51 protein-coding genes and 2 pseudogenes are annotated in these 47,987 nt (G+C 40.8%); 23 read left to right on the top strand and 30 right to left on the bottom strand.

Annotation, left to right across the window (positions count from 1 at the left end):
- Window positions 1-455: 455 nt before the first annotated feature.
- Genes ABJL82_RS12315 through ABJL82_RS12305 form a run of 3 tightly spaced genes read right to left on the bottom strand, consistent with a single transcriptional unit; the run spans window position 456 to window position 2,753 of the window.
- Window positions 456-1,547 (bottom strand): aminotransferase class I/II-fold pyridoxal phosphate-dependent enzyme, encoded by a 1,092-nt coding sequence (locus tag ABJL82_RS12315; RefSeq protein WP_347274987.1) that lies wholly within the window; start codon window positions 1,545-1,547, stop codon window positions 456-458.
- Window positions 1,544-1,780: a small basic protein gene (locus ABJL82_RS12310; protein ID WP_347274986.1), complete on the bottom strand. Its 237-nt coding sequence runs from the start codon at window positions 1,778-1,780 to the stop codon at window positions 1,544-1,546. The genes ABJL82_RS12315 and ABJL82_RS12310 overlap by 4 nt, the downstream gene beginning before the upstream one ends.
- A 16-nt stretch (window positions 1,781-1,796) precedes the next feature.
- Window positions 1,797-2,753 carry a hypothetical protein gene (locus tag ABJL82_RS12305; protein WP_347274985.1) on the bottom strand — a complete coding sequence of 319 codons (957 nt, stop codon included), beginning with the start codon at window positions 2,751-2,753 and terminating at the stop codon, window positions 1,797-1,799.
- Window positions 2,754-3,115: 362 nt separating this feature from the next.
- Between ABJL82_RS12305 and ligA the strand changes: the two genes are divergently transcribed.
- The 4 genes from ligA to ABJL82_RS12285 all read left to right on the top strand — a co-directional run bounded on the left by ligA (window position 3,116) and on the right by ABJL82_RS12285 (window position 8,785).
- Complete coding sequence (gene ligA / locus ABJL82_RS12300) at window positions 3,116-5,140, top strand: NAD-dependent DNA ligase LigA (protein WP_347274984.1); 2,025 nt, start codon at window positions 3,116-3,118, stop codon at window positions 5,138-5,140.
- 107 nt (window positions 5,141-5,247) lie between these two features.
- A complete protein-coding gene (locus ABJL82_RS12295) occupies window positions 5,248-6,609 on the top strand; it encodes a TldD/PmbA family protein (protein WP_347274983.1) in 1,362 nt (453 codons plus the stop codon).
- On the top strand, window positions 6,610-7,659 hold the full coding sequence (locus tag ABJL82_RS12290) for a type IV pilus twitching motility protein PilT (RefSeq protein WP_347274981.1): 1,050 nt from the start codon (window positions 6,610-6,612) through the stop codon (window positions 7,657-7,659).
- Between the two features lie 19 nt (window positions 7,660-7,678).
- Window positions 7,679-8,785, top strand: a complete 1,107-nt coding sequence (locus tag ABJL82_RS12285; protein ID WP_347274980.1) for a PilT/PilU family type 4a pilus ATPase — start codon at window positions 7,679-7,681, stop codon at window positions 8,783-8,785.
- Window positions 8,786-8,882: 97 nt separating this feature from the next.
- Here the strand turns inward: ABJL82_RS12285 and ABJL82_RS12280 are convergent, their stop codons facing one another.
- The 18 genes and pseudogenes from ABJL82_RS12280 to ABJL82_RS12195 form a co-directional block, all read right to left on the bottom strand.
- The gene (locus tag ABJL82_RS12280) at window positions 8,883-9,128 is read right to left on the bottom strand and encodes a type II toxin-antitoxin system HicB family antitoxin (protein WP_347274979.1); all 246 of its coding nucleotides are present in this window, start codon (window positions 9,126-9,128) and stop codon (window positions 8,883-8,885) included.
- A 317-nt stretch (window positions 9,129-9,445) separates the two neighbouring features.
- Window positions 9,446-10,303 (bottom strand): LPO_1073/Vpar_1526 family protein, encoded by an 858-nt coding sequence (locus ABJL82_RS12275; RefSeq protein ID WP_347274978.1) that lies wholly within the window; start codon window positions 10,301-10,303, stop codon window positions 9,446-9,448.
- A complete protein-coding gene (locus tag ABJL82_RS12270; protein ID WP_347274977.1) occupies window positions 10,304-10,543 on the bottom strand; it encodes a hypothetical protein in 240 nt (79 codons plus the stop codon). It lies immediately after the preceding gene.
- A 180-nt stretch (window positions 10,544-10,723) separates the two neighbouring features.
- Window positions 10,724-10,837: pseudogene (locus ABJL82_RS12265) on the bottom strand (integron integrase); the annotation flags it as partial.
- A 5-nt stretch (window positions 10,838-10,842) separates the two neighbouring features.
- Window positions 10,843-11,055 carry a type II toxin-antitoxin system HicB family antitoxin gene (locus ABJL82_RS12260; RefSeq protein ID WP_347274976.1) on the bottom strand — a complete coding sequence of 71 codons (213 nt, stop codon included), beginning with the start codon at window positions 11,053-11,055 and terminating at the stop codon, window positions 10,843-10,845.
- 61 nt (window positions 11,056-11,116) lie between these two features.
- A complete protein-coding gene (locus tag ABJL82_RS12255; RefSeq protein WP_347274975.1) occupies window positions 11,117-11,308 on the bottom strand; it encodes a type II toxin-antitoxin system HicA family toxin in 192 nt (63 codons plus the stop codon).
- Between the two features lie 130 nt (window positions 11,309-11,438).
- A complete protein-coding gene (locus tag ABJL82_RS12250) occupies window positions 11,439-11,789 on the bottom strand; it encodes a type II toxin-antitoxin system PemK/MazF family toxin (RefSeq protein WP_347274974.1) in 351 nt (116 codons plus the stop codon).
- Window positions 11,776-12,018, bottom strand: a complete 243-nt coding sequence (locus ABJL82_RS12245) for a hypothetical protein (RefSeq protein WP_347274973.1) — start codon at window positions 12,016-12,018, stop codon at window positions 11,776-11,778. The genes ABJL82_RS12250 and ABJL82_RS12245 overlap by 14 nt, the downstream gene beginning before the upstream one ends.
- An 892-nt stretch (window positions 12,019-12,910) precedes the next feature.
- Window positions 12,911-13,594 carry a class I SAM-dependent methyltransferase gene (locus ABJL82_RS12240; RefSeq protein WP_347274972.1) on the bottom strand — a complete coding sequence of 228 codons (684 nt, stop codon included), beginning with the start codon at window positions 13,592-13,594 and terminating at the stop codon, window positions 12,911-12,913.
- Between the two features lie 647 nt (window positions 13,595-14,241).
- Window positions 14,242-14,529 (bottom strand): hypothetical protein, encoded by a 288-nt coding sequence (locus tag ABJL82_RS12235; RefSeq protein ID WP_347274971.1) that lies wholly within the window; start codon window positions 14,527-14,529, stop codon window positions 14,242-14,244.
- A gap of 139 nt (window positions 14,530-14,668) precedes the next feature.
- Complete coding sequence (locus ABJL82_RS12230; protein WP_347274970.1) at window positions 14,669-15,310, bottom strand: Panacea domain-containing protein; 642 nt, start codon at window positions 15,308-15,310, stop codon at window positions 14,669-14,671.
- Window positions 15,311-15,574: 264 nt separating this feature from the next.
- Window positions 15,575-16,588 (bottom strand): DUF4238 domain-containing protein, encoded by a 1,014-nt coding sequence (locus ABJL82_RS12225; RefSeq protein ID WP_347274969.1) that lies wholly within the window; start codon window positions 16,586-16,588, stop codon window positions 15,575-15,577.
- A 403-nt stretch (window positions 16,589-16,991) separates the two neighbouring features.
- Window positions 16,992-17,204: a type II toxin-antitoxin system HicB family antitoxin gene (locus tag ABJL82_RS12220; RefSeq protein ID WP_347274968.1), complete on the bottom strand. Its 213-nt coding sequence runs from the start codon at window positions 17,202-17,204 to the stop codon at window positions 16,992-16,994.
- Between the two features lies 1 nt (window position 17,205).
- A complete protein-coding gene (locus ABJL82_RS12215) occupies window positions 17,206-17,442 on the bottom strand; it encodes a type II toxin-antitoxin system HicA family toxin (RefSeq protein WP_347274989.1) in 237 nt (78 codons plus the stop codon).
- 410 nt (window positions 17,443-17,852) lie between these two features.
- Window positions 17,853-18,075: pseudogene (locus tag ABJL82_RS12210) on the bottom strand (type II toxin-antitoxin system HicA family toxin).
- Window positions 18,068-18,283 (bottom strand): type II toxin-antitoxin system HicB family antitoxin, encoded by a 216-nt coding sequence (locus ABJL82_RS12205; RefSeq protein WP_347274967.1) that lies wholly within the window; start codon window positions 18,281-18,283, stop codon window positions 18,068-18,070. The pseudogene ABJL82_RS12210 and the gene ABJL82_RS12205 overlap by 8 nt, the downstream one beginning before the upstream one ends.
- Before the next feature lie 234 nt (window positions 18,284-18,517).
- Entirely contained in the window at window positions 18,518-18,919 is a 402-nt protein-coding gene (locus tag ABJL82_RS12200; protein ID WP_347274966.1) for a hypothetical protein, read from the bottom strand.
- Between the two features lie 214 nt (window positions 18,920-19,133).
- The gene (locus ABJL82_RS12195) at window positions 19,134-20,099 is read right to left on the bottom strand and encodes a hypothetical protein (protein ID WP_347274965.1); all 966 of its coding nucleotides are present in this window, start codon (window positions 20,097-20,099) and stop codon (window positions 19,134-19,136) included.
- Between the two features lie 1,267 nt (window positions 20,100-21,366).
- On the opposite strand from ABJL82_RS12195, the gene argB reads away from it, so the two are divergent.
- From argB to rdgB, 5 genes are all read left to right on the top strand, one after another.
- A complete protein-coding gene (gene argB, locus ABJL82_RS12190; protein WP_347274964.1) occupies window positions 21,367-22,272 on the top strand; it encodes an acetylglutamate kinase in 906 nt (301 codons plus the stop codon).
- A gap of 105 nt (window positions 22,273-22,377) precedes the next feature.
- Complete coding sequence (locus ABJL82_RS12185; RefSeq protein WP_347274963.1) at window positions 22,378-23,559, top strand: aspartate aminotransferase family protein; 1,182 nt, start codon at window positions 22,378-22,380, stop codon at window positions 23,557-23,559.
- 16 nt (window positions 23,560-23,575) lie between these two features.
- Complete coding sequence (gene argF / locus ABJL82_RS12180; protein ID WP_347274962.1) at window positions 23,576-24,499, top strand: ornithine carbamoyltransferase; 924 nt, start codon at window positions 23,576-23,578, stop codon at window positions 24,497-24,499.
- Window positions 24,500-24,503: 4 nt separating this feature from the next.
- A complete protein-coding gene (gene rph, locus ABJL82_RS12175; protein ID WP_347274961.1) occupies window positions 24,504-25,220 on the top strand; it encodes a ribonuclease PH in 717 nt (238 codons plus the stop codon).
- A gap of 258 nt (window positions 25,221-25,478) precedes the next feature.
- Entirely contained in the window at window positions 25,479-26,120 is a 642-nt protein-coding gene (gene rdgB / locus ABJL82_RS12170) for an RdgB/HAM1 family non-canonical purine NTP pyrophosphatase (protein WP_347274960.1), read from the top strand.
- A gap of 154 nt (window positions 26,121-26,274) precedes the next feature.
- Here the strand turns inward: rdgB and ABJL82_RS12165 are convergent, their stop codons facing one another.
- From ABJL82_RS12165 to ABJL82_RS12140, 6 genes are all read right to left on the bottom strand, one after another.
- Window positions 26,275-27,204 (bottom strand): thiamine pyrophosphate-dependent enzyme, encoded by a 930-nt coding sequence (locus ABJL82_RS12165; protein WP_347274959.1) that lies wholly within the window; start codon window positions 27,202-27,204, stop codon window positions 26,275-26,277.
- 18 nt (window positions 27,205-27,222) lie between these two features.
- On the bottom strand, window positions 27,223-28,452 hold the full coding sequence (locus tag ABJL82_RS12160; RefSeq protein WP_347274958.1) for a pyruvate synthase: 1,230 nt from the start codon (window positions 28,450-28,452) through the stop codon (window positions 27,223-27,225).
- A 129-nt stretch (window positions 28,453-28,581) separates the two neighbouring features.
- Window positions 28,582-29,073: a rubrerythrin family protein gene (locus ABJL82_RS12155; protein ID WP_347274957.1), complete on the bottom strand. Its 492-nt coding sequence runs from the start codon at window positions 29,071-29,073 to the stop codon at window positions 28,582-28,584.
- A gap of 281 nt (window positions 29,074-29,354) precedes the next feature.
- Window positions 29,355-29,960, bottom strand: coding sequence for a protein-L-isoaspartate(D-aspartate) O-methyltransferase (locus tag ABJL82_RS12150; protein WP_347274988.1), 606 nt, complete (start codon window positions 29,958-29,960; stop codon window positions 29,355-29,357).
- A gap of 276 nt (window positions 29,961-30,236) precedes the next feature.
- Window positions 30,237-31,061 carry an RluA family pseudouridine synthase gene (locus ABJL82_RS12145; protein WP_347274956.1) on the bottom strand — a complete coding sequence of 275 codons (825 nt, stop codon included), beginning with the start codon at window positions 31,059-31,061 and terminating at the stop codon, window positions 30,237-30,239.
- A gap of 128 nt (window positions 31,062-31,189) precedes the next feature.
- Window positions 31,190-31,456, bottom strand: a complete 267-nt coding sequence (locus ABJL82_RS12140; RefSeq protein WP_347274955.1) for a transposase — start codon at window positions 31,454-31,456, stop codon at window positions 31,190-31,192.
- A 392-nt stretch (window positions 31,457-31,848) separates the two neighbouring features.
- Between ABJL82_RS12140 and acsA the strand changes: the two genes are divergently transcribed.
- The 5 genes from acsA to ABJL82_RS12115 all read left to right on the top strand — a co-directional run bounded on the left by acsA (window position 31,849) and on the right by ABJL82_RS12115 (window position 36,639).
- Window positions 31,849-33,579 carry an acetate--CoA ligase gene (gene acsA, locus ABJL82_RS12135; protein WP_347274954.1) on the top strand — a complete coding sequence of 577 codons (1,731 nt, stop codon included), beginning with the start codon at window positions 31,849-31,851 and terminating at the stop codon, window positions 33,577-33,579.
- 84 nt (window positions 33,580-33,663) lie between these two features.
- Window positions 33,664-34,305: an FmdE family protein gene (locus ABJL82_RS12130; protein WP_347274953.1), complete on the top strand. Its 642-nt coding sequence runs from the start codon at window positions 33,664-33,666 to the stop codon at window positions 34,303-34,305.
- Between the two features lie 321 nt (window positions 34,306-34,626).
- Entirely contained in the window at window positions 34,627-34,971 is a 345-nt protein-coding gene (locus tag ABJL82_RS12125) for a hypothetical protein (protein ID WP_347274952.1), read from the top strand.
- 535 nt (window positions 34,972-35,506) lie between these two features.
- Complete coding sequence (locus tag ABJL82_RS12120) at window positions 35,507-35,905, top strand: hypothetical protein (protein WP_347274951.1); 399 nt, start codon at window positions 35,507-35,509, stop codon at window positions 35,903-35,905.
- A gap of 74 nt (window positions 35,906-35,979) precedes the next feature.
- Window positions 35,980-36,639, top strand: coding sequence for a hypothetical protein (locus tag ABJL82_RS12115; protein WP_347274950.1), 660 nt, complete (start codon window positions 35,980-35,982; stop codon window positions 36,637-36,639).
- Between the two features lie 42 nt (window positions 36,640-36,681).
- Here the strand turns inward: ABJL82_RS12115 and ABJL82_RS12110 are convergent, their stop codons facing one another.
- Window positions 36,682-37,617: a peptidylprolyl isomerase gene (locus ABJL82_RS12110; protein ID WP_347274949.1), complete on the bottom strand. Its 936-nt coding sequence runs from the start codon at window positions 37,615-37,617 to the stop codon at window positions 36,682-36,684.
- Between the two features lie 219 nt (window positions 37,618-37,836).
- On the opposite strand from ABJL82_RS12110, the gene amrS reads away from it, so the two are divergent.
- Entirely contained in the window at window positions 37,837-38,979 is a 1,143-nt protein-coding gene (gene amrS, locus ABJL82_RS12105) for an AmmeMemoRadiSam system radical SAM enzyme (RefSeq protein WP_347274948.1), read from the top strand.
- A 202-nt stretch (window positions 38,980-39,181) separates the two neighbouring features.
- Window positions 39,182-39,613: a hypothetical protein gene (locus ABJL82_RS12100; protein ID WP_347274947.1), complete on the top strand. Its 432-nt coding sequence runs from the start codon at window positions 39,182-39,184 to the stop codon at window positions 39,611-39,613.
- 126 nt (window positions 39,614-39,739) lie between these two features.
- Here the strand turns inward: ABJL82_RS12100 and ABJL82_RS12095 are convergent, their stop codons facing one another.
- Together ABJL82_RS12095 and ABJL82_RS12090 are read right to left on the bottom strand one after the other, a co-directional pair.
- A complete protein-coding gene (locus ABJL82_RS12095) occupies window positions 39,740-39,979 on the bottom strand; it encodes a hypothetical protein (protein WP_347274946.1) in 240 nt (79 codons plus the stop codon).
- A gap of 130 nt (window positions 39,980-40,109) precedes the next feature.
- Window positions 40,110-40,949 (bottom strand): carbon-nitrogen hydrolase family protein, encoded by an 840-nt coding sequence (locus ABJL82_RS12090; protein WP_347274945.1) that lies wholly within the window; start codon window positions 40,947-40,949, stop codon window positions 40,110-40,112.
- Window positions 40,950-41,393: 444 nt separating this feature from the next.
- Here ABJL82_RS12090 and ABJL82_RS12085 point away from each other — a divergent pair, with 444 nt between their 5' ends.
- The 7 genes from ABJL82_RS12085 (at window position 41,394) to ABJL82_RS12055 (ending at window position 47,059) form a co-directional block, all read left to right on the top strand.
- Window positions 41,394-42,080 carry a nucleoside phosphorylase gene (locus ABJL82_RS12085; protein ID WP_347274944.1) on the top strand — a complete coding sequence of 229 codons (687 nt, stop codon included), beginning with the start codon at window positions 41,394-41,396 and terminating at the stop codon, window positions 42,078-42,080.
- A gap of 360 nt (window positions 42,081-42,440) precedes the next feature.
- Complete coding sequence (locus ABJL82_RS12080; protein ID WP_347274943.1) at window positions 42,441-42,998, top strand: hypothetical protein; 558 nt, start codon at window positions 42,441-42,443, stop codon at window positions 42,996-42,998.
- A gap of 114 nt (window positions 42,999-43,112) precedes the next feature.
- Window positions 43,113-44,279, top strand: coding sequence for an adenylate/guanylate cyclase domain-containing protein (locus tag ABJL82_RS12075; protein ID WP_347274942.1), 1,167 nt, complete (start codon window positions 43,113-43,115; stop codon window positions 44,277-44,279).
- A gap of 545 nt (window positions 44,280-44,824) precedes the next feature.
- Entirely contained in the window at window positions 44,825-44,986 is a 162-nt protein-coding gene (rd, locus tag ABJL82_RS12070; RefSeq protein WP_099325985.1) for a rubredoxin, read from the top strand.
- An 80-nt stretch (window positions 44,987-45,066) separates the two neighbouring features.
- Window positions 45,067-45,612 carry a hypothetical protein gene (locus ABJL82_RS12065; protein WP_347274941.1) on the top strand — a complete coding sequence of 182 codons (546 nt, stop codon included), beginning with the start codon at window positions 45,067-45,069 and terminating at the stop codon, window positions 45,610-45,612.
- Entirely contained in the window at window positions 45,609-46,553 is a 945-nt protein-coding gene (gene trxB / locus ABJL82_RS12060) for a thioredoxin-disulfide reductase (RefSeq protein WP_347274940.1), read from the top strand. Before ABJL82_RS12065 ends, trxB begins: the two co-directional genes overlap by 4 nt.
- Before the next feature lie 62 nt (window positions 46,554-46,615).
- The gene (locus tag ABJL82_RS12055) at window positions 46,616-47,059 is read left to right on the top strand and encodes a ferritin family protein (protein WP_347274939.1); all 444 of its coding nucleotides are present in this window, start codon (window positions 46,616-46,618) and stop codon (window positions 47,057-47,059) included.
- The last annotated feature ends 928 nt before the right edge of the window (window positions 47,060-47,987 follow it).

The raw sequence follows: 47,987 nt of genomic DNA, 5'->3' as shown, positions 1-47,987 counted from the left end.
TGGAAGAAAATTTCCAAGAAATATTCAACCACGCAAAAAAATATTTGCTTTCCCTTATAAACCAATTTCTTAACTTAATGACATTGGTTTGCAACCTGAACCAAACGTTTTATACTTTCAATCCAGCCTCCTATTAGCAGAACAACTGACAAATAAATTCCAGATTCCAAACAGGGATTTTGTGATTTGGGCATTGGAATTTTACCGCAATACATGGCCCCATTATACGCATAAACTCATAGGTTCAGGTTACAAACCTGAACCCGCCGGGAGTCGTGTAATGTTTACGCTGAATAGTTACCAATACGAAGCACTAAATACGAAAGATGCGCTTGTTTAGCATTTCCAATCATTTTGTCATTAGAATTTGTTTCGTATTTCGTGCTTGTTTAGTTCTGGCTATGCCAGCTTAGGTGTGAACATGAGCATTCATCTGCTTATGTAAAGAATAGGGGTTACGCGAGGTCGTTAAGAATTTTTATGCCCTTTTCAATGGTTTCTTCTGTAGCGGCGTACGAAATGCGGAAATGTGTGTGGCGTTCAGAAAATACGCTGCCTGGAATGATTAACAGATTGTTCTTGATGGCGGCCATAACAAATTCTTCATCGGTCCCCCAGGGAACCTGCGGGAAGAAGTAAAAAGCCCCTTCGGGTTTTATGATCCGGAACTTGTCTTTCAGCCCTTCGTACATCATGTCCCTCTTCTTCCTGTAATCCGCGATATATTTGCTCAGATCAAATCCCCATGACCGGAACACTGCGTATTGTGAAAAGGAAGGGGCGCATACAAATGTGTATTGTTGAAGTTTTATCATTTCCTTTATGATCGCTTCCGGGCCTGCTGCGTAACCCAAACGCCAACCGGTCATGGCAAAGGATTTGGAGAATCCGTCAAGTATAAGCGTTTTATTATAATACTTTCCTATACTCTCAAATTCGTTGTTATAGTCGTAGTCATGATATATCTCGTCGGAAATTACCAGCAGGTTATGTTTTTTTGCCAGTTCTGCGATATCTTTTAACTCATGCGGCGTATTCATCACCCCCGTGGGATTGGCAGGACTGTTGATGACGATTATTTTGGTTTTTTTTGTGATATGCGGCTCAATACGTTCCGCGGATAATTTGAAGTCGGGATATGTATCAACAAACACTGATTTTCCGCCGCAAAAATTCACCATGTGTTTGTAAATAACAAAAGCGGGGTCAGGAATTATTACCTCGTCTTCATTATCTACCAGCGCCATAATCGCTAAGGTTAATGCACCTGAAACTCCTGAAGTGACCATAATATCTTCCGCAGCCACCTCTCGGTCTTTTTTAAGGCGGTCCATCAGCACATTGCGAAGTTCTGGTATACCTTGCGTTAATGTGTATTTGTTTGCGCCTTCATTTATGGACTTAATCGCTTCTTCTTTGATCTCTCCGGGAACATCAAAGTCCGGCTGGCCTATGCTGAGGTTTACCGGACTTTTCATTTTTTGTGCAAGGTCAAAGACCTTTCTGATGCCGGAGGAGTCTATATTAGACATCCTGCTGGCAATCATTTTTTCGCCTTTCCTGCCTTTTCTGCTTTTCCTGCTTCTGCCGGTTCAACTTTCTTTGGGGCCTTGCCTTTTCGCTTTAATTTTTCCACTTTTACCTTGGGGAGACCAAAAACAGAGGTATCCTGATCCCAGCGATTCTCTGCCTTAAGTATTGCGATACGTTCTACCTTTCTATACACATTTCTCGGCCTCGAAAGTTTTCCCTTTGGTTTTAAACTCTTATCAATGCTCATACTTCTCCTCCTTATTTTATCTCATACGTACGGGATAACATCCCGAAAACTGTTTTTTATTTTGATATTCGAAATTGGCGACGTCCCTTTGGGTTTTCGTTAAGTCGGCGCTGTTCAAATCGTCAAATTCTCCCACACAAACAAAAAGCTCTTTTCCCGTGTTGACAACAAAAGAGCTATAACCTAATGATTCCTGCAACATACCTGCTATTTCTTTGGCGCGTTGCACATTTGTCTTTGAATTTTTATAGGAAATCACGCGTATCGTCCACCGGTCCTTTATTATCGCATTATCCTGGATAACGAGTTTCGCATCGCTGCCTGATTTCTTTTCAATTTTCGAAGCAGTATCCTTTGCCGTCTTCTCTTTCGGCGCGTCAATGGGCTTTAACTGGCCAATGCCTCCAGGTTGAGTTTTCTTCGGCTCTATTGTTTCCAGCCACTCTTCCGCCTGGTTGGTTATTCCCTTATTGTACCCCGCCTTGTGTCCCACAAAGAAACAGGCAACGGAGAGAAAAGTAGCCGCAATGGCGCCAATGATAAGCGTTTCCTGCCGTAATACCACCTCGTCTTTACGTAGTACCACCTCATCTCTCAAAGGAGCAGGCGGCGTAGCAATTGTTTGCTTTGAAGGAATGGGTTCTGGCGTAATAGGACCAGGCGTTGCATGCCTTTTCTCCGTCTTTTTTTCAATCGAAAGCGCTTCCGTACTTGTATTTTTAATCCATTGTAAAGGGTCAGATGTTCCTGATTTTCCCCTCATTTCTGAAGAAGCGGATGCAGATGGTGGATTAGTGGTTAAGCCTTTAGATTCCGGCTTTTCATTCTGCGTAACCGGAGTTCCAACTTCTTGCTGCGGTGTTTTTTCTGCAGCCTCTGCATTTAGTTGTGGTTCTTCTTTTTGAACACCGTCTTTTTCCTGAGGTTTTTTAAACAATTCAAAAAAAACTTTAGAATCACTTCCTTTAACCATAATTCATCACCCCTTTATGCGGGATCTCTAAAAAAAATATGAGGTTAATTACCACATCATTAAAATGAAAAAGTGATTCAATTACGCAGGTTTGTCCCCGAACGACCATCAACACAGTAAATAATTAAACGCCGCAAACCCTGACTTCCTTAATACATAACGTTAGCGTTAAAAAACACGTTTTAGCGAGTTTATAAAAAATGCAGAATAAAGTCAAGTGATTCCATCATTATAACAGAATACGTTGACTCTTATATAAAGTTTGTTATACTGGCAGCTTAAAATTCCTTTTATCCGGAAAATTACATCAGGGATAACCTTGGTTTTCCATAAATTTTTCTCTAAATGGTTAAGATAAAAAAGTGTCGTCAACGGTAAAAGAAAAAATAGAACAACTCCGCGGTATTATACGGTATCACGACCATAAGTATTATGTGGAAAATAATCCTGAGATTTCTGATTATGAATATGATCAACTGCTCAGGGAGTTACAGAACCTTGAGAGCGCACATCCTGAATTCATAACGCCGGATTCCCCTACCCAAAGAGTCGCAGACCAACCAATCAGTCAGTTTCCCACCGTGGAACATAAGAAACCAATGTTGAGCATCGATAACACCTATTCAAATGAGGAGTTGAAGGAGTTTGATCAAAGAATAAAACGCATGGCCGGCATCGATACCAATACAGATATTGAATATGTCGTTGAATTAAAAATTGACGGGATAGCTATTACACTCTGGTATGAGAACGGATTATTAGTACGGGGCGCCACCCGCGGTGATGGTTTCCGGGGGGACGACGTCACTGCAAACCTCAAAACAATCCGGCAGATCCCCTTAAAACTTTCCGTATCGGGCGCGCAGTATAAAATACCGCCGGTTGTGGAAATAAGGGGAGAAATTTATTTGCCAAATAAAGAGTTCCAGCGGATAAATGAAGAAAGGGAAGAAAAAGGAGAGATTCAGTTCGCAAATCCCAGAAATGCGGCGGCAGGGTCATTAAAGCTTTTAGACCCCCGTATTACCGCGAAAAGGCGACTCAAAATGTTTGCCTATGTTATAGGATATGTTGAAGGAATGGAATTGGAGTCGCATGTACAGGGTCTTGATTTTATCAAAGCGATAGGGCTTCCGGTAAACCCGTACACGCAATTATGCAAAAATATCGATGAGGTGGTGCGGTATTGCAACGAATGGGATAAACGACGCGGAATCCTTGACTATATGGTGGACGGTATGGTCATAAAGGTGAATTCCCTTGCACTTCAGGAGCAATTAGGGGCGACAAGCAAGGCGCCCCGCTGGATGATATCATTTAAATTTCAGCCTGAGCAGGCGATAACAAGGATTGAGGAAATTGTTGTTCAGGTAGGAAAAACAGGCACGCTCACGCCTGTAGCCAATCTTACGCCGGTATTGCTCGCGGGTACGACGGTAAGCCGCGCTTCACTTCATAATTTTGACGAAGTAAAGAGAAAAGACGTCAGGGTGGGGGATCATGTTGTTGTACAAAAAGCTGGAGAAATTATTCCGCAAGTCGTAAAAGTACTGGAAGAAAAACGAAGCGGACGGGAAAAGGTTTTTGTTGAACCTGCCTGCTGTCCTGTATGTAAAGGCCCTGTACACCGGGATAACAGTGAAGTATATTTGCGCTGCCACAACCCGTTGTGCACGGCGCAGACGAAAAGGCGCATCCAATACTTTGCGGGCAGAGACGCAATGGATATCGAAGGGCTTGGCCCCGCCATTATCGAACAATTGGTGGATAAAGGTCTCGTGGAGGATTATTCGGACATTTTTTCTCTACAGTATGATGACCTTGTTAATCTTGAGCGCATGGGGAAAAAATCCTCATCCAATCTGATAAGTGCGATTGAAAATAGCCGTGGACGTGACCTCGACCGTCTGATTTGCGCTTTGGGCATACACAACGTTGGTTTGCACACCGCGGAAGTGTTATCGTATCATTTTGATTCTCTCGGGAAACTGTCAAATGCAACCGCAGATGAACTGGAAAAGATACATGAGATAGGACCCGTTGTAGCACAAAGCATTGTTGAATTTTTTCAAAACAAACATACGCAGGAAATTATAAAAAAGCTTCTTGCAAAAGGAGTAAACACCGGAAAACTGGCGTCAGATATGCCACGGAAAAGCAGTAAAGTAGCGGGAAAATCTTTTGTAATAACCGGCAAACTGCAAAAATATTCCCGCAGCGATGCGGAAAAACTTATCAAGCGCCTCGGGGGGAGGGTTTCGTCTGCCGTGAGCAGGAAGACAAATTATCTCATTGCCGGAGAAGACCCCGGTTCAAAGCTGGACAAGGCGAAAGAACTTGGCGTGGTTATTCTTGACGAAGAGGCATTTGATTTGTTGGTAGGGTAATTCAGCAGTCGGCAGTCGGCAAATTGCAGATTGAGGACTGCGGATTGTATAAATGGTTCAATGGTAATAAGGATTTGATAATCTTAATTTCAAAAGGGATAACCTAAATGGAAAAAATGATAAAAAACGCATTAAAACTGGCAAAAGCGGACTACGCTGAGGTTCGTGTCCATGAAGGGGTCAGTACGGGTATCACTTATGTAGGGAAAGAGCTTGAAGGTATCGGTGAAAAAAGCTCTTTTGGCGGATGCGTAAGGGCGTTGGTAAACGGCGGCTGGGGTTTTGTGGCCTTTAACGATATAGAACATCTTCCGAAATACATTGAAATGGCCTGTGAACAGGCAAAATTCGTTGGAAAGAATAAAAGCCAGCTTGCCCCCATACCCATAATAAACGATCATACAAAGACGACAGTTGTCAATGACCCGGCGGAAATATCCTTGAAAGAAAAACAGTCGCTTTGCGACAAATACAACACGATCATTCTTTCTTCAAAACAAATACAGACGTCCAATGTCCGGTATCTGGATTCACGCGGCACAGTATTTTTCTCCAATACCGAAGGGTGCTTTATAGCGCAGGAAACGATTTTTTGTGGCATCTCTCTGCTCGCTATGGCAAGGGATGGCATGAACGTCCAGCAGGCATATCATTCCGTAGGGGACTTGCGCGGGTATAATAACGTATTAAATATGGAACAGGAATGTGAGAAGGTTGCAAAACGCGCGGTTGACCAGCTTTCGGCAAAACCGGTGAATGGCGGCAAATATACGGTCATCATTGATCCCAAGCTGTGCGGTGTATTTGTCCATGAAGCGTTTGGACATCTCAGCGAGGCGGATTTTGTTTATGAAAACGCTCAATTGCGGGAGATCATGGTTCTTGGGAAGCGTTTTGGCTCTGACGCCTTGTCGATTGTTGATGATGGTACTTTAGTCGGTGAAGCCGGATACAACAAGTATGACAGCGAGGGGACTCCAACGCAAAAAACCTATCTTATTAAAAATGGTATATTAACCAACAGGCTTCATTCGCGGGAAACGGCAGCAAAGATGGATGAAAAGCCTACGGGCAATGCACGCTCCATCAGTTATGGCAATGAACCCATTGTCCGTATGACGAATACCTTTATGGAACAACGTAATGATACCTTCGAAAAAATGTTATCAGAAGTTGATGATGGTATTTACGCAATCGGCGCCTTAGGGGGACAAACCAACATGGAGATGTTTACCTTTAGCGCGGAAGAGGCGTACATGATACGCAACGGACAGTTGAAGGAAAAAGTACGCGATGTCGTTCTTACCGGAAACGTATTTGAGACACTCATGAATATTGATGCCATTGGAAACGATCTTGAAATTTATGGGGGTATGGGAGGGTGTGGCAAGGGAGGTCAATCGCCTTTACGCGTCAGCGACGGCGGGCCTCATGTGCGAATACGAAATGTCGTTATTGGAGGAAGATGAATGGATATAATGGAACTCCTCGCTTTTGCAACTAAAGAAGGCGCATCGGATGTGCATATAAGTTCCGGTGAACCGCCCATGATCCGTATCCATGGTGATATGAGGAAAATTGACATGCCGCCATTGATGAGGGAAGATGTGCATACGCTTTTGTATAATATCCTTAATGACCAGCAACGCAAGGTATATGAGGAACATTATGAATTGGATTTTGCCATTGCAATAACGGGCGTCGGACGTTTCAGGGTGAACGCATTTCTGCAGAACAGGGGCGAGTCTATTGTGTTCAGAACCATTCCAGAAAAAATCCCGCTTCTGGAACAACTTAATATGCCCGCGATTGTGGCAGAATTAACGAAAAAGGAGAAGGGACTCATCCTCTTAACAGGGCCTACCGGCAGCGGAAAATCAACCACGCTGGCGGCTATGTTAGACCTCATTAACCGGGAATATAAATGTCATATCCTTACCATTGAAGACCCCATAGAATTTGTCCATAAGTCCAAAAACAGCCTAGTTAATCAAAGGGAACTGGGCTCAAATACCCATAGTTTCGCCAACGCCTTGAGATCGGCGCTTCGCGAAGACCCTGATGTTATTCTGGTGGGAGAAATGAGAGACCTTGAGACCATATCACTGGCGCTCACCGCCGCAGAAACCGGCCATCTCGTACTTGCCACGTTGCATACTTCCAGTGCGCCGAAAACGGTTGACAGGATAATAGACGTATTTCCCGCGGAACAACAACAGCAAATCCGCACCATGCTGTCTGAGTCGCTTCAGGCGGTAATTGCCCAGCAACTGATCAAGAGAACGGAAGGGGTTGGGCGTATCGCAGCGTTAGAAATTATGATCGGCACCCCTGCCGTAAGAAATTTGATCAGGGAGAATAAGATTGCCCAAATACCTTCGGCATTGCAAACCGGACGCCAGCACGGTATGCAGACAATGGATCAGGCGCTGTTGGATTTGTGCAGAAACGGCCTTGTTTCCAAAGAATCAATCAGGAATTTTGTAAGCACCCCCTCTGTCCTGGACGGCATAAAGTAAATTCTCAGGGAGATCTTCCATGGAAATAAAAGATTTATTACAAGAAATGGTGCGTTTGGACGCTTCTGATATTTACATTACCGTTGGGCTGCCCCCTGTGTTCAGGAAGGAAGGGAACAACATTCCCGCCGGTCAGGAAATGGTAACGGGCGATGACACTCGCACCCTTGCCGAATCTATAATGAGCGAAAAACAAAGGGCAGATTTTTACGAACAGATGGAAATGAATTTAGCCCTGTATTATCCGGAGCTTGGACGTTTCAGGGTAAACATTTTTTTTCAGCAAAGGAATGTCGGCCTTGTCGTCCGGCAGATAAAGATAAACATTCAGTCTGTTGACGATTTACGGCTACCCCAGGTGTTCAAAGACATTGCCATGACAAAACGGGGGCTTGTGCTGGTAGTTGGCGCAACCGGTTCAGGGAAATCAACCACACTGGCGGCGATGATTGATCACCGGAATGAGAATAATTCAGGCCACATAATTACGGTAGAAGACCCCATTGAGTTTGTGCACCGACATAAAAAGTCTGTTATCACACAAAGAGAAATCGGACTGGACAGCTTGTCGTTTCACAATGCACTAAAAAATACCTTGCGCCAGGCGCCGGACGTCATCCTGGTGGGAGAAATCCGCGATACCGAAACAATGGAGTCTGCCATTACCTTTGCGGAAACGGGCCATCTTTGCCTGGGAACACTCCACGCAAACAACGCAAACCAGGCGATTGAAAGGATTATAAACTTCTTTCCTCCGGAACGGCATGAACAAATATACATGCTCCTCTCGCTGAATCTGCGGGCAATAATCTCGCAAAGATTAATTCCCGCAAAAGATGGAAAGCGGTCAGGCGCCTTTGAAGTATTGCTTGATACTCCAAGGATAAAGGATCTTATCTTAAAAAAGGAAATAGGGTTATTGAAGGAAACAATGGCAAAAGGGAATCAGGAAGGGATGATGACCCTGGACCAGTCCTTATTTCATCTTTTAAAAAAGGGGGAAATAACTTACGAAAACGCTATTGCCTACGCCGATAGCGCGAATGATCTGCGTCTGCGTATAAAGGTGGAAGGGATTGAAGGTGAGAAAGAAGAAGGGCAGGCTGCACGTTTTAAATTAAAGTAAAAAATTTTTTCAACTTAATCGAGGTATATGCATGAAAAATGAAAAACCAAATTATTGCAATCCAGGGCTTCTTTTGTTGAGTTGAATTTTCTTCCATCTAAGCAACTGCTAATTTCTCTTCATTTTGAATAATTATCTTGAGATTTTTGCTTTTTGGTGGTATGGGCAATCCCTTTTCTTTTAGTAAACTAATATGTTCTTTCATTCCCCATTTTGCTTTATAAATGCAATCCTCTATAGAATGGCCAATGCCACTAAAACCTTCTAAATCTTCTGAATAAAATCCAAAATAGTCAGGTTCTTCAGTTGCCTCTATTATTAATGAATATTCTAAATCAATCATTATTTGCCTCCTGGTATTTCTTTTTTATTCCTGCTGATTTTAGTATAGCATGACAGGTACCTTTTGGAACTACTTTTGAACCATGATAGTCTACACGAATTAATTTGTTCCATCCAGCTTTTCCATAATATCTTATAGCCCCTTTTTCTTTTATAATGTTGAATCCTTCTTTTTCAGGAAGTTAACAAGTTCGCTAAATTTCACTGTTTATCCTGTATATTAATTTTTCATAACGCCTGCCCATAACGGGCGGCAAAAAGTGGAGCGCAGCGCAGCTTTTTGACGTCCCAGTTGATGGCATTGTTATACGTTTCTCACTATTTTAGCCAAATTGTATAGTCTAGCTTTCCAAGATAGTTGGAAATATTAGCAATTGCGATAGCTTGACCAACGCTTGTAAGCTCTACCCGAAAAAGATTCTCAGTATTGAATTGATCTAGTAGCTTAGCGAAGGATGGCGCCTGTTGAGTAACGGCCACTTTAAAGTTTACTCCCTCAGCCGGCGCAAGATACTTATAAGGCTCTTTTACCAAAGCTTCATAAATGTCACCGCCAACAAGGTTGTTTATTGAAGCAGCACCAGCATATTGTATGTGTTGCCACTGAGATGATGATAGCCCAAACCCTGGCGAAGAAAACGCGAGTGCTCGTTGTCCGTAAGGATCTAGGCCAGCGATGCTTGGCAAATTCTGAACTACAACCGACTTTACAAAGTGCACAAAAGACAACAACCCTATCTGTGAGCTAGTTAAACGAGGCACTACCTGTACGGCCTCAGACAGGACTATATCTTTGTATTCATTAGTTTTACGAGCAACCCTCTCCGAAATGAGCGTGGATAAAATATTTGGATTAGCCGCTTGTCCCTTCCGTGCGCTTGCTTGCACCGCGTCGTTGATCGCTGCTTGAACATCTGGTTCACGGAACTTTTCTAGAACAATTGAGGCCGCGTCATTCGCGAGACGACTTTCAAGCAAACTTGCAAAGCTTTTTACATGTTCTTCTGCTGTTCGGCGTGCTTCGTTCCGTAACTGCGGAAAATTTTCACGAAGAAGTAGCACGCATATTTCTTTGACTTCAGCAACCGTTAATCCATGGTAGTGAACATCGCGCCCAGCCTGAATTGCAGTTGAGCTATTGTCTGCTGTCTGGTCTTGTTTCTTGTCACCTATCATTCAGTCTTTCCCTGATTTTGTGATATGGACATCTCGGCCAGCTTGGATGCCTTCCGCGTGACCGGAAACATTTTGCATCTGATTTGGATGTGTTTCTTTTTTCTTTATAAAAAGAGAAGCAAGAAATGCTGCTAATGATGCGATAGCAGCCACTACTGAATCGAAGCCAGGTGAATAGACAACCCAAATGCTTGCAAGCAGGAAAGCAAGAAAAGCAATTAATTTCGCTGCGAATGCCATAGTACTCCTACGTATAACAATGATTCTACAGTCTGTATAAAACGGCAAATACAGACTGTTTCAGTATATATAAGAAGTTGCCGTATCTTCTTATAACGCATTGTAACTTATATCTTATAAAGCTTTTGTGTATTTTTCTGCTTTTGTTCATTCCGGTTTATACAGTCTGTATAAACCAACCTACAACCTATCGACTGGACTTCGGACACCGTGACCTCCTTTGCTCAAAACATGGGTGTAGATCATCGTTTTTACACCGTGATGGTTAAGGAGTTCCCAGACGGTTTGAATATTTGATTTTAAGCAAATATCAATCTTTCCCCCTTAGGCGCAGGTATGGGATCGCCAAACTCCTTAGCGGTATCAATCCATAATTGAATTGCCTCTTTAGCATTTTTTAATGCTTTTTCATGAGTCTCTCCATGAGCTATACAGCCAGGAAGTTCAGGCACTTCTGCTATAAACGCATTGTCTTCATTACTCCAGTAAATAATAATTTCGTATCTATACATCAATAGTCCCTCCGAGTTTATATTTCACTATAACTTTTCTTACCTGTTTAACCTGATAAGGCTATGCCTTATTACTCTCACGCTGAAGATTAATTTTTTCTATAACAGATTTCTTTCTGAACATGTGATGGCCGCCTTTAACCCTCATGTCGAAACCCATATGTTTCAGCAGGCTGCATAAATCTTCAAATTTAATATTTGCATCCGATGTTCCACAAAGAATCTTAAGCAAGAGCTTTTCATGTTTATCCATTGATTCATTTTGCCATTGATGTGGTGGTTATTTTATTATTTTTTATTCCTAACGCCTAAGCGCACCTGTCGCTATGGAGCGCAGCGGAATAGGGGTCAGGTGGAGTGTCTTGTTAGACTATTATTTTGTTTTACTTTGTTGTAAAATCACTAACAAGATAGTTGCTAAGAGTTTTCAATAATCGTTTATAACGTTTGGATGAAATTACACCAATACAACCCAATATACGACTACGGGGTAGTACCGCTAAAAAACCAAGTCTGATTAAAGACTCTGATAGCAATCCACTTAACTTGAAATCCTCATCTCCAGGAGAAATAATTTCATCAAATCCTTTGACGTATTGGTATAATTGTGTGCTTATACCGCAAACAAGCAAATCACCATAAGATGGCATTTCCCGCAGAATAATTGCAGGTCTATTCTTCAACTTTCCATCAGCTTGTGGCACTGGTATAAGGATTATATCACCTTGCTTCATAGCTTGGATTTACCTCTTTAAGTAACGCTGACGAATACTCAGGTTCATCTTCTCCGTATGCGCCTTCTAACCTTTGACCGGACAGAAACAACCAATCTTTACGTTCATTGCCATGCTCCTCTTTTGGTAGAATGGTTATAATCAATTTGGCATCCGGTTCGAGGTCAAATGGTTCATCCAAACAAATTCGCTCTCCATCAAAATGAGCAGGTAAAGTTATAATAGGCATAGTAAATTTCTCCTTTGCACTGAAATATATGTTGTTCTATAAGTACCGGATAGGTCACGGGCATTGCTGCCCGATTCCCTCCTAAGAACTGTACGTGATAGTTTCCCATCATACAGCTCAAGCACCTGTTTAAGCTTCTCTTATGGAGAAACCCGCTAATAAATTTCTTCACGTTAATAACTGACTGTCAGTATATCAAAAAAAAATGAAGGGGGCACCAGGCTTAGCACCCGTCATTTGCGTTCCCTTCTTTCAACTGATTCATTCAATGTTCACGTAATAAGGCACCTGCCAACTATCAGCCTCATTACTGAGCCGGTAATATTTCAACCGGTATCTCTTCCATTACAGAAAAGCATTCGCTTCCTTATGGCATCTCACCCCAGTCCTCCAACAGCATGCCTCACGGTTAGCCTGCCCATAGGGCGAAGGTCTGAGTTTCCACGTTCCGTATAATTGACCTTGTAAATGACTTAGATGCGTCCTGGACACCGGTGGTTCTACAGTTCCGTGCAAGCACGTTAGAGACTTGCAACTTTACCAACATGCTATTCACACTGGGGAATAACCTTCGACCTGTTAAACCTCGTAGGTCTGTCGCTCATTGACGATGCGTGCGGACATTCATATATTTTCATCATATCATTCGTTCCTAGCCCTTAACCGGATAGGTTTTCCTGAGGGGTCTGCCTGTCGCCATTTCGACCCAATTCGGTACGTTGTTCGTGAGGCTTCGCACCCCGTCGTCAGCGCAATGGTAGCACGCTCACGTAGGAATAAGCAGGAACATGCTTAGTACACTCAAGAAGAAAATCTTCTTTTAGTACAATCAATTATGCGACATCGTGTCGCGAATAACGACCAAGCTCACCGGCGGCAATGGAGCGCCTTGTTATGTGGCTATAAGCCTTAACATTTCGTTTCCGCCTTTTTGAAACTCATAAGGTACTTTCTCTACATTGACCACGAATCCGCTTTTCTCAAGTCTATCTACCACCGTTTGGAGATGTCTTGACTTTTTTGCTCCCAACTCCAACAGCGGGAATATCCTTGCTTCAGACGCAACCCGGCAAAGTTCTTTTATTGACTGTACGTGAAAATCTTCTGAAAGGTGCTCGCTGTAAAGAAAGAGAAAATTAGAACATAAGGCAATGTCAAATTCTCCATCTTCGAATGGGAGGGTGGGCAAACTTGCGTCTACATAACGACCTTCTCTTAAGCCTGCTGCATAGTCAGATAAGAAATCGTTCATAGCAGCCATACGAACATTGCCGAGTTCCTCAACTGAGGAAATATGTTCCCACACAAACTCATTCTTATTATTTCTGGTCTGTTCAATGACCTGTTCATACGTTTCATCTATTCGATTTCTTATTTCATCGGCACCGAAACGGTAAATCGGGTCAACAGAAACCACATGGCCTCCACGGCGTGTCATGATGCAATTAAAGCTTGCAGGACCATCGCCACATCCCAGAATCCGCTTCCAAAGGTAATCTTCTGACAAGGCGAACATTGCCAAATATTCGTCGAATGAGCGTCCCCAAGGAACTACTTTCTCTAGAGTGAAAATCATTTCTTTGTCCTATTTGCCACATAACAATGATTATACAGTCTGTATAAAACGGCAAATACAGACTGTTTCAGTATATATAAGAAGTTGCCGTATCTTCTTATCACGCATTGTAACTTATTTCTTATAAAGCTTTTGTGTGTTTTTTTGTTTTTGTTCATTCCGGTTTATACAGTCTGTATAAACCAACCTACAACCTATCGACTGTACTTTGGACACCGTGACCTTATTTGTTCAAGACATGGGTGTAGATCATCGTTATACTCGGGAGATGATAGCAAGATAATAGAAAATTGTTTTTCCCATAAAATCGAGCACTAATAAAACAAAAATGAAGAAAATTTCAAGCTTTTTAATTTTTTCAGCAAAATAGACAAACAAAAAGAAGGGGACACTTCCCTTATTTTCTCACCAAATCAAGCAAGAAATATGGGAGGTGTCCCCGATTCCCCAAAACCATTCAAATACCCGTATTTCAGCTTTAATAAGCATTACCAACGGTAGCTAACTGCGCTGGGATTTACTGGAGATGTACACGGTGCACGCGGTTGGAATCCTTCCCAGAAACACAATTGATAGAATAATTGATAAGGGATACCGCAGTAATCTGCCGGCATTTCCGTAACAATGAGAGCCAGAGTGTTAAACCCTCATGCGTTTAACATTTCTTTTATATTATTTTCCACAACTGGACTTGCAATAACAGCCTCACGAAGTTTTTCAACAATTCCAATAGGCATTTCCGTCTTACATGCTAATTGTTTGCTTTTTAGAAAAGAAACTATTTCTTTAATGGTCTTTTTAATTACCGAGTTACAATCCACGACTGATTCTTTAGTAAAAATCGCATATTCGGCGTTGTCTATTTTTACCAGAGTATTAGGCATATGACGTCTACGCTTTATAGCCTTTTCGACTTGTGAGGTTGAATTAACCATGATTAGGAATTTGTCCTTTAGCGGGGCTTTATTCACAACTATAAAATAGTGTGGTTCCGGATTACAAAAGCTTTTTTCTGTAAAGTAGTAAACAGAACCGGGTTGTATTGTAGACTTGATTTGTATATCGGGCGGAATATCAATCAGGAACTTGCTCCCATTGATTTTTCAGTTCCATTTGTTCTTTTACATAATTCAGCATTTCTTCTTTATCATCAGTATCCATAGCAAATAAGTCCTTACCTTCTAATGGGATTAAATGCTCGCTTCCGGACATGGCATCTTTAAAGAAATCTTCGTAATCCATGTTAAATACAGAACCAATACCTGACTCCAACCTCTTTTCAAACCTCTTCCATTCCGGATATGCATGGGAAACTTCTGCAAGCTGAAATTTGTCAAGATGTCCGAAATATTTTATTGCAAACTCCAGCGCTTCAATATCAGAATCTGAGAAAACATTCATATCTACATCATGAATAGACTGAATATCATAAATGCCTTGTTTTTCGATATATTGTCTATTATATTCACTCTCAATGGTATCCAGAAAAGAGGTATTTTCAGCAATGTCTTTCGTTTTAGAACCTACCGGACCGTATCCCATTGCAACATATTCATCGTTGGTTACCGGTCGACCATATTTGCGCAAGTGGTACCTATCGGCAAAATAAATAAGCTTTATGGCCTTCATCTTATTTATCTTTCCGCCGGATTTTTTTGCAAGGTAGTTCAGGGCCTGAGTAGCTTTTTTGAAATCAAAAATGAAATGGATACACATATATCAAATCATGTTCTCGTGTAAATGGTGATAGGATAGAATTATAATGAAAATTCAGGAGTTGTTTTGATTTATTATAGGTCATTTTTGAGATTTATCAATAATCTTGTTTTGGATAAAGAGGGATAAAGAGGGGACACTTCCCTTATTTTCCCACCAAATCAAACAAGAAATATTGGAGGTGTCCCTGTAATTTCTACAAAATTAAGAATTAAGTTAAGTGTGGTATCCCCTGAATTCACTATGACCAAGTTCATTAACTCTTTATTGTAAACCTCTCATTGCAATTTCGGAAAGTTGTTCCATAGTTAAAAGATATGAGTTTTCCCCAATTTTTTCTTTCAGAATTCTATTTTCATTGGAATCATGTTTCCCTATGAAATATTCAAGTGAGCATGCGGCTATGGCCTCTTTTAACATACTTTTATCTATTGTATATCCTGAAGTATTACCAATTAAGAATCGATCATTTGATAATGGAAGAATTACCGCGTTTATTTTATCTCCTTTATCAGAAAAGGGTTTAAATTTACGCTCTAAATCCACCGCAAAAACCAAGGCACAATCACCCAATATTAGATCTCCATTATCAAATAATTCCGTATAATATGAAAAAAGCTTATATTTCTCTATTCTGCCTTTCGGTGCGATTGATTCATTCAATGCGCGCAAATGGCCTTCCTTTACCCCATTTGTAACTGCTTGAGTTGATTCCTTTAATATATTTTCGCATAAAGCAGGGAACATATTTTCCAATGTAGCCTCAAGCAATTGAGGATTTGCAACTATAAATTTATAAAATATTTCTACAATAAATTCTGGCAAATGGCATTTATCATGAATTGATTTTTTTAATATTGAAGGGTCGGTTAGAATTTTAGAAAGGATAAAGGTTTTTAGTTTTCCTATGTCCATGAAAAGGCTATTAATCAAATGGTTTCCTATTCGTAAGAAGGATTCCCTGGAATGCCTCGTACGAATTTCCAAATGGGCCAGAAATTCTGGTATGTCTTTATTTGTTATCCTTCCGAGGGGAGAAGAAAGCAATACATTCACAAGACAAGCAAAGCGATTCTCTGCTTCAGTTATCAAACCATCTGCATTTGTACTATTAATTTCAGTGTAGAAATATTTTTCAACTGCAATATTTTCAATATTTGTTTCATATGGTTCCGCATTGGCTCTGAATACCCATGCGAAGGATTGTTGTTTGCTTCCTTTACTTTTAAAATTCTTCAACAAAAATCGAGGTATGTAATGTTGCCTTTGTCCAGACATGTTTTTTTATCTTAAATCTTGCACTAAATAGACCGATCCCACAAGTGCGATAAAATGTATTATATTAGCATCAAAATTGCTAGCTAATAATAAGGGGACACTTCCCTTATTTTCCCACCAAATCAAACAAGAAATATGGGAGGTGTACCTATAATTTCCTTTATGCCACGTTCCCCTTGAGCGCTTTATTAGTACCTTATCAGTAATTTCTTTGCATTTTTTAACAAAATATTTAATGATGAAATCCGAAAGATGCAGTAACAATTTAGTATTTGGAAAAATTCCAACAATGTAGTGCGGCGAACCTCGTCGTACTACAAATGACAATTTCCAGTTGTCATTAGAATTTGTTTCGTATTTCGTATTTAGTGCTTTGTGCTTGTTTGGCTCTGGCTATGCCAGCTTAGGCATACATTAGTTTTCCTTTAGGCTGAGGAATTGGTCGCTTCAATTCTTTTGCAGTCTCGATCCACTCTTGTATAATCACCTCAACGTTCGAAAGGGCTTCTTGATATGTCTTTCCATCAGCCATGCACCCAGACAATTCTGGCACCTCTGCAATATATGACTGATCCTCAGCACTCCAATAAATTATTATCTCGTATTTACTTTTCACCTTATTCCTCCAACTTTAATTTGTACTTAAGTATAAGGTTTCTAACTTGTTTTACCTGATAAGGTTTTGCCTTTGAACCCTTAGGTTGCAAATTGAAAATTTCATCAATATCGTCTCTTGTAAAAATATGGTGATCGCCGCGAATCCTTTCATCAAAATAGAATCTTTTTAGTAACTGGCATAGTTCCGAAAAAGAAATATTTGCATCTGAAGTCCCACGAATAATTTTGCTCAGCAGCTTATTATATTTCCCCTTTTTTTATTCCGGTATGCATTATAACAAAAAGGAACTACTCTATAGATAGTTTTTAAAGATGGTTGGAAATGCGGGCTTTCAACCCCCACTCTCCGCTTCATAAAGAACTCAGTATCGTCGTGCCGATGTATCACTGCGACTAACTCCCATCCTTCGGCGCCCTTATTGTTCAGCCAAATCTCAGGAGGTGTATGTTGGTCAATAATTGTACGTTCTTCAAGAGAGACCTCTCCCTATTCTCTTCGTCGTCCAAGTTGAATGCCAACTATATACTCCAATCTGTCCAACGGATGCCTCCTTCTATTTGTCTGCCTAACAACAAAGCTTACCTGCCGCTATGAAGCACAGCGGAATAGCGGTCTGGTGGAGCGACTTGTTAGGCCACTATAAACTCATGATTCAAATTCACTCCGGGGCAGTCCAGACTGGCGAATAATAGATCGCAAAGTTCCAATACGGATTTCAATGTGATCTGGAACTGGGACAGTAATCGTTCCTTCGGACAGTTTCTTTTGCATTACGATATGGCTACCTCGCCGACGCACTTCAAAGAAACCGTGTTTGGCAAGGATAGTACAAACCTCTTTACCGGAAAAAAACACGGAGTTTACCCAACTGTCACCTCAACCTGAGTGACGAAAACATCGTTGTGAAGTCGATGTTTTATCTCTTCTTTTGATGCTGACTCGAAAAAAAGTTCTAATGCTTCCCGAAGGTTATCCCGTGCTTGTTCAATATTATCACCTTGGCTTGCGATATCTAATTCCGGGCATAACGATACGTATCCATCACCTTCGCGTTCAATAATTGCTGTAAGTTTCATTGATGATCTCCTATCTCTCTAAAATTACCCATCATATAACCTTAGTTCCTGAATCTTATTTATCGACTTCTCCGTAATATGGTATTTTTGTTCCTGAGAAGAATACTTATAGGTAAATCCCGAAATAGTTCCTCTTTCGTTAATTTGTTTTTCACTATTTTGATTGATTTCAATATTTATTAAACCTATTCGTAAATCACATACTAATTGATTAAACCTTTTTCGAATCTTTTCCTAATTATTCATGTCAATAGAACGAGTTGCCAGATTTTTTTCAACCTGATTTGATACGTTTGCCAAAACCACAACAAGAAGAAAAACGGTTCGAAATCCGATATCAATAAGTCCTTTGGCCTGCTCAACACCTCTATCTATTCTTTCAAAGCCTACAAGGTAGTCATTCGATTCAGTAGTTTTGTTTTTCCTTAAAACCTTTACTTCTATAGCAGTTGTAGCACCAGGATTATCTTTATTATAGATTATAATATCAATATCACCTGGAACCAGATCTCTTTGTGTATAGGGTTCAATAACATTTTTTTCGATTATTGAATTTCTAAAATCACATTTTGACAATTGACACAATTGGGTTGCAAAATTTGCTAAAACAAACTTTGTCGCTTCTGACTCGACCATTTTTAAGTCTTCATCTGATTTACCAATTTCTTGACAATGGAATAAGGAGTATTGGTACTGACCACGTTTTAAAGAAATTGTATCATAAGTTACGATCTGCCAGTCTTCCTGTTTAATCGGTAACCTCCCTTTATAGGCATAACGTTCGCGTTAACCGGCGAGCAAAAGCGGCGCACCGCGCCGCTTTTGCTCGCCGGTTAACGCGTTGTTAGATTTACATTTCAAGATACTTGGGATCAAGTGAGAGCCGCGAATTTGCTTGCAGATCAGCGATGAATTCAGACCATGCACCTTTTTCAACTCGCCTCGACAAGTAGCAAGCAGCCATACGTTGAAAGGCGCGGGATACCTTTTCCAAATCCTGTACAAAAGTCTTTATCTTTTCTGAGTTGTCATCCCCGTAGCTCAAAAATACCGAGTCACGATAGTTCGCCTTGCCTCGATAGCGAAACGCCTGAATCAGATAATTGACGCCTTTCTTTTCCAGTTGCTCATCCCTTAGCTCTCTTGCCTTCTTTGTCCGAAAGCTATCAACGCCGAGCGCTTTGAACTCTCGACTAGTTTTTATTCTTTCTTCTACTCGCCATTTCTCATAATCCCATGTGCCTTTAAGATACGAGACGACGGCGCCCCATGCCTCATCATCGCTTCCTGCGTATGTGTTAAGGTCTTGTTTGTTACTTCCAAGATAGGTCGATATTTCTGCTTCAATAACTTTTTCAACAAGACTGCTGAGACTTAATGAAAATGGTTTCATTAGCAATCCCTGATCAACGATATCGGACTGCCATACCTTAGCAGTGTGTGCGTGTGTTTCTTGTTTTGAACCCGATGCAGCCGCGATCATCGCGCTGCATGTGAAGTAGGTGCCATAATACCAGCTAATAATTGCTGATCGACATACATCATATGGATGTGTGGCATCTTCAGTTAGTCGAACAAGCGAAGCCTGGTTGTGAAAGGCCATCATCATGTTTTCGAATACGAGGGTATCCGCCTCAGGATTGGGTTTGCGGCGGCTGACAGCTTTGTAATGGTTTTTGATTTTCTCATCCTCGAATGAGCCATTTTCGACCAAGATCGAAAGTGCTCTCATCCAGTTCACTGTGCCCTGAAACGCGAACCGTGGCTTTGGTTGATCTTTAGCATCAAAGAGTCGGTTTAATAGCCACTGAGCCATAACGTTCCTGTAAATCTAACAATGATTATACAGTCTGTATAAAACGGCAAATACAGACTGTTTCAGTATATATAAGAAGTTGCCGTATCTTCTTATAACGCATTGTAATTTATTTCTTATAAAGTTTTTGTGTATTTTTTTGCTTTTGTTCATTCCGGTTTATACAGTCTGTATAAACCAACCTACGACCTATCGACTGGACTTTGGACACCGCGACCACTTTTGTTAAAGACATGGGTGCAGATCATCGTCATACACAGATATGATAGCAAGATAATAGAAAATTGTTTTTCCCAAAAAATCGAGCACTAATAAAACAAAAATGAAGAAAATTTCAAGCTTTTTAATTTTTTCAGCAAAATTAAAAAATCAAACGTAAGAGAAATGTATCCAATGTACCCTTGGAAGGTTCACATCTTAAATAATAAGAAGATGTTGATAGCTTTTCCATATTGAATATTGAAGGTTTGGCCGTATGTTGAACTATCGGAGTGAACGGACAATTCCCCGGACGTGACTTTAACCCCTAAGAGTAAAAAAATGTAACTGCATACTAACGCCTTGCTTATTTCCAGACTATTCAAGTGATGAAGAAGGATGATTACGTATGGGTCCGCAGAATTGGACAACCCGCTTCTTCGGGGAGTTTGTTGATTTTAATGCGTGCCTTTGCTTCTTTCTGCGCCAGATTCAAAATTTATTTCAATAAAGCAGTTTTTCAAATACAAACTGACACATAACTATCTAATGAATTACCCCTTGATTTGAAAAGTATATAATGGAATGCATTTGTCATAAGCTCAAATAAGTACTGCATTTGATGTGCAATATCAAGGAAATTTTGAGGGAATGGGGCTGATGATAGGAAAAAACCTCTTTTATCGTGATGAAGTGTTTTCTGAAATGAATTTTTCCAGGAACCACAAACGCTCTTTCTTGGGATGTGGTTTGTTCAGATATCGCCATCAGTGCAATTTTGCATTTTACCCAGCCTGCGGAGATTGGGGACGACCTGTATTATTGGTGGATCGTTGCATATAAACCTCACCTTGATCCACTCTTACACGTTTGAAACACCAGGTGAAACAATATAGTATTTGCAAGCATTGTATATTAACCCTGTCAGGGTTTTTTCATAAAATTAAACTGTCACAAAAACTTTTGATTGAGTTTTACTTACGCTTTTGTTTAAACTTGACACGAAAGCCTCTTTTGTTATAATCACCCGCTTCTTTTTATTTAATTAAAACATACCTTTTTTTATTATATGAATGATCAAATATCCATGGAAACTGCTATTCAAAAAGCCGGTATACTTTTAGAGGCGCTCCCATATATTAAAAGATTCAAAGACAAGATTGTCATTATCAAATTTGGCGGAAGCGCTATGTCAGACGACAAGGTTCTCACAAACGTACTGCTGGACACGGTATTTATGAAAACGGTCGGCATGATGCCAATACTGGTGCATGGCGGGGGTCCGCATATTAGCAGGGAAATGGAAAGAAGAGGCTTACGTCCGAAATTCGTCGATGGACATCGCATTACCGACCGCGAGACCCTTGAAATTGCAAAAACCGTACTTGTTGACCAGATAGGGGCTTCTATGGTTAAAAAAATCTCTGAAATGGGCAATGACGCTGTATGTGTATGGGAAGACGGATATTGCCCGATTACTGCTGAAAAATATTATATAGAAGTGAAGGAAGATGACGGCACCACAAATCAGCTTGATATTGGTTATGTGGGCAAGGTGACCTCTATCATCAGAGAAAGATTTTTAAGCTTATGCAGTGAATGTACAATACCTATTGTGCCGCCTCTGGCAAAAGGGAACGACGGGGAAATATATAACATTAACGCAGATAGCGTTGCGGCATTTCTCGCAAAGGCGCTGGGGGCGGAAAAACTCGTGTTTTTGTCGAATACTCACGGTATCATGACAAGGCCAAACGACGAAACCTCTTTTGTTTCCACCCTGCATGAGGACGAGGCACATTCGCTTATTGATAAAAAAATTATCAACGGCGGAATGCTTCCAAAGGTATTCGCCTGTATTGCTGCCGTAAAAGCAGGTGTTAAAAAGGCACATATCATTAACGGGCAAATACCCCATGCGCTTTTGCTGGAGATTTTTACCGATAAAGGGGTGGGAACCCAGATCATTGTTTAGCCACCGGTATTGCAGTTTTGTAACAACTTGTTTTTTAGAAAAAGCGAAACAGTTGCGTAATTTTTTATTTCCCATTTATCTGTCTTTTTGAAATAATTCACCGTAATGAATACACAGGAAATCCAAAAAATTTATGAACGATACGTTATTCCTAATTACATCAGAAATCCGATATTGCTGGTAAAAGGGAATGGTGTGGAAATATGGGACGCTGAAGGCAAACGTTACCTTGATCTTTTTTCAGGTTGGGCTGTCAGTCTCCTTGGGCATTGCCATCCCGCGACGGTAAAAGCCATTCAAAACCAGGCGGCAAAACTGCAGCATGCTCCGAACATTTATTACACTGAGCCGCAGGGCATGCTGGCAAAATATATCTCTGAAAAATCGTTTGGAGGGCAATGCTTTTTTTGTAACAGCGGTGCAGAGGCAAATGAAGCGGCTATTAAACTTGCACGTATTCATAACTCTGCGAGGGGAAAATACAAAATCATTACCTTCTCCGACTCATTCCACGGCAGGACGATTGCCACGGTAACGGCAACTGCACAACCAAAATATCACAAGGGGTTTGCGCCGCTTGTTGAAGGGTTCTCCTATGTTCCTTTTAATGACATCGAAGCATTACGAAATGCCATTGACGACAAGACCTGTGCAATCATGCTGGAAACAATTCAGGGTGAGGGCGGTATTAACATAGCAACAAATGAATTTTTGAAGGGGATAAGAAATATTTGCAATGAAAAAGGATTGCTGCTAATCCTCGACGAAGTACAATGCGGGATGGGAAGAACGGGCAAATACTTTGCTTATCAACATTATGGCATTGAGCCGGACATTATGACATTAGCAAAGGCATTGGGCGGCGGAGTCGCAATCGGGGCTATGACGGCAAAAAAAGAAGTAGCCAAAGACCTTGTTCCGGGCAGCCATGCTTCCACCTTTGGGGGAAACCCCCTGGCATGTTCAGCAGGAGTCGCTGTGTTTGAAACTATTGAGAAAGAAAATCTGCTGGATAATACAAAAAAGATGGGGGAGTACGCCATGGAACAATTGCGCCTGCTCAAAACACAATGCAATATTATTAAAGAAATACGCGGTGTCGGTCTCATGATAGGAATTGAACTCGCGATAAACGGAAGTACTATCATTAAAGATTGCATTCAGGCGGGTCTGTTTCTCAATTGTACCCATGACACGGTTATCCGGTTTATGCCCCCTCTTAACGTAAAAAAAGAACACATCGATGAGGGGTTGGGTATTTTAAAATCAGTCCTCTCAAACTATTAATGTGTCAAAATATTTTATGAAAAACAAAGATTTAATTTCTATTGCCGACCTGTCGCGACCTGAGATCGAGGAGATTTTTCAGGTTACAAAAGAGTTGAAAGACCTGCACATAAAGGGTGTTGAGGAAAAATGCCTGAGCGGAAAAATTCTCGGGCTTATCTTTGAGAAGAGTTCCATGCGCACACGGGTATCCCTGGAAGTGGCAATTGTGCAATTGGGCGGTTATGCCATCTATCAGACGCAGACGGAAATTAATCTTGGCAAAAGAGAGGCAATTAAAGATGTAGCAAAAGTGTTGTCACGTTATTTAGACGGGATAGCGATCCGCACATTTGGACATGACACGGTGCTGGAATTGGCAAAATACGCAACTATTCCCGTCATAAATGCCTTAACGGATCTTTACCATCCGTGCCAGGCGCTTACTGATGTATATACGATTCTGGAAAAATTCAAGACACAGGAAAATATAAAGATAGTTTTTATCGGAGACGGAAACAACGTTGCAAAATCTCTTGCACAAACCTGCATAAAATTAGACATAGATTTCCACATTGCATCTCCAAAAGGTTACGAATTCGATGCGGATTTCATTTCGGAACTGAAACACATGGCGAACGGAAAAAATCTGATCCACCTTTACCGGAATCCTGAAGAAGCGGCAGAGAACGCAAACGTTATTTATACAGATACATGGACCAGCATGGGACAGGAAGCTGAGGCAGAAATACGCAGACAGGCTTTTAAAAATTATCAGGTTAATGCTGCGCTTTTGAAAAAATGCGCTGACAATGTCAAGGTAATGCACTGCCTGCCTGCCCATAGGGGTGAAGAAATTACCGATGAGGTGATTGATGGCAAATGTTCGGTCGTATATGATCAGGCTGAAAACAGACTCCACGTTGAAAAGGCAATTTTAAAACTTTTATTAGTCAGATAAAACCATGAGAGTTGACAACCGCAAATACGATGAATTACGCCCTGTTACCATCACAAGAAATTTTACCAAATATTCTGCAGGGTCTGTACTTGTAGAATCGGGCAATACAAAAGTTATTTGTACTGCTTCAATAGAAGAATACGTTCCGCCACACATTAAAAATACCGGCACGGGATGGATTACCGCTGAATATTCGCTATTGCCTGGCGCGACGCCTTCCAGGGTGCCAAGAGAATCCACAAAAGGAAAGATATCCGGAAGAACGCACGAAATTCAACGCCTTATAGGCCGCTCTTTACGGGCAATTTGCGATCTTGCGCTGTTAAAAGAACGAACTATCTGGATCGATTGTGACGTAATTCAGGCTGACGGAGGTACCCGCACGGCGGCAATTACAGGAGGGTATATCGCGTTGGTAGACGCGGTGCAATGGTTACTCGATAAAAATGTTATCAAGGAAAATCCCATCATCAATAGTGTTGCAGCCATAAGTGCAGGAATTGTAAATAATATCGCATTGCTGGATCTGTGCTATGCAGAGGATGCTGCTGCACAGGTAGACATGAACTTTGTAATGACCGGCAGTGGAAAATATATTGAAGTACAGGGCACAGGCGAAGAATACGCCTTTGATGAAGATCAATTAGCAAAAATGCTTACATTAGCCCGTAAAGGAATTTGTGAGATAACTGAAATTCAAAAAAAGGCGTTGGGAACGTAATAAGGGACTTGGGATTTTCTATTAACCGTAGCAAGTAGCAGTCTACAGTCTCCAAATCCCCCCCACTGGGGGGGGACAGGGGGGTCGTCTTACGATAGTCGGCAAATTGCAGATTGAGGACTGAGGACTGCGCTCTTATCATTTCTGCCTTTGGCAGAAATGATAATGTTAATAAACACGTTATAATTCATGAGAAAAAAATGTGGTGTTTTTACCGTTGGTTACCATTAATAATACGAAGAAACGTAGGAGGTTGAAATGGGTTCATATGTGAACGAGATTCATTCAAAGACAATTGTTATTGCCACGCAAAATCAGAAGAAAAAAGAGGAAATATTAGCTATCACAGGAAACATTCCGGGCATTATTTTTCGCGATACCGAAGATTTTCCTTTTATCCCTGTGGTGGAAGAAGACGGTAAAACCTTCAGGGATAATGCGATTAAAAAAGCAACCACCCTGGCAAAGGCATGTAATACATGGGCAATGGCAGATGATTCAGGACTTGAAATACAAGCGTTAAATGGACGTCCGGGCGTTCTTTCAAACAGGTATGCAGGCCCTGATGCCACAGACAAAACAAATATTCAAAAAGTACTCTCTGAATTATATAACGTTACCGAAGAAAAACGTGCAGCCAGATTTGTCTGTTCCATTGCACTGGCGAGTCCGCACCAATTACTATTTGTGGTAGAAGATTACTGCGAAGGATTTATCGCAAAAGAACCACGAGGTTCCGGAGGTTTTGGGTACGACCCTATTTTTTTCATACCATATTACAATCAGACACTTGCGGAGCTTTCCCAATTTTCAACATCGGTTAAGAATAAAATCAGCCATCGGGCAAAGGTATTGCAACAATTTAATGAACGCATAATCCCCCTTTTGCGCAGTAGATAATATAAGGGACTTGGAATTTATTATTCCGTAGCAGTCAACAGTCAACAGTCGGCAATCGGCAATCGGCAATCGGCAAATTGCAGACTGTTGACTGTGGATTGTGGATTGTGAACAAAAACAAAGAAATTACCGATAAGGGACTAACAACCTAATTTCAACCCTGAATTCCTTTCCAATACTGATCAACGAATGACTGGATTTGGCTGATCACCCCTTCCTGCCTCACCGGCTGAAAGAGATGTGTAAATCTTCCCTGTGCGCTCAAATATTCTTCAACAGGTTTAAATTTTCGTGGGATAATCGTGTGACTTATTTCCCCATAAACAGCCTCTTTCAACGCCCAAACGCCAGTGTCAACCGCGAGCTTCGCAAGTTTTGCTGAATGAGACGGATCGGTATTCCAGCCCGGAGGACATGGTGAAAGATTAATAAACAATTTTGGCCCTTTATAGTGTTTTGCCTTTTCAAATTTATTTATCAAATCCACCGGATGGGCGGGGGAAATAGTTGCAAGATAGGGAGGTTTATGGCTTCTCCATATCTCAAAAAGATCCTTCTTATAAAATAACTCTCCCAACGGATTCATTTTCCCTGCCGGAGTAGTGTGCGTGTTGGAGGCAAATGGCGTTGCTCCCGAAGCTTGAAAACCGGTGTTGCCATATGCCTCATTATCGGAACACAGGTAATAAAAATCTACATTCCTATAAAGAGCGCCGGAAGTAGATGCGAGTCCAATATCATACGCAACACCATCTCCTGTTAATACGACTACCTTCAAATTCTCATCTGGATTTAACCTTCCCTTTTTTATCAAAATATCAAGGGCATCCCTTATCCCTTGCGCCCCTGCAGGGGCGCATGCCATTGCCGTATAAAGCCACGAACTCCTGAAGGGTGTGTAAGGATAGACAGACAAAAGGGTAAAACATCCCGCAGCATTGACGATAACAATATTTCCCCCCAAAATCTTTAGGCAATGCCTCAATGATAAAAGCCCGCCACAACCGGCACATGCAGGGGTACCAGGATAAATATTCTCATGCAAAGGAATATCGCGAATAGATTTAATAGTATTCATCTTCATAGAAAATTACTCCCTATGTTAACCACTTCTGCCGGCGATTTTTTTTAAATTTTCCATTCCGTCCCATTCTTCTTTTGTATAAAGAAGGTATGGATCTGAAGTCGCGCCTGTTTTGTTTGCCTTTTGCAAATGTGCAAAAATCACTTCAAATTCTTCCGGACTTACGTTTTTGCCGCCGAGGCCGCCAATGAAAGAAAGTAATACAGGCCTTTCCCTTTCGTTGTACAGACAACCGGCAATTTCTGAAAACAAAATACCGCCCTTTCCAACGCTTATATTTTGATCAAACACAGCAACTGCCTTCTTGCCTCTAAGCGCCGCTTGAATGTCAGTTTCTGGGAACGGCCTTATCATCCTTATTCTCAGAAGGCCGATGAGAATGCCCTTTGCCCTCGCTTTTTTTACTGCCGCCTTTCCAAGGGTGGAAAAGGAATTTGTCATGATTAATACATATTCTGCATTCTCCATCATAAATTCCTCCACAACACCATGGCGCCTTCCGAACACATCTTCAAATTCCCCGGCAATTTCTTTATAAACATTGAGACTATTTCTGCTGGCAAGATGCATTTGGTATTTGAAATACGTATATGCAAACCCGCCCAGCACAGCTACTCCTTGTGACGATGGCTGGCTTGCCTTGAAAAACGCATGCCTGGAGGTATACGCAGGTAAAAAACATCTCACTTCTTTGATATCGGGTATTTCAACCGGTTCTCTCGTAAAAGAAAGATGGAAACCATCAAAATTGACAAGCACCGGCAAGAGGACTCGCTCGTCTTCCGCCAATTTATACGCAATCAAAATCGAATCTAAAATTTCCTGGCACGACTCGCAGTGAATCTGTAAAAAACCTGTATCACGTGCGGAGAGAATATCGTTGTGATCCGGTTCAAGCGTTATCGGCGCAGATAAGCCCCTGGATACATTTACCATAACAAAAGGGGCGCGCCATCCTGCCACGGTGTAAAGCATTTCGTAACCGTACAGAAGGCCCTGGCTTGACGTTGCGGTAAAAACCCTTACCCCCGTTACATTCGCTGCGCCAGCGGCGGTAATCATTGAATGCTCCGATTCCAGGGAGACAAACATGGCGTCCATTTCTCCATTATTTATCCAATACACCAGTTTTTCGATTATCTCCGTTTGTGGAGTGATCGGATATGTTGGAACATAGTCAACTTCTGCCAATCGCGCACCCCAGGCCGCGGCAGCATTGCCCGTTAGCATTTCCCTTTTATTGTCCATAGACATATCTCTCTTTATTACAGTATTCCCCTGTAAAAACCTCTTTTTTTTGTAAGTTTTTCTTCGTACCCTTCGTACTTCGTGGTTAAACTCTTTTTGGTTGTGGTTTTACGGAATGGGGTAAAATCTTTATCCCACCAACTTAAACTTATTCATGGGAGCACCGCATATCTCACATGCATCAGGAGCTGCTTTTTCAACAGTATTGCCGCAGACCTGACACACATAATAGTCCACAATTTCATTATTCTCCAGATTATTCAAAGCTCTTTTGTAAAGATTTGCATGAATGCTTTCCACTTTATTTGCGAAGGTAAAACTCTGCTCCGCTTTTTTATTGCCCTCTTTTTTTGCATTTTCGATCATTCCCGGATACATTTTGGTAAATTCATACGTTTCACCGTTTATTGCTTCCTGGATATTTTCTTTCGTACTGCGGACTCCATCTAAAGCACGAAGGTGACTGTGGGCATGTACGGTTTCGGCTTCGGCAGCAGCACGAAAAAGCTTTGCAACCTGAGCATATCCTTCTTCTTCAGCCTTTTTTGCAAAAGCAAGATACTTTCTGTTCGCCTGCGATTCTCCTGCAAACGCCTCTTTTAAATCATCGGTAGTCGCCATAATGAATCCTCCTTTAAAAGTGATATTTATTTTATTACAAAAAAACACAATTTCATATGGCAATATAGTAGCAAAATATCCCGTGTTTTTCCAACTTTTGGATAAATAACTATTTCGGGAGGAAAGCGGCAGTTTGCAGTCGGCAGTCTACAGTAGGCAATCGCCAGTCGGCAAATTGCAGATTGCAGATTGCAGATTGCAGATTGCCGACTGTAAACTGGGGAGAGAAATAGAGAAAAACAGGGTGTTCATTCCTACGCTTACGAATTAGACGGAGGGTATCACTTCCTGATTAGTGGAACAAACCGGACAGGAATGATAGATTTTTTTACGACATTCGATGATGCATCTTTTGTAATCAACATTAATTCCTGTATTTCATACACGCCGCCTACCGGGATCACCATACGTCCTGATGGTTTAAGTTGATCAATAAGTGGTTGTGGAATTTTTTCTGTTGCGGCAGTTACTATTATTGCGTCAAAGGGAGCATGTTCCGGCCAACCGTTATAACCATCGCCTGTCCTGACTTCGACATTATCAAATCCCAAGGTTTGTAACAGTTTTTTTGCCTGGAGGCCTAATTCTTCCACTATTTCTATTGTATATACCTGCTTTACCAGTTTGGCAAGAATGGCAGCCTGATATCCTGAACCGGAGCCAATTTCCAGGACAACAGCATCTTCATCCGGCTGCAATAGTTCTGTCATAAATGCCACAATGTATGGTTGGGATATTGTCTGTCCATAACCTATCGGCAAAGGATTATCAAAATAACTATAATGACGGTTTTCTTCCGGAATAAACAAATGCCGGGGGACGGATTCCATGGCATCCAATACCCTTTTGTCAGCCACTCCCCTGTTCGCAATCTGCCTTTCTACCATCTGTTTGCGTTGTAAGGTAAAAGCATCTTCATCTAATATAGCATTTTTACCGCCCATGGCTGAAACAGCACCTTTACTAACAATGAAAAAAGAAATGAAAGCTATCACAATTATGAGGCATGAAGAAATTGAAGCCGTTAGTTTTGTCTCTCTATAAATTGTATTCATACTAATAAAACAATATTATCTTGTACTAAATAACACAAGCTTTTTTTACTGTTTTTATTTTTCGCAAAACGCTTATAGCCTGATTGCCAAACAATACTACAGTATAACTCAGGAAAATAACAACCGGAGACATTGTATAAAATCATGGGGAATAGGCGCAGTGTCAGAAATTTTCTTTTTTGTATAGGGGTGAACAAAGGAGATCCTATGTGCGTGAAGCATTTGTCTTTTCGCCTCTCTGTGTAGTGTATTCTCAATTTGTTTCCGTGCGTATTCCGTTTCTCCTATTACCGGGTGGCCAATGGATGCAAGGTGAATTCTGATTTGATGCCTTCTGCCCGTTTCTGTGGTTACCTCAAGGTATGATGTGTTTTCCCCTTTCTTTAATAATGTAATGTGTGTTACGGCTGTTTGTCCGCCAACAGGACTATTAATAGTGAAGGCCGGTTTACAAATCTTTCCCATTACGATTACACGATAAATCTTTTGAATTTCATGCTTTTTAAACACCTTTTTCATCTCTTCAAAAGCGTTTTTGTTTTTAGCAAAAATCAATGCGCCGGAGGTATCTTTATCTAACCGGTGAACAGCCTGTATCTGGTCACTGTTAAACTGCGCCCGCAAATCACTCTCGATACTATTCTGCCCATTTGTTACGATGCCAGGGGGTTTTGAAACAATTACATAACAATCATCGTTAAAGAGAATATCGTATTTCTTTTTTTCCGGTTGGCGCGTCTTGCCGGGAAGAACCTCAATGCTATCGCCTGTTTTTAATTGATAGGAAGCAATCCACACCCTTTTTCTATTGACAAACACCAAACGGTCATCCAAAAGCTGTTTTGCTTTTTTATTAGACAAGGAAAGTTTATTTGCAATAAAATGAAGCAGCGTAAGCTCACTATCCCGATGCGTGACAATAAATTTATGCATTTTGCCGTCCGTTCAGGAGCAAATGGAAATCATAGGGGAACTACCGATTTCACAAATTAAAAAATCCTTCACAAGCTTACAATTAACCAATGACCAATGACCAATGACTAATGACTAATGACTAATTACTAATGACCAATAACCAAATATCTTACTACAGTGTTATCCGGTAAAACATCTTTTTTTGGCAACACTTTAGTTTTTTGAAAAATAAAAATGTCAGGGAATTTCACCATGTATGGCAGGTACTGCCTACCGGGAATTGGGCGTCGATTGGGTACCACTGTTCCAATCTCTTGACGAAGCTTCCCCTGCACAATTTTTCTTTGCTTTTTTGGTACCCACACAATATGATATTTGCATTCCCATACCGTACGTACTAAACTCTTTTTCATCTTTAACTCCTTTCCCCATGATTGGCTACAGTAGCGACCTTAAGCTATACATGGAAAGGAGTTTTGTTTTTTATTAACAAGTTAGTTTTTTGCACTTTTTGGCAAAATATTTAATTGTGAAATCCGATAATTGTGAAATCCGAAATACGAAACACGAAATCCGAGACAAATTCTAATGACAAAATGATTTGAAATTCTAAACAAGTGCATCTTTTTTCGTGCTTCATATTTTTGCCTGCCAGTGCGTGATCGCACGCAGATAGGGATATTTTGGAGTTGTTTTGAATTTTATGCTTTGTTATTCGAATTTATTTCGTATTTCGTACTTTTAATTTCGTATTTTTATTTCCTGTTTGTTTGGTTCTGGCTATGCCATTTTAGTTTGTTACGCTATGAATAAGACTGAAATAATAAATAAACACCCTGAAGCATTTAATCTCATTTGTTATGAAGACCAGTATAAGAATTTCTCATGGGAGGCGGTAAAAAAAGAGCTAAGTCTCGGTGGTAATAAGGTAAATATTGCTTATGAGGCCATCGATAAACACGCCACAACGTGGAGAAAAAACAAGGTGGCGCTGTATTGGGAAGGTTCTGATGGCACACACGTAAAGTATACCTTTCAGGAATTGAAAATCCTTTCCGATAAATGCGCCAATATGTTGCAGTCATTAGGTGTAGGCAAAGGAGACCGCGTTTTTTTATTCTTGCCGCGTTTGCCGGAGCTTTTCATCAGTATGATTGCAATTGCAAAACTCGGCGCCATTTCAGGCCCAATGTTTTCTGCATTTGGGCCTGATGCTGTGCGGGACAGGTTGCAGAACAGTGAGGCGAAAGTCCTTATCACTACCCCTGAATTAAAAGAGCGTGTTGATGCCGTGCTATGGGAATTGCCTAAATTGGAACGGATTGTACTGGTGAGTGTTAAGGAAGATTATGAATTAGAAGAGGGAAATGTATGTTATAAAACCTTGATGAAAGACGCATCGGAACGGTTTGAAATGGAATGGATGGATATGGAAGATCCTTTGTATATATTATATACTTCCGGAACGACGGGAAAGCCGAAGGGCATAACACATGTGCACAACGACATGATTTCCCACTATATTACCACAAAATGGTCGCTGGATCTGAGAGATGACGACATTTACTGGTGCACGGCAGACCCAGGCTGGGTGACGGGAACAGTATATGGCATGTGGGGACCATGGTTAAACGGCGTCTCAATGTATGTATATGATGGCAGGTTTGATGCAAATAAGTGGTATGAAGCCATACAATCATATAAGATCACGGTATGGTATACCGCTCCCACTGCTTTACGCATGTTAATGAAATCCGGTGATTACCTTGTTGCACAATACGATTTGGAAAGTTTGAGGTATATTTGCAGCGTGGGAGAACCCCTTAACCCTGAAGTAATAAAGTGGGGCATGAATGTATACACCCTTCCAATCCATGATACATGGTGGCAGACAGAGACAGGTTCCATCATGATAGCGAATTATCCTTGCATACCTATAAAACCCGGTTCTATGGGAAAGCCGTTTCCAGGCATTAAGGCTGCAATTATTGATAGTGAGGGAAATGAACTCCCGGATGGACATCACGGCATTCTGGCATTAAAACCAGGCTGGCCCTCTATGTTGAGAAAAGTATGGGGAGACGAAGGCCGTTTTAAAGAATATTTCAATATAACGGGATGGTATACTACCGGTGATACTGCATATAAAGACGAAGAAGGTTATTTCTGGTTTGTAGGAAGAGCGGATGACGTTATTAACACCTCAGGCCATAGGGTAGGACCTTTTGAAGTGGAAAGCGCCCTGCTTGAACATCGGGCGGTTGCTGAAGCAGGGGTCATAGGCAAACCTGACCCTGAAAGGGGTGAGATCATCAAGGCATTTATCGCCCTTAAAGAGGGATTTAAACCTTCCAGTGAATTGGCTGAGGAGATTAAAAAATTCATAAAACATCATCTTGCTGCACACGCCTATCCCCGCGAAATAGAATTTTGTGAAAATCTGCCAAAGACCCGAAGCGGTAAAATTATGCGCAGACTTTTAAAGGCTAAAGATCTCGGGTTGCCTACCGGAGATATTTCTACGCTTGAAGACTAAAAGAGACGCTTTGGAATTGTAGTCAAACAAATAGTAACAATTTACAACACTATTACATTTTTATTGAGAGGAGAAACTCTAATAATGGAGAAAACACATTTTAACAAGCCTTTTTTTAATGAGGTTGAACCCATAAAGATAAGGGATATGCTTGCGGTGGCACTTGGCGCGATTGATAAGAACGAACCATTTGTCTTTAACTATACAGACGTAATAAAGCTCGCCGGGCATTCATGTCCCGCTGTTTCCGGCGCTTATAAAATGACTCAATTAGCCTTAAAAACCTTATATAAAAATGAGACGCCCGAACGGGGACGCATTTTGGTTACATTCAAGGGCGGCGTAGACTACAAGGTAAACGGCCCGATATCGCAAGTTGTCACTTTAATAACAGGGGCTTCCGGAGAGACGGGTTTCAAAGGGCTGGGCGGCGGCAGATACAACAGGCACAACCTGCTTTCGTTTAATGAAGAAGAAGAGGCGGAACCAGGCGCGGTATGTACTGTGATATTTGAAAAAATGGACAACAATAAAAAAATAGAAATCAGCTACCGCAATCACATGCTTCCCATGGACCCTAAAATGGGGGATTTAATGCCGCTGGCAGTGACGGGAAAAGGCACAGACGACGAAATAAAAGCATTCGGCGAATTATGGCACGAGAGAATTAAAATCATATTATTGAATCCTCCAAAGGGAATGTTTGAAATAAAGGAATTAAATTAATTGATACCTGTGTATTTAAAAGAAAAGAACTAAAGAAAAACGCTTACATTGTTACGCAAAAGCCCTGCTCAATCATAAGAAAAGCGACAACCGCCTTTGCAAAAACATCTCTATCCGTCGTACATTTCACTTGTGAATATATACTTGACGAAGAAAGTTTAAAATGTATAATGAGTCACTATTTTAAAAGCATAGGCAATACTGTTGCGACGATATACTTAACGAAAGGGGGTGGAATACAAGGAGGGAGATAAATACTTTGTATACTCTATAGTAGTCTTATATGTTATATTTTAAAAAGATAGGAAAGGAGAATTAGTAATGTTAAAGAAGGTATTGGCGGGAATGTTTGGTGCAGCGCTTATCGCAGGAATTGGCATGACAACAGCGCAGGCTTACGACGTAAAATCTGCAAAATTATGGGTAACGGCTATTGCTATTGGTACACCAATTGAAGGTGCTGAAATAAAAGTTGGTGATGAAGAATGCACTACGGGCAAGAATGGCACCTGTGTATTTGAGTTGAGGCCTGGTACATATGAGATTTCCGTTCACGAGCATGGCGGGCAAAGCGCACACAAAGAAATCAGCCTCGAAGAAGGGAACATCCTATTTGTGTCATTGGATCTTGGCTCAAAAGCCCTTCATCCGTCAGGGAGTCACTAATTTAAAGTCAAACAGTTGCAGCGTACTATTATAAAAGCAGTTATCACGTGTGTTGGTAACTGCTTTTTTATTTTACAAAAAGGTTTCGTTTCCCCCGTCGTGTTTGCAACAAGAACCATGCGTTTATTTGGATAATAGCGCTATGTACCGCTATAAAAGTCCAAAACGCAATATACAAATTACAATGCGTAAGACGCACCCTCCCTTGCCCCCCCCCCAGTGGGGGGAGATTATCGTAAATCGTAATATCCTTTTTAAATAGTTCGTTGGCTGATTATTACCAATGAATTCATTCTTTTCGCACTATATCATGTCCGCAATTTTTGCACGACAAGCCATTGAAAAATATTTCTATTTACTTATCTACAGAACATTCCAATGGTTGCAAAATACTTTATGTCGTATACATAAATAACTTGAAGATGGCACTATAATTGCCTAATGATACAAATGTAGTGAATAAAAATTATAAACATTAAGTGATATCTTGTTAACAAACGTCATTCTTGCAAATCATTTGCATTTGTTTTTTACTATGAAAACCAGTAAAAACCGTAGCATATCATTAATATTTTCAGAGAAGCATGGGGGAATCGACTCTTTCATTGATTCGATAACAGACCCCATTGTCATATTTGATGCAGAACTTAATATAAAAAAATTAAACAAGGCTGCCAGGCAATTTTTCCCGGGCAAACCTGTTGATAAGAAATGTTTTGCGACAAAGCATAAATTTGTATCAGCATGCAAAGATTGTCTGATCTGGCAAACCTTAAAAACAGGCCATTCTATATGCGGAGAAATGCTGAACTTTAAAACGGGCGACCCTATACTCTTAAAATCATACCCCATGTACAATAGTCAAAAGAAACTAACAGGCGTAGTGCTTATTGGGAGAAACAGCAGTGATGTTCCAATAAAGTGGATGAGATAAAACATCGCGTTGGAAAATAATTTCCCGCCTGAAAAATTTATTTCGAAGGAATAAAAAGAGAGGGTGGTTATAACTTGAAATGTATTAAAAAGAAAACCAGCTTAGCTTTACTTGTTTTTTTGATGTTGGGTGGTTGTTTCAGCACACAAAAACCCCCAGTTACCATTGCCCCTTCAATCGACAAGAGGCTTTATGAAATACCACAGCAACCATTGACTATGGGTATTTATATTGACCCCGACCTGAGAAATCATGAACAGATTGAAAAAGTATCGCATCACATCATAGGTATTCAAGACTTTGTTTTTCCCGTAGGAAAACCTCTTGCTGAAAAAATCGGAGAAACCTGCCAAATTATCTTTAGAGAAGTCGTTTTTTTAAATAACCGTGATGATACGGCTTTACCGGAAGAAAAATCACTGGATGGGATTTTGGAGTTTCGCCTAAAAGATTCGGACATACGGCTGAAAATTGAGGAGGCGGTATTACATGCGGTAGGAGAACATAAGCTTTCTCTTTTCGTCACGCTCTATGACGCAAAATCGAACAAATTGTGGGAAGAGGAAGTTTTTGCAGAGGGGATAGGATTGGATGTCGTTACCTCACATATCGAATGGGAATGGTGGGTTACCTCGGGCCCGAAATTTGGCCCCGCTGTTGATATGGCGATTGAAAAAATCACCTTTCATCTGGCGCAGAAACTTACGGTAGTAGAAAAAATTCTTGGTAAATAAAAACGCTTGCCATGAGGGATATTTGGCATGCGGTGATAAACGCTATTGTATAATTTCAATCTTTGCTTCACTTCGGAGTCTTTTCAGTAATCCAAGTATTTCTTCATCCAACATCGTTGAACGTACATCACCTATAACATCTTCAAAGTTTACGGCAACCCCTTCTCTTTTGCCGGTAACTTTTATCAGATGATATCCATACTCCGACTTTACCGGTTCACTTACTTTCCCAATGCGTAGCGAAAATGCCGTGCTTAAGAACGGTTCATCATATGTACCGCCCCTCCTTTGAATAAAACCTAAATCTCCGCCTTTCGAAGCAGAAGGGCCGTCAGAATATTCTCGTGCAAGTTCTTCAAAATCAGCCCCTTTATCAAGTTCGGATTTCAAGGTATTGATCAACTGCGCCACCTTTTCGCTCCCATCACCGGAATTAAATTTTTTCGTGTCGATAAAAATATGACTTACCCTTACTGCCTCCCCATTAAAAAAATGCTTGTTTTTCTCAAAGAATCTTTTCAGGTTTTGGGAATCGAGCGAGCCTTTAAAATATTTCTCAAGGGCGAGGGAATGTTTTATTGTTTTCTCGAAATCATATAAATTCGAACCGATGGAAGCAAGCATATCCCTTAAAAAGGCGTCCGCTTCGTCTTCATTTTCGGCAATTTCTTTTTTTATCAGCATCAGTTCCCTATTCATTTCCATTGGAGTGACAACAATCCCTTGTTTATCGATGAAATCTTCCAGTAAAATGTCAGTGATAAGTTGTTCGATCACCTCTTGCCGGATTGCATTGTACGTTTCCGCATCGGCATCCTTAAACATGTTTAAACGCTTATCGACATCGTCTTTTTTAATATTCTTGCCATTCACAACTGCCGCAATATCTCCCCCCAGGAGAGGTCCCCCTGGGAAACAAATTATCGCGGGAAATAGCAGAAAAACGGCGCATAAATAAAAAACGGCTTTTTTACACATTGTTACTCCTCCCCGAAACAAAAAATATCGTGAAAGTGCTTGTATTGCCTTTGTTAAGCAGGTATCAAAAAATAACCATACTAAACATTCTTTCAATTGTCAATTTTATAAAACACTAATTATCATTCCCTTGCTTGACATAGCCGCACATGAGGGTTACAATTTTTTACGTGAGAATGCAACCTTAAAAGTATTCATTTTTGACGGACGTATTGTTTTATGATTACAAGAAGAACGTTAATCAAAGCCGGTGTATTTGGCGCATGCGGTCTTTGTTTTGGAGACAAATTAACATCGCTGGCGGAAGATGTTTATACTGCTGAAAAATTGAAGGGAATCAATCAGGGTTTCCCGGTTGAAGAAGCACGGCATTACAAAAAACTTGAGGATACGCGGGTACAGTGCGTATTGTGTCCGAGGGAATGCACCATTGCGGAGTTGGAACGGGGATATTGCGGTGTAAGAGAAAACAGGAACGGCACGTATTACACCCTGGTTCATTCCCGTGTATGCGGACTCAATGCAGACCCTATCGAAAAAAAGCCCTTATTTCACTTTTTACCGGGAACGCGGGCATATTCCATTGCCACTGCGGGGTGTAATGTGGAGTGTAAATTCTGCCAGAACTGGCAAATCTCACAATACCGGCCGGAACAGACCGACAGTATCAGATTGACGCCGGAAGACGTGATGAATGAAGCTAAATCAGGCAGATGCAAAACAATTGCCTATACCTATTCAGAGCCGGTAGTGTTTTATGAATATATGTACGACACGGCAAAGCTGACCGGCAAAAACGGCTTGAATAACGTGATGATATCAAATGGTTACATTCAGGAAAAACCTTTGCGGGAATTGTGCCAATACCTTAGCGCAGTGAAGATCGATCTGAAAAGTTTCACGGAAAAGTTTTACAAAGACGTCTGTGCCGGAGAACTAAAACCGGTATTGCAAACCCTGAAAACTTTAAAAGATATTGGAATATGGTTTGAGATCGTGGTATTGATTATACCTACTCTCAACGATTCCGAGGCAGAATTCCGGGAAATGTGCAAGTGGATAAAAAATGAGCTTGGTCCGGAAGTGCCGATTCATTTTACCCGTTTTCAACCGACATTCAGGATAAAAAACCTGCCGCCCACACCAGTAAAAATATTGGAAAACGCAAGGGAAATTGCCTTTGATGCAGGGCTCCTTTTCCCCTATGTGGGCAATGTTCCAGGTCACAACGGGGAAAATACCTATTGCCCTAACTGCCGGCATATTTTAATCCGGCGGGCTGGATACAGAATATTGGAAAACCATATTAAAGATAACAAATGCAAAGACTGCGAAACTGTCATACCGGGCATATGGTCATAAAGAAACCATGTTTATTCAGCGTAAAATAGGTTGGGTTTTAAAAGGCAAAAACTCAATGGCATTCATTTTTACCCACCCCTCAATCCCCTCCCAAGAGGGGACTTATAAAATTCCCCTCTTGGGAGGGGCAGGGGTGGGTTTGTTCATTGCTTAACTAAAAAATATTGAAATTTCTAAACATTAAACTGGAAAGGGAAAAATCATGACACTTGAAATAAAGCCTGTTCGCACGGAAAGAAAGGGAACGAAGTGTGAGAGATTGAAAATGTGGGGTAAGATTGTCGCGGTTACAATTATCGTCTTCTTAGGAATTGCATCACGGCAAAGTAACGCTTCGGAAGAAATAGATGTCCGGAAAGACGTCTATCTGTTTCTTCACGGAAGAACAGACCTGCGGGAAAAAGTCGTAAGCTTACTGGTCACCTATGGATTTTCAAGGGAGAAAATAACTATGGCTACACCGGAAAAGGTGGGCAATGCAGGCGATTATATGGCAATGCTTTGGAAACCACCGGAACCGGATCACATAAAAATTCAAAAGATCACCAAAGTTGAAAAAACAGAACCGGAAAAAATCAAAGGACTCTGGAGAGGTGTTGCCAGAGATGATATAGACGCTATTCCGCTGGAATAGAATAATTGTAATGGCAATGTACGCCTTGCCGCTACAGGCAGATTTTTTTTCAAAAAACTAAGGTGTTACTAAACTCAAAGTAAAAACGCTTATTCCCAGCATTTGTACACAGTGAAATAGGGCTACTCAATGGGCTGTCTGGGTAAAGAGCCTTTTCCAATTATCCCGTCCGTTTATAATCTCTGCCCCGATTTGATATCTGTCTTGGCACACTCTTTTTGCAAACGCTACACGGATGGAAAACTTGCCGGGTTTATGGTCATCGGTATTCAGAACCACCTTACCCGAATATACGTTACCAATTTTGGCTGCAAATTCAACCTCACCCCGAAATCCCATTTTACTGATATCCTTTATTGTACACATCTTCCAATTGCTATCCGTTTTAATTTCAATGGACAGGGGCTGATGCAATCCGCTTACAATGTTATTATTGGAATTTTTCAAAAAACTAAAGTGTTACAATTCCTGTATATTAAATTATCCGAAGTAGTTATCATGCCTCACCGTGGAAAAATAGTTCACGGCGAATGTGCTTTAAACAGGGAAGACGTTTTCTCACTTTGCCAAGAAACGCAAAATCAATTTCGCAAACAACAACGTCTTCCATTAAATTGTCCTGGCATTGCGCCACAATACTACCCCACGGGTCAATGATCATTGTTCTGCCGTAACTGATACGCTCATCGTTATGCCGTCCGTATTGGGCGGGCGCCACCACATAACACTGATTTTCTATGGCGCGTGCACGCAAGAGAATTTCCCAATGATCCTTTCCTGTTTCCATTGTAAACGCTGACGGCGCAAACAAGACTTCCATTCCACGCAGCATCAGCTTGCGGAAAAGCTCCGGGAATCGTAAATCATAGCAAATACACAACCCCATGATATGCCCGAAAAGTTTTACCGTTTCAATATGTTTCCCCGGTTTCACATAATGAGATTCCCTGTAAACAGCCTTGTCATCAAGGTGAAAATCAAACAGATGGATTTTATCATAGCCCCCGATTATCCCGCCAAATTGATCAAAAACCAGGCAGGTGTTTGTAACTTTTGCTTTGTTTGTTGATCTGAGCGGAACACTCCCGCCAATAATCGCTACACCATGTTTCATTGAAAATTTTTTGAGAAAATGAACAATTTCCCCGGTTTCTCTCTCTTCCGCGAATATTATATTCTCTCTTTCCTGTCCGATAAACGAAAAGTTTTCAGGGAGCGCAATCAACCTGGCCCCCTTTTGCACGGCCTTTTCCATAAGTATAAGCGCTGTGTTCAGGTTCTTATCACGATCACGGACAGAGCACATTTGAATTGCGGCAATCGACAATGTATCCATAGTAATTGATTTGCTCTGCTTAAGTGTTCATGTAATTTACCTTATACTGCTTTTTACAACCGACAAGAGAATATCACGTAATGAATTGGTAAGGCAAGGATATTCCATGACGGCTTTGTTGCTTATAATCTCATCCTATCGCCTTATTTTTCTATAGACAAGTTGTTTTAAATGGAAGAAATATTGTATACGGTTTTATTTTGGAAGATGTGTTAATTCCTGTTACATTATACCCGATGCCTGTTTAAAGAAAATGTGCCGCGACATAATAAAATAAGGCGGCAAATACGATAATTTTTGTATTGGGTAAATATGACAAGAAATTTTACCGGAAATTGGTTTGATAAAGACGATCATTCACCTTGCATAATTTCACCTGTTGATTGTTTAAGCAAGGGGCAACCCGGCCTGCGAAAATCCGCAAAAATTGGAGAATGTTTGGTGATGTTTGAAACGAATGCAGGCATCCCTTATGTAAAAAGGAGATTGAAAGCCAAAAAAAATGTTTTTACACTGCCGGGTTTTGTTCCTCATCCTGATATATATAGTATCGAAGGGAAAAATACTGTTTCTTTTATACAAGGTGGATTTGGTGCTCCTGCCGCCGTATGTACTTTTGAAATAGCGGTGGCGCTGGGTTGTAAATGTCTTTTCGTATTTGGATTGTGTGGTGGAATAGGAAAAGATTTGGAAGTGGGCGATATCGTAATTCCGACCGAAATTATCAGAGAAGAAGGCGCCTCTCATCATTATGCAACGGCAGAAATAAACGCATTCCCTGATAAAGCCCTGTTGGATGAGTTGAAAGATTATCTTTGTCAAACCGGGGAAAATAGTGTTATGTATGGCAAAACAGTCAGCACTGACGCTGTATTCAGACAGACAAAGGCCAAAGAACTCTTCTGGAGAAAAAATGGCATTATTGGAGTGGATATGGAAACCTCCGCATTGATAACGGTAGCCGGATTCCATAAAATACCTGCAATAGGCATGCTTATTGTGTCTGATAAACATAATTTGGAAAACGAAGTCCCATGGAAATGGGGCGGGAATGGTTTTGCAAAAAACCAGCGCAAGGCAATTGATTTATTCGTTGAGTTTGCAAGGAATACCACACGTTTATTAATGTAGAGACACAAGCAATGCATCTCTACATTAATATTGAAATTCCTAAACTGGCATAGCCAAAACCAAACAAGGAATAAAAAATACGAAATTCGAAGTACGAAATACGAAACAAATTCGAATAACAAAGCATAAAATTCAAAACAACTCCAAAATATCCCTCTCTGCGTGCGATCACGCACAGGCTGGTAAAAATATGAAGCACGAAAAAAGATGCACTTGTTTAGAATTTCAAATCATTTTGTCATTAGAATTTGTCTCGGATTTCGTGTTTCGTATTTCGTATTTCGGATTTCACAATTATCGGATTTCACCATTAAATATTTTGCCAAAAAATGCTGGGTTTGTTCATTACGACAATATTCTATGAAAAATATAGAGTCCCGCTATAAACGTGAAAACAATTCGTATCTCATCGAGATAAAATTAAAAGATATACGTCAGTTATTCAATACGTTTGATCCCGCTCCCTTTAGAGAGAAAGACATTGATGATGACGCGGAAGAATATATTGTTGCTTCCGTTAGAGAATTTCCACATGATACACCGCTTAAATTAGTTATTTATTTGCCTGAGAGTTCCAGAGAAGAAGCGATACGGTTTATACCGGATGCAATTCGTAATTATTTTAACTACCGGTTCAATACTTCTAACAAAGAATTGCGCTTTATACTTAGAAGGGGGCGTATTTCGTTGTTAATAGGTATTTTGTTTTTGTTTTCTTGTATCAGCATAGGAGAGGTTATTGACCGTTTTGGAGATGGGATGCTGGTGCAAATTATTAAGGAAGGATTGCTCATTAGCGGCTGGGTCGCCATGTGGCGTCCTATTCAAATATTTTTATATGATTGGTGGCCCATACGATACATGAGCAAGTTATATGATAAAATCAGTAAAATGCCGATTGAAATGAGATACCTCTGAAACCGCAACTTGTTTGTTTTGGCGGGGGTGAACATCCGTTAAAAAAAGTAGCAGTATAGTAGAAAGCCATTCCGTAAGGAAATCCTTTACACTTTATCGCAGGGAGTAAAAGAGATGTCTTTTCCTGAAACAGATGATGCACGAAGAGAAAGTACTTCTGCTGGGAACAACATGCCTGAGCCGAAAGAAAAGTGTGACCATGAAAGAATACACGATGAAATAGAGGAAAAATGCGAAAAGGAGACTGTAGAAACCGGGAAAGACGAAACAATCCCGCATGAAGAAACAAAAAACAACAGAGCGTCAGTTCAGACGCAAGAAGAAAGCGCTCTGGCGTATGTGGAACGAAATGAAGAGCCTGCGATTGAAGAGTTTGCTGAAAAGACAAAAGAAGAGATATTAAACACGGATGAAAAAGACAAACGCCTCCATGCCCCGCCAAATGACATAGAAAAACTCATCGAACAAAGGGAATACCTGGAAAGCCTCCTCAAGGAAAAATTTACCAAACGCATGACGGTAATGTTTACCGACCTTAAAGGTTCGACTGCCATTGCGGATGCGGAAGGCGATATCGCAAGCCGTACTATTATGAAACAACACAATGACGTTCTTTTCCCTATTATCAAAAAACATGACGGCGTACTGGTAAAGACCATGGGAGACGGCACGTTGTCTTACTTTGAAGACGCACAGAAGGCTCTTCGCGCTGCAGTCGAAGCGCAAATAAGTTTTGACAGGTACAATGTAGAAAAGAAACCCAAAACCCTCCTTCTCGTTACCATGGGTTTGCATACCGGAGATGGCGTAGTGGAAGAAAATGACATTTTCGGGGACGTGGTGAATGTTGCGTCAAGAATTGAATCGGCATCAAATCCGGGAGAGATATACATTTCAGAAGATACATACAACTCGCTGACAAATAAGTCCGAAATATATACCCGATTTATAAAATCCACTACGTTAAAAGGCAAAAAGGGAGAATTCAGACTATATAAAGCTTTTTGGGATGAAAAAGAAATCGAATTGGATAAATTCGATACAAAGGAAGAAGATATTGTTGTTAAAAAACGTTTCCCCTTCGTAAAGGTATTGATGATGGTTTCAATACCGCTCATGATCACTTATTTACTCATGCTGGGCGGGGTAGTACCAAATCCCTTCATAGCATTAACCGCATCAAAAACAGAACTGCGTTCGCTTTCAACAGATATTTCCGATGAAGACATAAAAAAAACATCAGAACACACCGTTACTATCATCTTCGATAACGAAGAATGACCTTAGCGGCATAGCCAGAACCAAGCAAGCGCAAAACGCAAAATATGAAAGGTGAAACCAGTAGATTATAAACAGACGACGAGAACTTAGGCAGAAGTTTGTTTTCTCTGTTTGCTGGCTGGTTTCCCGCCAGTGCCACCATATCTCCGCCATATACTTATCATCGTTCGACTGAGCTCACGATGAAGTCTGCCCCGCTTGGCTTAGGAGTTAAAAAACATTCCTTTTTTAAAAAATAGTTTAAAAACATCTTTGCGAAACGTGGAAAAAAGGCGCCTTTACTTTTCAGGAAAGAAACATATTTTGAATGAAAAACCGTAAATGTCAGAGAAAAAGGCATGCCCACCTATCGCTTCAAAAAATATATCTTATTGGTTGATAACTATCATTGCGGTAGTGTAAAATATAAACGCTTACATACGCATTGAAAATTCGTCTTCCTGTTTCAGCACAAAGAAATAGGGCGTGATTGCAATTGTAAGGTTATCTGTTTTTTTGTCATGATAAAGGTTTAAATTCGGTATATAAAAAAAGGAGGATTTATAATGGAAAAGTGGGAATGTAGTGTTTGCGGCTACGTATATGATCCGGAAAAAGGCGACCCGGATAATGGGGTTGCACCTGGGACTTCTTTTGAATCGATACAAGATGATTGGGTCTGCCCTTCATGTGGTGCGAACAAGGATTTATTTGACAAACTCGACTAATGGTAATTTTTTTTCATCTTATTCTTATGCTAAAATTTTCCCTCAAAAAAAACATTCGGGTTTACGCTGCTGTTATTAGTATGCTGATTACACTTTCGTTATGTAAATACGCAGCAACTGGTACAGAAAAAAGAAATGAAACAAGCCAACCCTCTGTAACATATTCAAACCCCTATTTTAAAGGAACCAGGGAAGAGAGGCTATCTCAAGTTGAAAAGATATCCGAACTTTTTGGAGTAAAATGCGATCATTGTCATGATGAAGCGTTAACTGTTTTTACGGAAAATGGTGAAATTTCAAAAAAAATGATGGCTGCATCTGTTGCCCTTGGAGTAGATTGCGATTATTGTCATATAGACGGTAAACGCTATACCGAAAAAGAAAACCAGGCAAGGAATATGTTCGAACTTTGCGAAACGATGGCGGTTGAATGCAATTTTTGTCATATGGGGAAAGATAAACTGACGCCGCAAGGGTTGCAGGCAAAAACTGCTTTTCTAACGCGCGATTGGGCGACAAAAGGCTCAAAGCAATGCCTGGAATGTCATATTGAGAAAAAACAATTTGCGCTGAATTTTTACGGCTGGCAGGTTTTAAATGCCATGAAAGGATTAAAGGGGATGTGAACAGGGATTACGATGTAATAATAGTGGGTGGCGGGCCTGCAGCGCTTGCAGCGGCGGTTTACACTTGCCGGGCATTATTAAAGACGGTGGTTTTTGAAAGAAAAATTACCGGAGGCCAGTTAGCCGGCACAGATATGGTAGAGAATTACCCTGGGTTCCCCGAAGTAATCAGCGGCGTAGACTTAACACAACGGATGGAAGAACAGGCGAAGCGCTTTGGATTGATTGTCCGCTATGAAGAGGTTCTGAAACTAGCAGTAGAAGATGGATTGAAGGTAGTAACCACAGATACTGGTGTGTATGCAAGTTATGCGGTTATTCTTGCCTGTGGAGCCGATCCAAGAAAATTAGATATACCGGGTGAAAACGAGTTTTACGGAAGAGGTGTCAGTTATTGCGCTACGTGTGACGGGGCATTTTTCAGAGACAAAGATGTCGTTGTCGTTGGCGGCGGTGATTCCGCTTTGACGGAAGGGATTTTCCTGACAAAATATGTTAAAACAGTTCAAATAATTCACCGGGGGGAAGCATTCAAAGCCGCAAAGATTTATCAGGAAGATGCTTTTGCCAATCCGAAGATACACGTCAGTTTTAATACCACCGTAGAAGAAATTCATGGCAAAGAAAGTGTAGAAGGCGTTATTACCAGAAATGTGGTAACAGGGGAGAAAAAGAGCTTGCCTTGTCAGGGTATTTTCATTTTTATTGGAAGTGTGCCGAATACCTCATTTTTGGGAAATTTGTTGTGCGTTGATACGGGTTGTCACATTGAAACAAACATGCACATGGAAACGGAAATAGAGGGCGTCTATGCTGTAGGCGATGTGAGAAAATGGTCGTACCGGCAAATTGCAACTTCGGTGGGTGACGGCGTTACCGCGGCTATTGCAGCCGAACATAAACTTGCCGAATTGAAGGCGTTAGGCAAAATAAAAAACTAACTTGATACGTTTAAATAAAAAATCCATGTTATAACTTTTAACGGTAGGGAGGGATTGCAATAATGAATGTAAAAGAACTCATTGAAAAAGCTGTAATGCATGAAGACAAATCGCAGAAGTTTTATTTGGATGCCTTAAAGCATGTTACAGACCCAGCAGCGAAGGTCTGGTTAAAAGAACTTGCGGCAGAAGAGGTAAAGCACAAGGAGATGTTGTTAAATTTTGACACATCCAAAGTGATGAGTTTCAAACCTGGCGAAACACAGGATTTGCATATCTCAGAATTCCTGGTAGACAAGGACGTCTCTGAAATCAAAGATTTTCAGGATGTATTGATTATTGCCATGAAGAAGGAACAAAAGTCATATAATTTTTATGTTAGTATGTCTCAATCAACCGATAGCATGGAGATGAGAAAAATGTGCAGAATTCTGGCACAGGAAGAACTGAAGCATAAACATAAATTAGAAGTAGCCTATGATGATATGGTATTCTCAGAAAATTAAATGTAGCCTGCTAAGTTCCATGCGACACCTAAAGTGGATGGATTTGTCCAGGCCATTTATTCTTAATAGTTAGATGCATTAATTCATCGATGATAACAGTGTGCAGAAGGGTAACGGAAGGTAGCTCGTAGGGCGACTGGACTTACCCTTCTGCGCCCTCCGCAATTTTTCTTCTCACGCCACACCTTTTCATCATTCTTTTCTCGTAATAAACTCCAAAATGAACTTCATAGGGTGTTTTATAGCCAAACAAATCTGATTTTAGAAATTTGGCGATAAAATGGCTTTCTGAAAAATAGATTTATTGTATTAGTTTAGTTTTTTGAAAAAGATATTCACGTGTGCCTCTTATGTAACAGGAGAAAACATTTTCCTTAAACTAAACTATTACGACTTATTTGACTAAACATACTGTAAACACACCCCTTATCCCTTCTTGATAGATTGGAGATTTCTCTTCTCCCCTCTCACTCAAAAGCAGCCACCCATTTGTATATACCCCAAATAGGGTATTTACAGATGTGTTATTTTTAATATGCTATGCAACAGGGACTTTCTTTACGAAAGGTATTCTTGTTTCCATTCCCAAAAAGGCTTTTCAGGGTGTGGTAGCACCTTACCGGGAGAAGGGGAGTATTTCCTTTTTTTTGCTGGAAAGAGTAGCTTATAGACAAAATATTACATAATCTTTTGGTGCTTCTCTGGTACCTCATATGAGGGTTGAACTACTTTAAAACAGGCATAGCATTATTTACATAATATATAATTGCAACTTATGTGTATTAATGTTGGAGTGGCATAGAAATGCATTCCGCCAGTCATTTCAGCGAAGTTCTTTATCATAATAAAGGAGGAGACAAATATGTCAAAGTTGAAGATGTTTTATCGATGTTTATTTCTAAGTCTTTCATTGGCGCTTTTTTCATTG

It is taken from the genome of Candidatus Kuenenia sp., assembly GCF_039794105.1.
In the GTDB taxonomy this organism is placed as follows: Bacteria; Planctomycetota; Brocadiia; order Brocadiales; family Brocadiaceae; genus Kuenenia.
This window is presented reverse-complemented; position numbering and strand designations above follow the sequence as displayed.

What these genes read in the sequence shown, in the direction of transcription:
- ABJL82_RS12140 (WP_347274955.1), bottom strand. Translation starts at nt 31,456, where the DNA reads ATGAAAAAGAGTTTAGTACGTACGGTATGGGAATGCAAATATCATATT.
- ABJL82_RS12245 (WP_347274973.1), bottom strand. Translation starts at nt 12,018, where the DNA reads ATGCCTATTATAACTTTACCTGCTCATTTTGATGGAGAGCGAATTTGT.
- ABJL82_RS12130 (WP_347274953.1), top strand. Translation starts at nt 33,664, where the DNA reads ATGGAGAAAACACATTTTAACAAGCCTTTTTTTAATGAGGTTGAACCC.
- ABJL82_RS12125 (WP_347274952.1), top strand. Translation starts at nt 34,627, where the DNA reads ATGTTAAAGAAGGTATTGGCGGGAATGTTTGGTGCAGCGCTTATCGCA.
- ABJL82_RS12150 (WP_347274988.1), bottom strand. Translation starts at nt 29,960, where the DNA reads ATGGTAGAAAGGCAGATTGCGAACAGGGGAGTGGCTGACAAAAGGGTA.
- ABJL82_RS12235 (WP_347274971.1), bottom strand. Translation starts at nt 14,529, where the DNA reads ATGGTTAATTCAACCTCACAAGTCGAAAAGGCTATAAAGCGTAGACGT.
- ABJL82_RS12080 (WP_347274943.1), top strand. Translation starts at nt 42,441, where the DNA reads ATGAAAAATATAGAGTCCCGCTATAAACGTGAAAACAATTCGTATCTC.
- ABJL82_RS12270 (WP_347274977.1), bottom strand. Translation starts at nt 10,543, where the DNA reads ATGGCATTCGCAGCGAAATTAATTGCTTTTCTTGCTTTCCTGCTTGCA.
- ABJL82_RS12160 (WP_347274958.1), bottom strand. Translation starts at nt 28,452, where the DNA reads ATGGACAATAAAAGGGAAATGCTAACGGGCAATGCTGCCGCGGCCTGG.
- ABJL82_RS12185 (WP_347274963.1), top strand. Translation starts at nt 22,378, where the DNA reads ATGAATACACAGGAAATCCAAAAAATTTATGAACGATACGTTATTCCT.
- ABJL82_RS12230 (WP_347274970.1), bottom strand. Translation starts at nt 15,310, where the DNA reads ATGTGTATCCATTTCATTTTTGATTTCAAAAAAGCTACTCAGGCCCTG.
- ABJL82_RS12240 (WP_347274972.1), bottom strand. Translation starts at nt 13,594, where the DNA reads ATGATTTTCACTCTAGAGAAAGTAGTTCCTTGGGGACGCTCATTCGAC.
- ABJL82_RS12100 (WP_347274947.1), top strand. Translation starts at nt 39,182, where the DNA reads ATGACACTTGAAATAAAGCCTGTTCGCACGGAAAGAAAGGGAACGAAG.
- ABJL82_RS12195 (WP_347274965.1), bottom strand. Translation starts at nt 20,099, where the DNA reads ATGGCTCAGTGGCTATTAAACCGACTCTTTGATGCTAAAGATCAACCA.
- ABJL82_RS12095 (WP_347274946.1), bottom strand. Translation starts at nt 39,979, where the DNA reads ATGTGTACAATAAAGGATATCAGTAAAATGGGATTTCGGGGTGAGGTT.
- ABJL82_RS12065 (WP_347274941.1), top strand. Translation starts at nt 45,067, where the DNA reads ATGCTGATTACACTTTCGTTATGTAAATACGCAGCAACTGGTACAGAA.
- ABJL82_RS12055 (WP_347274939.1), top strand. Translation starts at nt 46,616, where the DNA reads ATGAATGTAAAAGAACTCATTGAAAAAGCTGTAATGCATGAAGACAAA.
- ABJL82_RS12260 (WP_347274976.1), bottom strand. Translation starts at nt 11,055, where the DNA reads ATGTATAGATACGAAATTATTATTTACTGGAGTAATGAAGACAATGCG.
- ABJL82_RS12295 (WP_347274983.1), top strand. Translation starts at nt 5,248, where the DNA reads ATGGAAAAAATGATAAAAAACGCATTAAAACTGGCAAAAGCGGACTAC.
- ABJL82_RS12275 (WP_347274978.1), bottom strand. Translation starts at nt 10,303, where the DNA reads ATGATAGGTGACAAGAAACAAGACCAGACAGCAGACAATAGCTCAACT.
- ABJL82_RS12155 (WP_347274957.1), bottom strand. Translation starts at nt 29,073, where the DNA reads ATGGCGACTACCGATGATTTAAAAGAGGCGTTTGCAGGAGAATCGCAG.
- ABJL82_RS12200 (WP_347274966.1), bottom strand. Translation starts at nt 18,919, where the DNA reads ATGGTCGAGTCAGAAGCGACAAAGTTTGTTTTAGCAAATTTTGCAACC.
- ABJL82_RS12110 (WP_347274949.1), bottom strand. Translation starts at nt 37,617, where the DNA reads ATGTGTAAAAAAGCCGTTTTTTATTTATGCGCCGTTTTTCTGCTATTT.
- ABJL82_RS12075 (WP_347274942.1), top strand. Translation starts at nt 43,113, where the DNA reads ATGTCTTTTCCTGAAACAGATGATGCACGAAGAGAAAGTACTTCTGCT.
- ABJL82_RS12255 (WP_347274975.1), bottom strand. Translation starts at nt 11,308, where the DNA reads ATGGATAAACATGAAAAGCTCTTGCTTAAGATTCTTTGTGGAACATCG.
- amrS (WP_347274948.1), top strand. Translation starts at nt 37,837, where the DNA reads ATGATTACAAGAAGAACGTTAATCAAAGCCGGTGTATTTGGCGCATGC.
- rph (WP_347274961.1), top strand. Translation starts at nt 24,504, where the DNA reads ATGAGAGTTGACAACCGCAAATACGATGAATTACGCCCTGTTACCATC.
- acsA (WP_347274954.1), top strand. Translation starts at nt 31,849, where the DNA reads ATGAATAAGACTGAAATAATAAATAAACACCCTGAAGCATTTAATCTC.
- ABJL82_RS12310 (WP_347274986.1), bottom strand. Translation starts at nt 1,780, where the DNA reads ATGAGCATTGATAAGAGTTTAAAACCAAAGGGAAAACTTTCGAGGCCG.
- ABJL82_RS12085 (WP_347274944.1), top strand. Translation starts at nt 41,394, where the DNA reads ATGTTTGAAACGAATGCAGGCATCCCTTATGTAAAAAGGAGATTGAAA.
- ABJL82_RS12280 (WP_347274979.1), bottom strand. Translation starts at nt 9,128, where the DNA reads ATGATTGATTTAGAATATTCATTAATAATAGAGGCAACTGAAGAACCT.
- ABJL82_RS12290 (WP_347274981.1), top strand. Translation starts at nt 6,610, where the DNA reads ATGGATATAATGGAACTCCTCGCTTTTGCAACTAAAGAAGGCGCATCG.
- argB (WP_347274964.1), top strand. Translation starts at nt 21,367, where the DNA reads ATGAATGATCAAATATCCATGGAAACTGCTATTCAAAAAGCCGGTATA.
- ABJL82_RS12315 (WP_347274987.1), bottom strand. Translation starts at nt 1,547, where the DNA reads ATGATTGCCAGCAGGATGTCTAATATAGACTCCTCCGGCATCAGAAAG.
- ABJL82_RS12145 (WP_347274956.1), bottom strand. Translation starts at nt 31,061, where the DNA reads ATGCATAAATTTATTGTCACGCATCGGGATAGTGAGCTTACGCTGCTT.
- ABJL82_RS12205 (WP_347274967.1), bottom strand. Translation starts at nt 18,283, where the DNA reads ATGAAACTTACAGCAATTATTGAACGCGAAGGTGATGGATACGTATCG.
- ABJL82_RS12090 (WP_347274945.1), bottom strand. Translation starts at nt 40,949, where the DNA reads ATGGATACATTGTCGATTGCCGCAATTCAAATGTGCTCTGTCCGTGAT.
- ABJL82_RS12165 (WP_347274959.1), bottom strand. Translation starts at nt 27,204, where the DNA reads ATGAAGATGAATACTATTAAATCTATTCGCGATATTCCTTTGCATGAG.
- ABJL82_RS12250 (WP_347274974.1), bottom strand. Translation starts at nt 11,789, where the DNA reads ATGAAGCAAGGTGATATAATCCTTATACCAGTGCCACAAGCTGATGGA.
- rdgB (WP_347274960.1), top strand. Translation starts at nt 25,479, where the DNA reads ATGGGTTCATATGTGAACGAGATTCATTCAAAGACAATTGTTATTGCC.
- ABJL82_RS12305 (WP_347274985.1), bottom strand. Translation starts at nt 2,753, where the DNA reads ATGGTTAAAGGAAGTGATTCTAAAGTTTTTTTTGAATTGTTTAAAAAA.
- argF (WP_347274962.1), top strand. Translation starts at nt 23,576, where the DNA reads ATGAAAAACAAAGATTTAATTTCTATTGCCGACCTGTCGCGACCTGAG.
- rd (WP_099325985.1), top strand. Translation starts at nt 44,825, where the DNA reads ATGGAAAAGTGGGAATGTAGTGTTTGCGGCTACGTATATGATCCGGAA.
- ABJL82_RS12225 (WP_347274969.1), bottom strand. Translation starts at nt 16,588, where the DNA reads ATGTCTGGACAAAGGCAACATTACATACCTCGATTTTTGTTGAAGAAT.
- ABJL82_RS12285 (WP_347274980.1), top strand. Translation starts at nt 7,679, where the DNA reads ATGGAAATAAAAGATTTATTACAAGAAATGGTGCGTTTGGACGCTTCT.
- ABJL82_RS12120 (WP_347274951.1), top strand. Translation starts at nt 35,507, where the DNA reads ATGAAAACCAGTAAAAACCGTAGCATATCATTAATATTTTCAGAGAAG.